This is a genomic window from Nitrospira sp. (assembly GCA_035968315.1).
GTDB lineage: Bacteria > Nitrospirota > Nitrospiria > Nitrospirales > Nitrospiraceae > Nitrospira_D.
In genome coordinates this window covers 56,484-114,154 of sequence record JAVYIN010000006.1, presented here as the reverse complement: position 1 = coordinate 114,154, position 57,671 = coordinate 56,484, and the positions used below count along the sequence as shown (strand labels likewise).

Genomic DNA, 57,671 nt, shown 5'->3' with positions numbered 1-57,671 from the left:
AACTGATGTCCCTGGCGTCCTATTTCCTTGTCGCCACGGATCATGCGGATCCGGACGTGCGGCATGCGAGTTTCTTTTATCTGATCATGACCCATGTCGGCACGGCGTTCATCACGGTGGCGTTTCTTGTGTGCTTCCAGCAGGGGGCGACGTTCTCGTTCGAGGGGTTCCGTCATCCTGAGCAGCCGTTATCCGGCAGCCTGCGGACGGCCGCCTTTCTGGCCGCTCTGATTGGCTTCGGTGCCAAGGCGGGTGTCGTGCCGCTGCACGTGTGGCTGCCGTATGCCCATCCAGCCGCCCCGTCGCATGTCTCCGCCCTCATGTCGGGCGTCATGATCAAGACGGCGATCTATGGCTTGCTGCGCGTCACGTTCGACTTTCTCGGCGGAGAGTTTCCCTGGTGGTGGGGATTCACCGTGCTGGGGCTTGGCGCCGTCTCCGCATGGCTCGGCGTCATGTATGCCTTGATGGAGCATGATCTCAAGCGACTCCTGGCCTATCACAGCGTCGAGAATATCGGGATCATACTGCTTGGCATCGGCGCGGGGATGATCTTTCAAAGTTATGGGCTCCGCGAGCTGGCTGCGCTCGGGCTGGTGGCGGGTCTCTATCACACGATCAACCATGCCATGTTCAAGTCCTTGCTGTTTCTGGGCGCGGGGTCGCTGCTCTATGCGACCCACACTCGGAACATGGAGGAATATGGCGGTCTGCTGCGCCGGATGCCTTGGACCGGGCTCTTCTTTCTCATTGGCGCCGTCTCCATTGCCGCACTCCCGCCCACGAATGGATTTGTCAGCGAATGGCTGATCTTTCAAAGCCTCTTCATGAGCGTTCAGCTCCCCTCGGTGCTGATGAAATTCATGCTCCCGCTGGCCGCTGCGATGCTGGCGCTCACCGGAGTGCTGGCCTTGGCTTGCTTTGCCAAGGCGTTCGGCATCTCGTTCCTGGCCCTGCCCCGCAGTGTCCACGCGCGTCATGCCGAAGAAGTCCCTTGGCCGATGCGAATCGGAATGGGGCTGCTCGCGGCCGTCTGTATCCTGCTGGGACTCGCCCCCATGGTTGTGGTGCCGATGCTGGACCGGATCACCGCGCCGATGGCCGGCGTGTCCATCGCGGAGAGGATGCTGGGGCTTGAGGGGTGGATGCTGACGCCGGTCGATGCGGAGTATGCGAGCCTGTCTTCCCCGGGGCTCGCCCTCATCCTTGTCGCGGCGGGGGCGCTCGGCCTTGCCCTCGTGGCTCTGTTCGGCGGCTTTCCGAAGAAGCGGTACAGCAGAACCTGGGGCTGCGGTCTTCCGTTGACCGCCCGGATGGAATATACGGCGACAGGATTCGTGCAGCCGATCAAGCGGGTGTTCAGCACGGTGTATCAGCCGACCGTGGAGCTTGAAACGGAATTCCTGGAAGAGTCGAAGTATTTTGCCAGGCGGCGGCGTTTCGCCATTCACATCGAGCCGGTGTTTGAGCGGTATCTCTATGCGCCCGTGGTCGCGTGTGTCTCCAGGCTGGCGGACCGGCTGCGAATCATTCAAGCGGGGAGCCTCCATCTCTACCTGGCCTACATATTTGTGACGCTGGTCGTGCTCTTGCTCTTGGCGATGTAACGGAGGTGAAATTCGGTGCCGCTCACACTTCTTCAAGCCATCGTCGTCACCGCGGCTCAGATTCTGGTCATGCTGGCTGCCGCGCCCGGCATCGTCGGCCTCATCCGAAAAGTGAAGGCACGGTTTCAGTGCCGCTGCGGGGCGAGCCTCTTCCAGCCCTACGCCGATCTCGCGAAACTGTTTCGCAAGCAGCCGGTTGTCTCCAGCACCGCGTCATGGATTTTTACGGCCACTCCGTACATCGTGTTTGCCTCGACAGTGGCAGCCGGACTGCTTGTCCCGGTCTTTGCCTCGCAGGTGCCGCTCAATTTCGCGGGCAATATCATCGCACTGGTCTATCTGCTGGCGCTGGGCACGTTCTTCCTCATCCTGGCAGGACTCGATGCCGGCTCCGCGTTCGGCGGGATGGGGGGCAGCCGTGAGTCGATCATTGCCTCGCTGACCGAACCGGCGATGATCATGGCCATTTTCGCGATCGCGCTGACCACCGGTTCCACGAATCTCAGCACGATCGTTCACAAGACTGCGCTGATGGAAGGGATTGTGACCGATCCGCCCCCGCATTTGATGGCGCTGGCCGCGCTCTTTATCGTGACCCTCGCCGAAACGAGCCGTGTCCCGGTGGACAATCCGGCGACTCATCTCGAACTCACGATGATTCATGAGGCCATGGTGCTGGAATATTCCGGCCGGTACCTGGCCCTTATCGAATGGGCCTCCGGTATCAAGCTCCTGGTGTTTTTGACGCTCATTGCCAACGTGTTTGCGCCCTGGGGCATCGCGACGGCGCTGACTCCCGCGGCCCTCGCAGTGGGATTGGCCGTCTATCTCATGAAAGTGGCCGGCCTGGCCGTCGTGATCGGCACGATGGAGTGCATGTTCGCCAAAATGCGTCTCTTCCGTGTCACCGACCTGCTCGGCGCCGCCTTCATCCTGGCGCTGCTCGGTTTGTTGTTCTTTTACATTTTGCGAGGCTGACGGTGTCCTGGTTGACTCCCCATATCAGCGCTCAACTGGTGGATCTGGGTTCGGCGATGCTCCTCCTCACCTGCTTCGCCATTGTGGCCCAACGCCGGCTCTCGGCCTGCGTGGATCTCTTTGCGCTGCAATCGTTGTTTCTGGCCATGACCGCGGCATTGGTGGCCTTTCTTACCGGCGCGAGGCACATTTACGTTGCGGCCGTCCTGACCGTGGTGGTCAAGGTGATCGTGATCCCTCGCGTCCTGCGGCGCGTGATCGAGCGGCTCAACGTCACCCGCGAACTGGTCATGAACGTCAATGTGCCGGCAAGCCTGCTCATCTGCGGTGTGCTGGTGATGATCGCCTTTTTCATCACGCAGCCCATCATCCCGTTTGGACACCTCTTGACCCGTGACTCCCTGGCCATTGCCCTGGCCATCGTCCTGATCGGCTTCTTCACCATGATCGCACGGCAAAAGGCCGTCACCCAGATGATCGCCTTCCTCGTCATGGAGAATGGCCTCTTCTTGGGGGCGACCGCCGCGACCTACGGCATGCCGTTGATCGTGGAACTGGGCGTGTTCTTCGACGTGTTGGTCGCCGCCTTGATCGCCGGCATCTATACCAATCGGTTGCAAGACGCGTTCGACAGCGTGGACACCACCCGTCTCAGCGAGTTGAAGGAATGACCGGGGATACCGCCACACTCGCCGTCAGCCTGCTCCTCATCGCGCCGCTGGTGGCCGGCGGGCTGAGTCTGCTCATTTCCTCGTCGCGCCGGCTTCACCTCGTCAACCTCACGAGCATGGGCGCTCTGGTCCTGGCTGAGTGCGCGATCGGGCGAATCGTCTTGGCGCAGGGCTCGCTCACCGCCCTCGGCGAGATCGTCTATATCGATGCCCTCTCTTCGGTGATTTTGTTCATTATCGGCCTCGTCGGCCTCGCCTGTTCGTTGTATATGCGCTCCTACATGGACGATCAGGTGGCGCGCGGCGTGATTGCGCCCAACCGGCTCAATCTGTTCTTTTTCCTCTTCCATATGTTTCTCTTCGCCATGGTTCTGGCAACCGCCGCCAACAGCCTCGGCGTGCAATGGGTGGCGATCGAAGCGACGACCCTGGCCACGACGTTTCTCATTGCGTTCTGGCGCCGGCGCGAGTCACTGGAGGCCGGATGGAAATATTTGATTCTCTGTTCCGTCGGCATCTCGCTGGCGCTGTTCGGCGTGGTGCTGATGTACTATTCCTCTCTGCGCGTCTTAGGCGACGTCAGTTCAGCGCTGAACATCACTCAGCTTCAGCAGGTGGCCGCGCAACTGGATCCTCACATATTGAAACTGGCGTTCGTCTTCCTGTTTGTCGGATACGGCACCAAGGTCGGGCTCGTGCCCATGCATAGCTGGCTGCCCGATGCCTACACGGAAGCGCCCGCCCCGGTTGCGGCGATGCTGGCGGGCGTCCTGGAAACGGTCGCGGTCTATGCGATTCTGCGGAGCAGGGGGATTGTCGATCAGGCGGTCTCTCCCGAATTCACCGGCGGCTTGCTGGCGTTGTTCGGACTCGTGTCCTTTGCCATCGCCGCGTTCTTTATGCTCCTGCAGCACAACTACAAGCGGATGCTGGCCTATTCCAGCATTGAACACATGGGGCTGGCGATGGTGGGATTCGGCGTCGGCGGTCCCCTCGGCACCTTCGGCGGGCTGTTCCATCTGGTGAATCATGCCTGCGCGAAGTCCCTGGCGTTCTTTGCGGCCGGCAACATTCACCGGCGGTATAAATCGGTGGAGATCGGCGAAGTGCGGGGGCTGGTCACGGCCCTGCCCGGATCTGCGCTGGCGCTGCTTGTCGCCGGATTGGCCTTGGCGGCATTGCCGCCGTTTTCGCTTTTTGCCAGCGAGATGCAGATTGTCACCGCGCTCGGGACAGCCGGGCTGCCGGGAGAGTGGGGGCAGCCGGGAACGAAAGGTCTGGTGGTGATCCTGCTGCTCTGTGGCCTGGTGGCCTTCGCCGGTTTGCTGTTTCGAATTACCGGCATGGTCTGGGGAACGGCCCCGCAAGGGGTCGTGCAGGGAGAGCCATGGTCTGCGGGGCACCTGGCGCTCATCCTGCTGGCGGCGGTACTCGTAGGGTTCTGTTGGGTGCTGCCGCTTCCGTTGCACCAGCTTCTCGAAACCGCCTCTGCCATGTTGGTGGCGCGCTAGAATTGGGAGGCCGCGATGCCGGATCGTCCATCGGTTGAACAGCTGGTTCATGAAACGTTTCCCGGCCTAAGGCCGGACGCGTCAGCCGGCGGCGATCTGCTGCGATATCGCCCGGACCAGGCGCAGCTGCCGGGACTCGTCCGATTGCTCCATCAGACCTTGCACTGCCGCCTTGCGCTGTTGTTCGCCGTCGCTCACTCCGCCGGATCGGAGACCTATGACATTCAGTATCTGTTCGCGCAGGAATCCCGCCAGCCCTGGATTCTGCTGACACTGGAGCTCACCGGGCAGGAGCGTCTGTTTCCGTCGATCACGCCCTCTGTGCATGCGGCGCAGTGGTACGAACGGGAAATCCGGGATCTGTTCGGCCTCATCCCGCACGGGCACCCGGATCTCCGCCGCTTGATCCGGCACGAGCATTGGCCAAAGGGCGCGCACCCGCTGAAAAAAGACTTTGCCTGGGATGCCGTCATGGGGCGGCAGCAGGGGGAATATCGGTTTCGCCGTATCGACGGCGAAGGCGTGTTTGAAATTCCGGTCGGGCCGATCCATGCCGGCATCATTGAGCCGGGACACTTCCGCTTTTCTGTCGCCGGCGAACCGATTCTGCAACTCGAAGTGCGCCACTTCTGGAAACACCGAGGGGGCGAAAAGCTTTTTGAACAACAGCGGCTGACGGCCGCTGTGCCGCTGGCCGAGCGCATCTCGGGAGATACCACCGTGGGGCATGGCCTTGCCTATTGCCAGGCGGTCGAGACGCTGATGCAGCTCACCGCGCCGCGCCGCGCGCGTTATCTGCGCTCGTTCTTTCTGGAGTTGGAGCGGTTGCACAATCATCTCGGCGACGTCGGCGCCATCTGTAACGATACGGCCTATGCGCTGCCCCATGCCCACTGCAGCCGTATGAAAGAACGCGTCATGCAGCTCAATGACCGGCTGGCCGGATCGCGATTCCTGCGCGGCGTTCTCTGTGTCGGCGGGGTGGCCCAGGATGTTGAGCGAACGCTGCTCGCGGACACGGTGGACGAGGTGAGCCGGATCGAACAGGACTTTTCCGAGCTTGAGGCGATAATCGCTGCGAATGCCTCGCTCACGGATCGTCTGGAAACCACCGGGGTGCTGACGGAACGCATTGCCTGGGATCATGGGGTTGTCGGCGTGGTGGGCCGGGCCTCGGGGCTCGATCAGGATGTCCGCCGCGACCGGCCGTTTGCGGCCTACGACGAATTGCCCGTCAACGTTGCGTGCTACCGATACGGAGATGTCCGGGCGCGTGTGCGCGTGCGCATGGATGAGATCCACGAATCGATCCGCCTGATCCGCGAGATTTGCCGAACGATCCCGGACGGCCCGCTCACTGCTGCGCCGAATCACTCGCCGCGTGCTGGCGAATGGGCCATCTCGGCCGTGGAAGGGTGGCGGGGAGAAATTCTCTCCTTCGTGATGGCCGGGGAAGACGGAGGGATTCATCGCTGCAAGGTACGGGACCCGTCATTCGCGAACTGGCCCGCCATCCAGTGGGCGGTGGTGGGAAACATCATTCCCGATTTTCCGCTCATCAACAAAAGCTTCAATCTCTCGTATGCCGGTAACGATTTGTAACCGGGAGGCGCATCATGTTTCGTATCCTCAAAAAGAGTCTGAAGACGGGAATCGTGACAGGCCGGCATCCGGAGCCCACTGAGGCCATTGCTCCGCCAACACCGGAGTGCCGCGCAAAAGCCCTGCCGTTCAGAAAGTCGCTGGCCATCCGTGAAGTGGACACCGGCTCATGCAACGCCTGCGAGATGGAGCTGAATGCCTTGATGAATCCCGTCTATGACGCCGAGCGGACCGGGCTGCATATCGCCGCGTCTCCGCGCCACGCCGATGCGCTCGTGGTGACGGGTCCCGTTACCGTCAACATGGAGAAGGCCCTGAAGGATGTCTATAGGCAGACGCCGGATCCGAAGCTGGTGATTGCCCTCGGCGACTGCGCCATTCACTGCGGGATATTCAAAGGGAGCTATGCCGTGAGCGGCCCTGTGGAGCGCCACATCCCTGTTGATCTCCGCATTCCCGGTTGTCCGCCGCGCCCGGCAGAGATTCTCAGGACTCTTTCAGAATTGCGCCAGGATGAAGTGTAGCTGTACTTCAATAGGCGGCTAGCGATCTGCTTCGCCATGCCGCGCGGGCGGAACATGGCCGGTGGGAATGGCTAGGCTGCCGGCGGGCGGTCGAGGAGGCGAGACAAGACGGTGCCCAATTCCTGCAACATGGTGGGTTTGTAAATAATCTCTTTGACCTGGGCGTCAAGGGCCGCGGCCTGGTCTTCCGGCGTCAGATACCCCGAGACCAGCACCACAGGCAACGTGCGGCGAATCTGTGCCAGTTCCCGCGCCACATCGAGGCCGGACCGTTCCGGCATATTGTAATCCGTTACCACGGCATCGAATCCGTCCGGGTCGGCGCGCACCAGCGCCAGCGCCTCGGCCGGTTTGGTGCAGCCGGTGATCCGGTAGCCCAGCGGTTCAAACAGCGCCCGCACCAGTTCCACCAGCATCTCCTCGTCATCCAGATACAGCACGCGGCAGGGGCGCTGGGGCATGTTTGTCTGCGGAGTGGTGCGGGGTTCACTCGCCTGGGCCGGCGCCTCTGCCGCGGGAAAGTAGAGATGGAAGGCCGTGCCCTGGCCGGGGGCGCTTTCCACGAGGACCGCGCCGTGATGGCCCTCCATGATTCCGTGGACGACGCTCAATCCGAGGCCCGTGCCTTGCCCGAGCGGCTTGGTAGTAAAAAAAGGATCGAAGATGCGCGCCAGGGTCTCCGGCGGCATGCCGCAGCCAGTGTCGCGCACCGAGAGCCGGGCATAGTGTCCCGGCAGCACCGTCGCATGCAGGCTGTGGAGGGGCTCCGACAGGGTCACGGGAGCGAGGGCCACGGTGATGCGGCCAGGCTGGTCTTCCAGTGCATGCCAAGCGTTGGTGCAGAGGTTCATCAGCACTTGATGGAGCTGCGTCGTATTGGCCAGTACGTGCGGGGTATCGGCCTCGCAGGTGGCGGTCAGCTCGATGCCCGCGGGCAAGGTGGCCCGCAGCAGGGTGACGGCTTCCTGAACGACGGGGGCCAGTGTCAGGACCGATCGCGAGACATCCTGCCGGCGGGTAAAGGTGAGAATTTGCTGCACGACGTGGGAGGCCCGCTGCCCGGCTTCGAGAATCCGCGCCAGGTTCTGTTTGGCGGGATGCTCGGCCTCGCTCTTGAGAAGGGCGATTTCGGCATTGCCGAGAATGGCGGTGAGGATGTTATTGAAGTCGTGGGCGACGCCGCCGGCCAGCTGGCCGAGGGCCTCCATCTTCTGCATTTGCTGGATCTGGTCCTGCGAGTCTTTTAGCGCCGCTTCCGCCTGTTTGCGCGCGGTAATGTCGCGGATGGTGGCCACGACCATCCGGCCCTCTTCCGTGTCGATGGGGCTGAGGCCGATGTCAACGGGGAAGACCGTGCCGTCTTTTCTTTGCGCCTGCAAGTCTGGCCGTCCTGCCCCCATCAGGCGCGGGGTGGCGGTGGCGAGAAACCGTTCCCGGAGTCCGATGTGCCCATGGCGGCCTGATTCCGGCATCAGCCGTTCCACCGGCAGGGCGGTCAGCTCCTCTTGGCGATAGCCGAACAGCGTTTCCGCTTGCCGGTTGGCGAGCGTGATGAGCCCCTGCTGATTCACCATGATGACGGCATCCGGCGAGAATTCGAACAGGTCGTGGAATTTCGCTTCCGTGCGCTGGCGTTCCAACTCCACGGCTGCGGACACGGCGAACAGCCGGAGGAGATCCTCCACCTGCTTCGTGTTGCGCAGGGGGGCGCGGCCCATGATGCCCACATGGCCAATGGGGCGGCCGTTCGTGTCGAAGAGCGGGACCGCCGCATAGCTGGCGATGCCCAGGTCCGTGAGCATTTGGTCTTGCGGGAACAGATGCTGCACTCCGTCCGGGAAAATGGCCGTGTGCTTGCCGATGACTTGTTCGCAGGGCGTGTGGCGCAGATCGTACTCCATTGGCGGCTGCATCTGCCCATCGATGGAAAAGCCGATCGTCCGGATGCACGGCGCATCCGTGGGCAGGAGTTTGCCCACAAAACCGATCTCCGCTCCGATGGCTTGGGCGATGTGCCTCGCCATGTGTTGAAAGAATTCGTCCAGGCTGAGATGGCCGATTCCCGACGAGAGGAACTGCAACGCGAGTTCGACCTGCTTGCGTTCGGTGATGTTCTCGTGGGAGATGACCACGCCCTGGTGCGCTCCCGTCATGGGGAGCACGGTCATCACAAACCAGCGTTTCGTATCGGGCGCGTCGCAGGTGTATTCCAGGGCATACTTCGCGAGCGATCCGTTTAGGACAGCCTGAATGCCATCCCGCGCTTCCTGCGCGGTCGTATCGTCCTTCGTGGTGGATGCAGGGAGGCAGGCGGCAAGATAATTCGCTCCGACGGAAAGCGAGCCGGCCTTCTCCCCTCCGTTTTCCCGCGCAAAGCGGGTCCAAGATTCGTTGACGGCGATGATGAGGCCCTGTTTGTCAAGCACGGCAATATGGGGCGAGAGGGTGTTTAAGACGGTTTTGGTAAGAGCCTCGCTCTCGCGCAAGGCCTCTTCCGCCCGCTTGCGTTCGGTGATGTCGCGGACAAAGGCATAGTCCAGCTCTTTGCCTTCATGTTCGATGTAGTTGGCTACGACTTCGACCGGATAGATTTCCCCGGACTTGCTGCGGTGTCTGGTTTCGATGCGCAGCTGCTTTTGTTGCGTGAATGTGCTCCAGAACGTCTCCCAGACCGCCGGTGAAAAGTCCGGATCGATGTCCAGCACCGATTTGGTGAGGAGTTCCTGCTTGCTGTAGCCCAGGCGGCGGCAGGCCGATTCGTTGACGTCGAGAAAATAGCTGTCGCTGCCGATGACAAAAATGCAGTCCGTTGCCTGGTCGATGGCGTATTGCGTCGTCCGCAGCCGGCTTTCCGCCTGTTTGCGTTCGGTGATGTCTTGGACCATGGCCAGCAGATGGGAAGGGGCATTGTTATGGTCGCGGATGACGGAGAGCCCCACCTGGGCCCAGACGATGCCGCCATCTTTTCTGACATACCGCTTCTCGAAGACTTGGTGCGCATCCAGGCCGGCCAAGAGCCGGCGAATCCGGTCCATGTTGCCGGGCAGATCCTTGGGATGGGTGAGCGACTGAAAATCTTTGGCAAGCAACTCCTGCTTGGAATAGCCGAGGATGTGGCAGAGCGCCTGGTTCACTTCCTGTAGCCGGCCGTCCAGATCGCAAATGGACATGCCGATGGCGGCATTGTAGTAGGCGGCCCGGAAGCGCTCTTCGCTGGCCCGGAGCGCCTCTTCCGCCTGCTTGCGCGCGGTGATATCGGTCAAGACGCCTTGCCAGCGGGTGGTGCCATCGCTGTCCCGGGTCGGCACCGAATGGCCGCGCAGCCATTTGGTTTCGCCGGAGGGGGTGGTCGCGGGGAATTCGTGGAGCCAGGGCGACAGGCTTTCGAGGGACTGGCTAATGGAGGCTTCCACGGCCGGCAGCGCCTCGGGGAGAATCCGCTGGAAGGCGGCGTCGGCATCGGCCATGCATTCGTCGGGCGAGAGCCCAATTAATTCGGTGATGCCCTGGCTCATGAAGGGAAAAGCGCGCCGGCCGGCGGCATCGATCTGAAATTCGTAGACCGCGCCCGGCACGGTGGCCACCAGATTCCGATGCAGCGCTTCGCTCTCGCGCAGCTTGCCGGTGCGTTCGGTCACGAGGAGTTCGAGATTCTGGTTGACCGCGCGGAGGCGGGTTTCGGCCACTTTGCGCCCGGTGATGTCGCGGAAGATGCCTCGTGTGGCGATTGGCCGGCCATCCTCAACGCGCAGGTCTATCTGGCCTTCCGCAATCACGGTGCGGCCGTCCTTTGTCAGGAAGATCACTTCCATCAACCCGATGTCTTCACCGGCGAGGATGCGCCGCATGAAGTGGCGGCAATGGTCGTGGCCATCGGGATGGAGCACGTCGAAGATGTTCAGCATTTCGACTTCGCCGGATGAATACCCCAGGGTTTCCCGCCAGGCCCGGTTGACGAAGAGGAGCCGCCCGTCCGGCGCGACGCTTTGTATGAGATCGTGGGTGTGTTCAAACAAGTCGATGAGTTGCGTCTCAGCCTGGGTGCGTTCGGCGCTGAGTTCGAACGTACGCACCAGGCTTTTGTTAATGGTCCAGACCAGCCCGGTCATGATCCCCAGGAAGAGAAGGCCTGCGACGCCGATCGCTACGTGGATCGAGTCGCCCATGAGGAGAAATTGGCCGATGATGGGGAGGCAGGCCGGCAGGGCGAAGGCGAGAAAGGTGCGGCGGCTGGCGGCAAAGATGGGCGCGGCGCCGGCGACCATGCCGGTCAGAATCAGGCTGAGGAACGCCTGGTGTTCGACGGAGGCCGGCGTGAAGAGCAGGATGCCGGCGGCACCCCACCCGATGCCGGAGAGCGCCACCCCTGCCAGGTGCCTTGTGTGCCATGTGGGTGGCGCTGTGCCGGCGCCTGCGGTCTTGAATCGGCTGATCAAGAACGCCCGGGGTATGGTCAGCAGGGCCATGCCGTTCCACCAGGCGAGCAGCACGGGGTGAGCGATCAATGACCAGTGCGTAGCGACGAGGACGCTGGCAAATGCCGCGCTGGCGATCAGGCCGCTGGTCGAATTCGCGTAGAGCTGTGTGACGATGTCGCGGGTGATGGCCGATGAAACCGCGTCTCCAGAGGGAGTGGGGCTGTGTCCGTCTGTGGGAGCATTGTGCCGTTCGTCTGGCGGTAGCGTGGCTTCTCTATCCATCGGCTCGTGAATCCAGTGCGACTAGTCGGCTGTCCGGTTGCGACGACGTGGGACATATCGTGGTGTCTTCGATGCGGAGCGGCGCGCTCAGAATCGGGGAGACGCCTCTGGTGTTTGCTTAAGGAGGGGATTTTAGCAGTGGCGGGGCCGATCCACAAATAAATGCTCTGATTCAGAAGTATCTGCAATCCGTTGTGTTGAGGGGGCATCAGGCCTGTTGCCTTTCGCGACAGTGGTCTCGTTCTCGCAGCCCTGGAATGCCCCAGCGCAATCGCTTCTCGCGGCTATCGCCATTCTAAGCTACTGATAAATTGAGACCGTGGAGGCATTGTGCAGGTCTCGTCTGTGGCACGCCCTTCGCTTTTCTTGATGATAGAACGTCGTTGACCAGGAGGGAGAGCTATGGAGAATCAGGACAAAAGTTGTTCGGCGCAAGCCGTCGCGCTCGCGTTTGTAGGCGGTGCCGTTGCAGGAGTGGTGGCCGGTCTTCTGCTTGCCCCCAAATCCGGGCGAGAAACCAGGCAGGATTTGAAGGAGTTCGCCAGGAGGGCGGAGGATGAGGTCTTGGAGAAGGCCAAAGAGGCGCGAGCGGCCCTCGATGAGGTGATCGAGCGGGGCAAGCACTTCATGGCGGAGAAGCAGGCCACGGTCGAAGCGGCCGTGAAGGCCGGCCGAGAGACGATGAAAGAGAAGATGGAAAAGTGCTGTAGCTGAGGAGACGCTGTGATCGCCATCCGCTTCCATGGCCGAGGGGGGCAGGGCGCGAAGACCGCCAGCCGCATTCTGGGCACGGCGGCGTTTCTGGAAGGGTTCGTGGCGCAGGACTCGCCGATTTACGGGGCCGAGCGTCGCGGGGCGCCGGTGGCCGCCTATACGCGGATTGCCAACGAGCCGATTCGCGAGCGGGGCCTGATTGCCAGGCCGGATCTCGTCGTCATTGCCGATGCGTCGCTCATTCGTGATCCATCCGCCCGCGTACTCGAAGGTGTGGAGGAGCGAACGGCCATCTTTGTGAACTCACCGCTCACGGGCGAGCGACTCCGTGCCGAGGTCCCGATTCCGGGCCGGCTCACGACCCTGGATCTGACCGGCATCGCCATGCAGCAGATTGGCAAGCGGGGCGCGATCAGCGCGTTGCTTGGTGCCGTGGCCGGACGGCTGGCCGGGCTGAAACAGGACTCCCTTCGCGAGGCCATCGCACGGGAGCTGGCCGAGCTCGGGCTGGCCGCTGCCGTCATCGAGCGCAATCAAGCTGTGGCATTCCGCTGTTACGAGCTGGTGCAGATCGTGGCTATCGAATCGGCCTCCCGGCAACCGGCGGCGCCGGCCACGCTTCGCACGCCGACGTATGAGCCACCCACCAGGGGAACCGCCAGCATCACGGCCGGTCCCAATTCCGCGATCCGTTCCGTGAGCGGATGGCGGACCTTCCGCCCGGTCCTGCGTCCGGACCTGTGCAACGGGTGCTGGCTCTGCTTTGCCAATTGCCCGGAGGGCGCGATCACGATCAAGCCGGACGGCAAGCCCGCCATCTACTATCCGCACTGCAAAGGCTGCCTCGACTGCGTCGAAGTCTGCCCGACCGATGCCATGACGGTGGCGCGGGAAACGGAAGTCGGATGAAGGGTCTATTGGGTCTGTCTGGTCTATCTAGTCTTTCTGGTATGGCCGAGGACGGCCTAGACCAGATAGACCGAATATACGAGATAGACTAGACAGACCGGACGGACGAGAGAGACCAAATGGACCAGATAGACCAGATGATGATGACCGGCAATCTCGCCGCAGCCTGGGGCGCTCGCCTGGCCGATGTGGATTATGTGCCGGCGTTTCCGATCACCCCCCAAACGGAAATCGTCGAGACGCTGGCGAAGTGGTGCGGCAATGGCGCCGTGAACGCCCGCTTCGTCACACTGGACTCGGAGCATTCGATGATGACGGCCGCGGGCGCCGCGGCGGCGGCCGGCGCGCGCGTGTTCACGGCGACATCGAGCCAGGGGCTCCTGCATGCGTTTGAAGTGCTGTACACCGTTGCCGGCTGGCGGGTGCCGCTGGTGCTGGTCAATGTTTCACGGGCGCTGGCCTCTCCCATCACGCTGGAGCCGGATCACAACGATGTGCTGGCGGCGCGCGATTCCGGGTTTGTGCAGATCCATGCGGAGACCTGCCAGGAGGTCGTGGATTCCATTCTCATGGCCTATCGCATTGCTGAAGATCCGCGCGTGTGTCTGCCGGTCATGGTGAATCTCGATGGGTTTTATCTGTCATTCACCCGCGAGCCGGTGCTCCTGCCGGGCCAGACGATGGCGCACGCCTTCCTGCCTCCGTTCCGTCCCACCCATCTCGGGTTTAAGGCCTCGGCTCCTCAGGCGCTCGGCCCGGCGGTGTTCGGCGGCGCCACCTACAGTTACTTCCGGCATCAAATGCATCTTGCGTCGTTGAATGCCCTGCAAGTTCACGAAGAAGCGGCCGTGGAGTTTGAACGGCTCTGTGGCCGGCGCTATGGCGTCGTGGAGGGGTACCGTCTCGACGACGCGGAGGATGTGCTCATCATGACCAACGCCTTTGCGAGCAAAGGCAAAGCTGCGGTCGATGCCGCCAGGGCGGAGGGCCGGCCTGTGGGCCTGCTGCGGCTGCGCATGATCCGCCCCTGGCCGGCCGAGGCTATTCGTCAGGCCCTGCAAGGCCGCCGGGCCGTCGCCGTCTTGGACCAGAATCTGTCTCCGGGGCAGGGGGGCATTCTCTTTCAGGAGATTGCCACCAGTCTGTATGACGAGGCCCTGCGGCCACGGGCGCTCTGTTCCTTCATCGGCGGCCTCGGCGGAAAGAATATCTCGGAAGGCGAGTTTCGGGCGATCTTCGAGCAGACGGCCGAAGCCGGAGTGCGCGGAAAAGGGATCGGACCGGTTCTGCTGTATACCGAACGTGAATATTGCGAGATCGAGCAGTTGCAGTATCTTGCGCACGATCTCAAGACGGGCAAGTGAGAGACGGCATGGCCTGGGAACCGCACATCTTTACAGACCTGCATCAGATCCCGCGCGAGGAACATGTGTTCCCTGGGACGCCGCTCTGTGCCGGGTGCGGGGGGCTCGAATCCTTGCGGCTGGCGTCCAAAGTGCTCGGCAGCCATGTCGTGTATGTGAACGCGGCAGGCTGCTTCACCAATCTGGCGGCTTTCCCATTTACGCCGCTCGATGCCTCCTGGCTCTACACCACCATGGGCTCGGCGCCGGCCGGCGCGCAAGGCGTGCGGGATGCGCTCGACGTGCTGATCGCCAAAGGCCGCCTGCCGAAAGAGGAGGATGTCAAAGTTGTCGTCCTGGGCGGTGACGGCTCGACCTACGACATGGCGCTCTCCTCGACATCCGGGGCCATCACCAGAAATCTGGACTTCTATTACCTGTGTTATGACAACGAAGCCTACGGCAACACCGGCGTCCAGCTCAGTCCCGCCACCCCCTATGGGGCGCGCACCACGACCTCGCCTTGTGCCGTGCAGCATCCGACCGGCACCGTGCAGGAGAAGAAAGACATCTTTGAGATCTGGCGGGCTCACAAACCGCCGTATCTCGCGACCGTGTCGCCGCGGTTTCCGCTCGACCTCGAAGAAAAATTTGCGCGCGCGGCAGACTATCCGGGGCCGAAATTGTTTCTGGCCTTTGCCGCCTGCCCGACCGGCTGGCTGTTTGATCCGGCCTCTACCCCGGATGTGGCACGGTTGGCCGTCGAGTGCGGGCTCTGGCCGCTCAAGGAGGCGATCAACGGCAACGTGGTCCATACCTACAGGCCCAGGCTGCAGCCGGTGGAAGACTATCTCAAGCTCCAAGGCCGGTTCCGCCATCTCTTCGAGCCGGTGGTGCAGACGGAAGCCATTACCCACATTCAGGCGCGGGTGAATGCCTACTGGCAGCACGTGAATAAGACAGAAGCCGCGCCTTGAGGGAGTTGATGGAATGGATTGGATGAGGTTCAGCATCCTGTTGGGAATGGGCCGTTCATTATGGAGAGGGGAGCAGGTGTGTATGAAAGGTGTCGTTGTGGCCGTGCTGTGCGTTGGGTTTTGGACCGGTTGCACTGAGGTTGAACATCGCCACGGGGAACAGCGGCCCAACCCCTATTTGACGTCCGATACCAGACAGCCTATTCCGCTGCCGCCGCCAGCCGGGAAAGAACATCGCGCGGTGATGTTGCAGCATCTGGAGACGATTCAAGTCATCATGAATGCGCTGGTTGAAGAGGACTATGAATTGGCGAAGGGGCTGACTGAAACGCACTTGGGTTTCTTTATGCATCGCCAGGCGATGGCGAGCCAGCAGCCGGAAAAGTTTCCGCCCGCCTATCACGACTTGGCCATGGCGCATCACGCGGCGGCGGAAGAGTTGGCTCGTATCATGCCCACCAAAGATCTGAAACAAATCTTGCCGCAGTTCAATCACGTGCTGAAGGCCTGCGTGGCCTGTCATCTGGAGTTTAAAGTCACCAGTGGATCGTAACTGGTGAAACGTATAGGAGGAGCCGATGAGTGAGGATCAGACCATCAGTGCATTCTTCGAGCAGGATCACGACCGGTTGGACGAATTGTTCAAGACCTTTCAGAAACTGAAGCGGTCGGACTTTCCCAAGGCGAAGGAGGCCTTTAAAGAGTTCAAGTTTGGTTTGCAGCGGCATATCGTGTGGGAAGAGGATCTGCTCTTTCCTCTCTGGGAAGAGAAAACCGGCATGTCGGAAGGCGGGCCCACGTTTGTGATGCGGAACGAACATCGCCAGATCGGACAGCAGCTCGACGCGATTCATGACAAGGTGGCCGAGCAGAATCCCGAGAGCGATCAGGAGGAACAGGGGTTGTTGAGCCTGCTGGGGGCTCACAATATGAAAGAGGAGCGGGTGCTGTATCCCTCCATCGACCAGGTGACGAGTGCCGAGGAGCGTGCCATCGTGTTTCAGAACATGAAGACCATTCCGGAGGACCGGTACAAGGTCTGTTGCGGACAGCATTGAGGGAGAACGGGAGAAAGGTGAGCCGATGATGAGTGCAAGGCGCGGGACGCTCAGAGGAATTTCCCTTGCCGGTCTGCTGCTCATGGGCTGGGCGGCAATCCAGTTCATGGACCTGTCGGGGATGAATGCCTGGGCCGGCTCCAGGCCCTCGAACAAGAGCGCGAATGTTCAGGGCGATCCCGAGCGGGGCCGCGCCATCTTCAACGGAAAGGGCGTCTGCTCGTACTGCCACGGTGTGGATGGGTATCGGGATCGGATGCCTCAACTCGAAGCCGACACCGCCGCGCTCATCGCGGGACTCGATCCCCCTCCGCCTGACCTCCGGAATCGCAAGACGCTCCGGTTGACCAGCGACAAGGCCCGGTTCAATGCCATCCGCGAAGGCCATCCTGGAACGGGGATGTTTCCGGATACGGCGATGACGGCGCAGGAACTCACGGATACATTGGCTTATCTGGCCGTATTGAGGCAGCACGTGTCGAAATGATCTGGTGCTCTGCGGGCACATGCCGGGGAGCGAGTCGGTTCGGATTTAACCACTGAGGGAGGATGTTATGGACGGCAATTATTCAAGACTTGCGTGTGGCGTGCTGGTGCTCGGTCTGGCCGTCTTGTCCCAGGGATGTCAGGCCTCCGGTCCAGTCTTGTTGCCTGATACCACGGGGACGCATCTGTCCCAAGGAGCTGATCTTCAAGGCGATCCCAAACAGATACAGGCCATCTTCGCGATGTTTGCCAAGGCGGAGGAGGCGGTGCAGCACAAGGATCTGGAGGCCTTAATGTCGCTCTATGCGGACAACTACCAGCATGGCGGGTATAACAAGGACGCCGTACGGGCGGTGTGGAGCGAGTTGTTCGCCCGTCATCGTGATTTTGCGGGAGCCCATATTTTCTCAAAGATCACGGTGGATAGCGGCAAGCCGATTCCACTGGCCCATGTGACTTGCACAGGCGGTCTGTGGGCTGTGTCCGATGAGACGGGGCAACGGGTGAATATCGACAGCTGGTATGGCGAGGTGCATCACGTGACGTTCGACCATGGGGCCTGGCATCTGGCCGGAACGTTTTGGGAAATTCCGCGCGCCAAGGAGTCGCGCCCTGCGTTCCTGCCCCATCCCTTCTTTTAGTCGAACGGCGGGCGGGAATCCGAGACCCGTTCAGTGATGGCGGGGCTCCGGCGTTTCTACGATCACGGGAGGAGAAGATGTCGATGAACCAGCGGTTAATTCGCGGCGCCCTCACTCTGGTTATCCTGGGCGCCGCGAGCCAGATGAACGGCCATCCGGTGCTGGCGAACGACGGTGTTCGACAGAACGCCGAACAGAGTCGTGTAAGCGGGAATGCCGCGGCGCATCCTATGGGCGACGGTACCAGAGGAGAGAAGCTCTACAACGCCAGTTGCGTTGTGTGTCATGGCCCGCAAGCCACCGGCGGCATCGGTCCCCGGTTGACCGGCAATCCCGTGCTTTTCAACGAGCCGGCATTTTGGAAGGTCGTCTACGAAGGGCGGCACGTCATGCCGCCGTTGAAGGGGGCCGTGACCGAGCAGCAGATGGCCGATATCCAGGCCTGGCTAAAGACCTTGCGGTGATTGTGACGGCGCCGCTGTCCGCCGATCAGGCCATAACTTTCAAGGAGGATTATCTGCGTGATATTGCTCCCCATAGTTTGGCAGAGACTTGTGAGCGCAGACGGGAAGACGTGCGATCGCTGCGACGCCACGCACCAGGCAATTGAGCAAGCTGTCAGGATGCTCAAGGAAGCATTGCGCCCCATCGGGATTGAGCCGAGTCTCGAAACCCGAGAGATCGGCGAGCGAGTGTTCAAGGCGAACCCCTCGGAGTCCAACCGCATTTGGATTGCCGGAAGACCCATGGAGGAATGGATTGGCGCGAGCGTCGGCAGCAGCCGCTGCTGTTCCGTCTGCGGGGATTCGGAGTGCAGAACGGTAGAGGTAGGGGCCGCCACATTCGAGGCGATTCCAGAAAAACTCTTTCTCAAAGCGGCGTTGATTGCCGCCGCTCACGTGTTGGATGTTTCAACGGATGCACCATCGCCTGAGAGTGAGCGATGCTGCGAGGCGTGAGCCTGTCTCGCTGAGATGGTATAGAGGCTGCTGCAGAATCGGGATCTGTCCCATGGTTCAAGCACATGCAGCATAGAAGTCTCTTGACGTCTGCCTATTGTGTATGTACGTTGTACGTATGAAAGCGCTTCGATTCGAGTGGGACGCCGCGAAAGAAAAGGCCAATCTCAAAAAGCATGGCATCACCTTCGATGAGGCACGGACGGCATTTTGTGATGAAAGGGCTGTTCAATTCTTTGACCCTGACCACTCGGACGAAGAAGACCGATTTATTTTGCTGGGGATGAGTTTCAAGCTGCGGGTGCTCGTCGTGTGTCATTGCTATCGAGAAAGCGATACTGTTGTAAGGTTATTCTCAGCACGAAAAGCGGATAAAGATGAGGAGCGTGAATATTGGAGGCGAAGACGATGAGAGACCATTACGATTTCTCCAAGATGAAAGGGCGTAAGAACCCGTTTGTCAAATACTTGAAGCAGCCGGTCACGATGCGGCTGGATCGCGATACGGTCGCCTACTTCAAAACTATTGCCGAGGAAATGGGGATTCCGTATCAGAGCTTGATCAATCTCTACCTGCGCGACTGCGTGGTGAATCACCGCAAGCTACAAATGAAGTGGGCGTCTTAAGGACAACGGCCATGCGCAAGAAACGGCTACCGCCTATTCACCCGGCGGTATGGGTTGGCCGCCGCTCGCCGGGAGGGCGGCATGGCGGTGGAGCGTAATGTCGCGGTGCTTGATTTGGCGGGATAGAACGTTCTGGTCGTTTATGTCTGGGTGCGATAAAGGGGACTGCCGCACTCAAATCAATACGGGTTGAATCCTGTTTTTGTTGAACCTCACGCCGGATGCGCCGTTACGTTATTGAACAAGTGTTGGAATCCCAGTAGACTTGCCTTCCATTGGGCCTGTCGGACTGACATGCGGCATTCTACGAGCGGGCACACGGATTTTGAGCTGGCTGCATATCAAGGGGCGAACCGGTGCTTTCAATAATAGACCAGCAAAGAGTGAAGGTATCGAAGAGTACCGAGGCGAAGAGAAAGTCGCAGTTCGGGCAGTTTCTCACGCCCGCGACCATAGCTCAGTTTATGGCGGGCCTGTTTACGCCTATGACCGGAAATGTATGCCGGTTGCTCGATCCAGGAGCGGGCATTGGTTCGCTTTCGAGCGCCTTTCTTGAACAATGCGCTTCTGGCCGGCTGCACTTCGAAAAAATAGAAGCCACGGCGTTTGAATTGGACGCGCTGCTTCACGAAAACCTGCACGGCTCAATGTCCAGTTATGCCGGACGAGTGCCGCTTAAATATGAAGTCCTTGGCGACGACTTTATCGAAGAAGCGGTCAATAGAATTCAGTTTCAATATGGCCACTCTTTTACGCACGCTATTTTAAATCCCCCGTACAAGAAAATTAACAGCAGCTCGCGCCACCGTTCGCTGCTTCGGCAGGTTGAAATTGAGACGGTCAATCTCTATTCGGCTTTTGTTGCACTGGTGCTGGCGCTGATGGATCCAGCCGGACAGGTAGTGGCGATCATCCCGAGGAGCTTCTGCAACGGGCCCTACTACCGCCCCTTTCGCAATTTCATGCTGGAGCGCGCCGCGATCAGGCATGTGCATTTGTTTGAGTCTCGGAAGAACGCGTTCAAGGATGATGATGTGCTGCAAGAGAACGTCATTATCATGCTTGAGGCAGGCGGTCAGCAAGGCGCGGTGACGGTGTCAACTTCGACAGATGACAGCTTTTCAGACCTTTCAGCGCATACGCATCCCTTCGATCGCATTGTATACCCGGGCGACTTGGACCGGTTCATTCATATTCCAACGTCGCCTGGCAGCAACGCCTTTGAACGATCGACGCAAATCCGGTACTCGCTGGAAGATATTGGCATAAAAGTATCGACGGGCCCCGTGGTCGATTTTCGTCTAAAAACGCATCTGCGTGAGATGCCCGATGAAGATACAATTCCCTTGCTCTATCCGGGGCATTTTAGCGGCGCAGCCTTAGAGTGGCCGAAAGCGGGCCTGAAGAAGCCCAACGCCATTCGTCGCAACGATGAAACGGAGAAATGGCTGTTCCCAAACGGACATTATTGCGTGGTGCGCCGTTTTTCATCGAAGGAGGAGAAGCGAAGGATCGTGGCGAGCGTCGTGTGTCCGGACTTGTTTGACGGCGCCGATGCGCTGGGCTTTGAGAATCACCTTAATGTCTTTCACCAGAACAGGCAGGGATTGCCTGGCACGCTTGCTCGTGGGTTGTCCGTCTTTCTCAATGCAACCGCGGTCGATGAACATTTCCGGCGTTTCAATGGCCATACGCAAGTGAATGCCGCTGATCTGAGGGCGATCAAGTATCCAAGCCGCCAGATTCTCATGGCGCTAGGCAAATGGGCGATCGCGTCGGGCGATCTTTCGCAGGGGATGATCGACGAAAAGCTCATGGGGCTTTGCGCATGACCAGGAAGAGCCCGCCTCACATCAAGGATGCCAAAACCATTCTGGCTTCCCTCGGTTTGCCACGCGCGCAGCAGAATGAGCGGTCCGCGTTGTGCTTACTGGCGCTGGTGAACCTCACACCGGGAAAGAAGTGGGCGCAGTCGGAAGACCCGCTTGTCGGGATCACGCCCATCATGGAGTGGGCTCGGCAACACTATAAAAAACGGTATGCCCCCAATACTCGTGAAACCGTGCGCCGTCAGACGATGCACCAATTCGTGGATGCCGGGATTGCACTCTACAATCCGGATCGTCTGGATCGTCCGGTGAACAGTCCGAAGGCGGTTTATAAAATTGAATCTGCGACTCTGCGGCTTCTTCGCAGTTTCGGGACCGGCGCGTGGCACGATAACCTGACCGCCTACCTAGCTCAGCGGGAGACCCTGGCAGCCAAGTACGCCAATGAACGCGAGCAGAATCGCATTCCGGTGCGGGTCGCGCAGGGCAAAACCATTACTCTTAGCCCAGGCGAACATAGCGAATTGATTCGTGCCGTCATTGAGGAGTTTGGGCCTCGCTTTGCGCCGGGCAGCATTCTTGTTTATGCCGGGGACACGGGCGATAAGTGGGGGTATTTCGATGCGGCGCGACTGGCCGAACTTGGTGTTGCGCTGGACTCTCACGGAAAGATGCCCGATGTGGTGCTTCACTTTACCAAACGCAACTGGCTGTTACTGGTGGAGTCCGTGACAAGTCATGGGCCGGTTGACGGCAAGCGACACGCCGAGCTGGCCAAGCTATTTGCTCGATCAAAAGCCGGACTGGTCTATGTAACGGCGTTCCCTAGTCGCATGGTTATGAGCCGGTATCTCGGTGAGATTGCATGGGAAACCGAGGTGTGGGTTGCGGATACGCCGTCGCACCTGATTCATTTCAATGGAGTTCGATTCCTTGGCCCATACTGTGAGTCGTAAGCAGCCAGCTTAACGCTGCGCGTCAGGCGTCTTCTCCAAAAAAAGTTAGATCTGCGGCTCGTGCTCTCCCGTCCATTTCTTAATCAGCAGGTAAAGTCTTTTCAACGCGGATTCTCGCATCCACAATCCTGCATCCTTGTCCCTCTGGTCGCGAGAAAATCGGATTCAGGTCGAGTTCGCTGATCTCGGGAATTGCTTCGACGAGCTGAGAAAGACGCAGCAGCACTTCTTCGATGGCGTTCACATCAGCAGCGGGATGGCCTCTGTAGCCTTGGAGCAGCCGGTAGCCTTTGAGCGCTCGCACCATCTCTTCTGCATCGTGAGCGGTCAGCGGCGCAAGCCGGAACTGTATGTCGCCGAGGATTTCCACGTGAATACCGCCTAGGCCGAACGCGATCAATGGTCCAAACAACGGATCGCGGGCCATGCCCGCCATCGCCTCCACGCCGCCTGACAGCATCGGCTGAACGAGCACACCTTCCATCGCATCCAGTCGATTATCCTGTGCAAGCCTGCTTCTGATCGCCTCGAACGCGTGACGCACGGCTTGCTCATCGGCCAGGTTCAGATACACCCCGCCCATCTCGGTCTTGTGCAGGATCTGACGGGAGACGAGCTTCACCGCGACAGGGAATCCCACCGTGCGCGCCAGCGTGACGGCTTCCTCTGCGCTGGTTGCCACAGAGCTTTGGACGAGAGGGAGCTTCATGGCTGTCAGAAGGGCATGGGTTTCTTCAGTGCTGAGCCAGCCGCCTCCGCGCTCCATTAGGGCTCTCGCGCAAATAGCCTTGGCCTTCGGCAGATCTGCATCGGAGCAGTCCGGCACCTGACCGGACGGCTGCTGCCGCCAGGCTTCATAGGTGAGTGCGTGGCTGATGATGCGAGCAGGGATCTCAGGGTGCCGGGAGGTCGGAATGGCTTCTCCTTCGACGGTGAACGTTCTGTCCAAGTCTTCTTCCGCCATCCAGCAGATAAAGACCGGCTTGTTTTTCCCGATCGTCTGTCGGGCTGCACGAATGCCACGGAGGATCCCTGCTGCGACCGGGTCATTGTCCTGTGCCCTGACCGAGACGTGGACGATGATGAGGGCATCGAGCTCATCGGCCTTGAGCATGGTTTCGACGGCCCGCGCATGTTGGTCCTCTGTGGCAAAGCCAATCACATCGACCGGATTCCTGAGCGCGGCTGTGGGGGGGAGAAATGAGGCGAGGAGGGATTGTGTCTCCTTGGAACATTCCGGCAGGGTGAGTCCCTCGGTTGCGCAACTGTCGGCGCAGAGCACGCCGGGGCCGCCGGAATTCGTCAGGATCCCCACACGGCGGCCTTGCGGCATTGGCTGGGTGGAGAGGCCGGTTGCCAAGGCCAAAAAATCTTCCAGCGACGTTGCGCGGATGACGCCGCATTGGGTGAACAAGGCATTCACCGCCGTCTCGTTCGTGGCAAGGGCGGCGGTGTGGGAGCCGGCTGCGGATTGGCCTGCCGATGTCCGGCCTGCTTTCAAGACGACGATGGGTTTCTGTTTCCCCACCCGCTCGGCGATCTGCTTGAATTGTTGAGGTTCGACGATGGTTTCAAGATACAGGAGAATCACATTGGTGGTCTGGTCCTGCTCCCAGTATTCGAGCAGATCGAGCACCGACACATCGGTGTGATTGCCGACGCTGACGAAGCTGGAGAGGCCAAGGTTCAATCGCCTGGCCGCCGTCACCACGGCCAGTCCCAGTCCGCCGCTTTCGGAGGCGATGGCGACTCGGCCGGCGGGCGGGACGATCGGTGTATAGGTGGCGTTCAGCCGGACGGCGGGATCGAGATTCATGAGCCCGAAGCAATTCGGCCCAATGAGACGGATGCCGTGCTGACGGACTTTCTCCAGGAGTTGACGCTCGAGTGAGATTCCCGCGCCGCCGGTCTCGGCAAAGCCTGCGGTGATGAGGATGACGGCCGGAACCTGCTTGGCGGCGCAGTCGTCGATGACGGCAAGGACAAGCCGGGGCGGCACCGCGATGACGGCGAGATCGACAGGGCCGGGAATGGCTTTCAGCGAGGGGACGGCGTGAAGTCCCGCAATCTCGGCCGCCAGCGGATTCACCGGGATAATCGTTCCGGTAAAGCCTCCGCCCAAGAGGGATTCGAGCAGCCGGTGCCCGATATGGGCTGGATCTCGGGACGCCCCGACGACGGCGACGGATCGAGGACGGAACAATGGTGTCAGGGAGTGCGCCGTGGACAAATCGTGGCGTGCCGCCATGGTGCGCGTCGTCGGATAAAGGCTCTCTTAGCTGATCATGTCAGGCGGTGCGACCGAGCGAATATACGACAGCACATCCAGCATTTGCTGATCGGTCAATTTTCCGCGGAAGCCGTGCATGGGGCTGAAGAGCACGCCGTTCGAGATCGTCACGAGCAATTCCCAATCGGTCTTGGATCGGATGAGCGGGGACTGGAGGTTGGCCGGCCGTACGATCAAATCCCGGCTATCCGGCCCGTTGCCGTCCAATGTATTGCCATGGCAACGGAGACAGTTCTTTTCGTACAGGGCTTGCCCTTCTTTGGGATTGCCACGGAGCACCTGTGCCGAGACCCAGGACGTGGCGAGGAACATCAGGACGACGACGGTGGTGAAGACGGTTTTCATGCGTAGTTCCTTTCAGCGTACGACCAGAATAGGGCAGTGCACTCGATGGACGATCGCATGGGAGGCGCTGCCCAGCAGAAAGCGCTCAAGCCCCTTGCGTCCGTGCGACGCCACCACCACGAGATCCTTGTCTTTGGCCTGTTCCGCCACGGCTGCGGCGACATCCCCCGTGACGACACGGGTGCCGATGCTATAGCGGCTGCCCATCAGTTCCGAGCCCACGGTTTTGACGAGATCTTCCGCATACGACATAGCCCGGTCTTCCCAGGCTTCAAATCCGACCAGATTGTAGGGATCAGCCAGCCGGAGCGGGACCACGACGCTCAGGATCAGGAGTTCGACCGGGTTGACGAAGGGATGAACCAGCAGCCATTGCTTGATCCGCTCCGCATCCGGCCGTCCTTCGACCGCGACTACCACCCGTTGGACCGGTTTGGCGTCCGACTTGACGATCAGGGTGGGGCGTGTGGCATGCATCAGGACCCGATGGGACACGCTCCCCAGGACAAGTTCCGCCACTCGATTCTGTCCCCGGGCCCCAACCGCGATGAGATCGGCCCCGACGGCGTCCGCCGTCTTCAGGATGATCTCGGCGGGGCTGCCGATTTCGTTGACCTGCCGGAGGGCGTCCGAGTCGGCGGGCAGCATATTGGCGGCGCGGGTCAAGACCTGCCGTCCCGCCTCAAAGAGGGCGTTGCGGAAATCGTCATAGCCTTGCAGATTGGCCGCCTGCGCGACGACGGGATATTCGAAGACCCCGAGATCGACGCCGTGCACCAGCGTCAATTCCGACGGCCGGTACAGGTGGAGAATTTGCTGCACTGTCGCGAACGCTTGTTCGGACCAATCGACGCCGACCACAATTTTCATAACATCCTCGTGTTACCGATCGACCGCCACGCCATGATTCATGGCGCGACGCGCCCTCAGCGCGTCCAATTGACGCGGATAAACTCTTCGTCTTGATCGTAATGGAAGTCCAATTCTCCCCGATAGGCATGCGTGAGCGCTTCGCCGATCCGGCGAGGCAGATGCGTATCCGTCGTTGAGATCACGAGGCCTTCGGGCCGCCGTTCCACCGCCATGATGCGGGACAGCGGGTGTTCCTTCTTTTCCTGGGCGGCGGCGTTGTGAATGACTCCCATGACCTGCTCGCGCTGTGTTTCTTTGAAGCTGCCTGCGATGGTGAGCACCCCCATGGGATATTTATCGTGCAGGCGATGGCAAGCCGGACAGGTGGCCGTCTTCGCCCCCTTCGGCGCGGCCCCCCAGGTCCATCGCCCTTTGTGAAAGAGCGCGCCGCAGCCGCTGCAGACGGTCGGCTCCTTCAGCTTCCCGCTCAGCCGGTACGTGTCGTGCCGGTGCTCCTGAACAATGCGGTCCCGTCGCGGCCCTTGTCCTGTCATCTTCAGCTTCGATGCCATGAAATCTCCTTTGTGTGACCGGTTATACCCGTGAAGAGGGGGCGCGTGTCGCCCGCTCACGCAGTGATTCGTCTGCCAGATTCAAATATTCCAAGACCTCGCGATCCTCGACTTGCTCGAAATGAACATAATGGCTACCGACGGCCCAGAACGGCTCCGGGGTGGCCAGCACCACCAGTTCATCGACCGCCGCCCGTGCTTTCCGGATCGTGTCCGGGGGGCCAACTGGGATGGCTGCAATCAGACGCGCAGGCGACTGTTGCCGGATCGCCTCCACGGAGGCAAAAAACGTTGCGCCCGTGGCGATGCCATCGTCCACCACGATCACGACGCGATCCTTGAGCGGCAGCGGATGCCGCCCTTGCCGGTAGAGCGTCTGGCGGCGTGCGATCTCCTGCCGCTGCACGGCGGCGAGTTCTTGAAGATCGTCGACGGCCAGGCGAAACGCGGCCATGGCCTCGGGGTTCATATAGATGTTTCCGCCTTCGCTGACGGCGCCCAGCGCATATTCGGGATTGCCCGGCGCGCCGATCTTGCGGGTGATGAAGACATCAAGCGGCAGGTGGAGGGCCACGCTCACTTCATAGCCGACGGCGACCCCTCCGCGCGGAAGGGCCAGAATCACTCCCTCCGGCTGTTCTCGATACGCCTGCAGTTTAGCTGCCAGCTGACGCCCTGCCTCTTCACGGTTTTGGAACATCATGTGTCCTACACCAATCCGCTCGTCACGCCAATCCCGATGATAAACATCGCCATGAGCACCAGGGCCGCGATGAGCCACCAGAGGTGACGGTGAGGCTTCGCGGATTCCGGCTGCCAGTGGATCTCCCAGGGAATGTCCAAGTAATGGGGATGGCGAAACATGGCCGCCTCCTTCTTGAAATTATGACACTTTCACTTCGATAGATTTTGGCTTGGCTTGTTCCGATTTCGGCAACCGCACCATCAGCAAGCCGTCCTTGTATTCCGCGGAGACTTTCGTGCCATCGGCGTTTTCCGGCAGAGTGAAGCTCCGCAAAAAACTGCCGTAGGATCGTTCCACGCGGTGATACTTTTTCCCTTTTTCCTCTTTCTCATATTTCCGTTCGCCGGTGATGGTCAGCACATCGTCCTGCACGTTGAGCTTGATGTCTTCTTTTTTGACTTCCGGCAGTTCGGCCTTGATGACATATTCCTTCTCGTCCTCTGTAATATCGACGAGCGGCGACCATTCGGCGACGGTGATGGCCTCCTTCTTGTCGCTGCCTGGCGAGGGCACGCCTCGCCCAATAAGAGCCGACAGGCGTTTGTCGAGTTCCTCAATTTCTTTCATCGGGTTCCAGCGGGTCACGGGATCCCATCTCATCAGACTGCTCATCATGGCCTCCTTCTCGCCTCTGTGGCGCTATGAGTAGTGACTGACCTGCGGCTGATTGGACGGCTGCTCCGCCAGCGCCGTCACGCGGTAATGACCGGGCCCTTGTTGCCTGAGCACGATCTGTCCGCTCCGGCTGAGCCGGTCCAGTGCGAGAAACACCTGATTCCACGTCACGTCAGAACATTGCGCGGCCAGCTCATCAACAGCACAGCCAGAAGTGTGCCGCACGATTTTCAATACTCGGGAGCTGAGATCTTCGATCGTTGCCATCGCGGTCCTCCTGACGTTCGCCTGCCCTCTTATCTCCCTTACTGTGCACTGATGGTGCCAGGCCAAAGGCCGAGGCAATCAGCCGGTCAGAGCTGTTGAGATTCAAGGGGTTCGATCATCATGTGGACCTATTCCCTCTGCGACAGCCGGGCCTGCTGTAGCGTTTCAGGACTGTGCCAGAGGCGGGGCTGTGGAGTTGTTCGACATTGATTGTGCCGTTCGGCGTGTTATTAAAGAAGCAGGAAGGGAGGTGGAGCCAGGATAAGTGAATGTCCCCGCTCTTGTGCCGCGCAGTGAAAGGGTATCGATCCTGTGCCGGGTTGAGAGAATGGTCCGAAGGGACGCACTCCCATCTCGGTGCCAGTAGGAGGCACGGCTCTCAGGAGAGCCCGATGAATGGGGGGTGCGGGACGGTCAGGCGGAAGTGGATCGCTGGATCGTTCGGGTTGTTCTCGGACAGCAGGCAGGATGGATCCTCACACAAGGGCGGGTTTCCGTTGTGCGAGGAGGGGGAGTTCGGGCTTCCGTTCTCTATTCCGCTCGCGCGAGGCAAAAGGGCAATGCGGAGTGCCGCGGCGGCCTGTTATTAAAAGAGCGGGTGTGGCGCGATTCCGAATTGCAGGACCGGTTGGGCTTCTCCGCCCACGTTGCCGACGATGCGCCAGCGGCCGTTTTCCTTGCGCAGGTAGTGGACCTCTTCATACCAGCTATCGACGGGGGCGCGGAGTTTCGTATCTTTTGCTGTGCCCCAGACGACTCCTGTACAGGTCATCTCGGCAGTCAGCTTGCTGCCGCTCCCCACGGTCCTCATCACCGAAAAGGTGTGGAAGCTCTCGAGGTCTTGATAGTGTTCGAAGAGCTGATGCCAGACCTTTCGGATGTCCGCCTTCTTGAGCCCGTGGTAGTAGTACTCATCGGAATAGAGCGCCATGATTCCATCGAGGTCGCGGGCCTGCAGAGCGAGTTCAGCGAGCTCAAACGTGGCCAGCAGCTCTTTGGCTGTCTGCGCTTCTACTTCCTGAATGGTGCTTGGCGTGACCTGGGTTTTGGCGCTGACCACTGCAGATGATGAAGCCCAGAGTACCAGCCCGGCACAGACTGCGCGCAAGATCGAAACGGATTGCCCCTTCATGAACGCCATCCTCCTGTGAGCGGTGCATTCTCAATGTCGAGCATGAGATCTGCAAGGTAGAGACCAGGAGAGGGGACTCTCGAATGATCCGATCTTCTTGTGAATCCAGAGATTCCAGCGCGGGGAAGATCGGAAGGGGTATCGCGGTCTGTTGCAGAAATCACCAGAGCGAGGGAAGACCCGTGGCAAATCGCGTCAGTCGGAAGATGCACGTGGTGATCATGGGGGCGGCTGGCCGCGACTTTCACAACTTCAATGTCGTCTTTCGAAAGAATCCCGACTATCAGGTGGTGGCCTTCACGGCCACGCAGATTCCCACCATTGCAGGACGGACCTACCCCTCTGAGTTGGCGGGAGATTTCTATCCGAAAGGGATTCCGATTGTGCCGGAAGAGGATCTGGAAACGGTGATCGCCGCTCATGCGGTCGATGAGGTCGTCTTTGCGTACAGTGATGTGTCCTATGACGAGGTGATGCAGAAGGCGTCGCGGGCGCTGGCGGCTGGAGCAGGGTTCCGCTTCCTGGGGCCTCGTTCCACGATGCTGCGGTCGAAGCGGCCGGTGGTGTCCGTCTGCGCGGTCCGGACAGGAGCGGGCAAGAGTCCCGCGGCGCGGAAGATCGCGGCCTTGTTGCGGGCGCGGGGCCTGCGGGTCGCGGTGGTCCGCCATCCGATGCCCTACGGAGACCTGGCGAAACAGGCGGTTCAGCGGTTTGCCACGCTCGACGATCTCCGGGACGCCCGCTGCACCATCGAAGAACGGGAAGAGTACGAGCCCCATCTCAGAGAGGGGACGGTCGTCTTTGCCGGGGTGGACTACGAACGGATTCTTCGCCGGGCCGAGGCCGAAGCCGATGTGATCCTCTGGGATGGCGGGAACAACGATCTGCCGTTTTTTGAGCCGGATGTGGAGATCGTGCTGGTAGACCCTCACCGGGCCGGCCATGAAGGTCGCTACTTTCCCGGCGAGGTGAATTTGCTACGGGCCGATCTGGTCATCATCACCAAGGTGGAGACCGCCGATCCGCAGATGGTCGAGGCGGTTCGCCGGGCGATCGCCGCCGCCAATCCGCAGGCGAAGATTCTTGCATCGAGGATGCCGATCACCCTTGACGATCCGGCCTTGGTCGCAGGCAAGCGCGTGCTCGTGGTGGAAGACGGGCCGACGCTCACCCACGGGGGAATGGCCTATGGAGCGGGAGTGATTGCCGCGAAACGGTATGGCGCGGCGGAGATCGTTGATCCGCGGCCGGCGGCAACCGGCAGCCTCTGCGACACCTTCCGGTCGAACCCCCATCTGGATTGTGTCCTTCCCGCGATGGGGTATGGACCTGAGCAGATTCGGGATTTGGAGCAGACGATCAACCGAGTGGATTGTGACGTGGTGCTCATCGCCACGCCGATGGACCTGCGGCGGCTGCTGTCGATCCGGCAGCCGGCCTGCCGGGTCAGCTATGAATTTGAACCCTGCGACGGGGCGGTGCTCAACGATGTGCTTGCGGCTGCGCTTCGGAAGGGATCAGCGGGATGAATCCTTTGGGGCGATTGTGGCTCACATGGGTAGTCCAACAGTACTCCAGGAAGGGAGGGAATGCGTATGACCAAGGTATCAGTATCAAAGGGGGCTCTCGGCCGGACGCGTCCGGTGGATTGCTGTCACCGCTGCGGCGGTCTTATGGTGCCGGAGCAGGTGCACGAGCTCGCGTCGTTCGAATGGCGCTGCGTCAGTTGCGGGGAACGGGTCGATCCGGTCATTCTTGCTCATCGCCGGCAAGACGTTGTGCGTCCCGAATCCGAGAACGTGTACGCCAGCCACGGTTCCCGTTTCAGTTAGCCTCCGTTCTCGCTGGAATAGGGGGGCGTTACCGCCCCCTATTCAGGCGGAGTCAGCCCTCCAGTCAGTCCGCTTCCAGAGAGAAACATTTCACGTGGTGGCGTTGGTGCCCAGAGGTAGGTGCCGCCAGGCGGACACTGCGCGATCACCGGTCCGGCCGCTCGTCCGAGAGCGTTCGGATTCACGCTCCTTGTTCGGCCCTCATTGTGCGCGACACGAGAGGCTGCGATGCCCACACCTGAAGAACTTCTCGCCAAAGCCCAGAAGCCAGCCGAAGAGGCGCTGCGGCTCCACGCCTACTACAAAGGCAAGATCCAAACGGCGCCCAAGTGTCCCATTCGGGGCATGGAGGATTTTTCCATCTGGTATACACCGGGTGTCGCCGCGCCCTGCCGCGCGATTCAAGCTCAGCCGGACTTGGTGTACGAGTACACGAACAAGGCCAATACCATCGCAGTGGTGTCCGACGGCACGAGAGTGCTGGGCCTGGGCGACATCGGCCCGGAAGCCGGTTTGCCCGTGATGGAGGGCAAAGCGCTGCTCTTCAAATATCTGGGCGGAGTGGATGCGGTGCCGATTTGTTTGGGCACGAAGGATCCGGCGGAGATCATCCGGACCGTCAAAATTCTGGAGCCCTCCTTCGGTGGGATCAATCTGGAAGATATTGCGATGCCCAAGTGTTTCCAAGTGCTTCGGGAATGCCGAAGGGCCAGTTCCATCCCGGTATGGCACGACGATCAGCAGGGCACGGGCACCGTTCTGCTCGCCGCGCTGCTGAACGCGCTGAACGTGGTCGGCAAAGACATCGGCCGGGTGCGGATTGCCATGATCGGCATGGGCGCGGCCAATATCCCGACCTACCGGTATCTGAAGGCCAGCGGCGCGGACCCTGGGAGGATCGTGGCCTGCGATGTGGGGGGGATTCTGAGGCGGTCGCGTCATGAATATGAGTCGAATCCGGACTATAGCGAGCAATGGGCGGTGTGCATGGAATCGAATCGAGAGCAACGGCAAGGGGGGATTGCCGCGGCGCTGGCCGGGGCGGATGTCTGTGTGGCTTTTTCAGCCGGCGGGATTATCAAGCCGGAGTGGGTGCGGACGATGGCCCGAGATGCCATCGTGTTCGCCTGCGCGAACCCGGTGCCCGAGATCTGGCCGTGGGAGGCGAAAGCGGCCGGGGCGCGCATTGTGGCAACTGGACGGTCGGATTTTCCGAATCAGGTCAACAACTCGCTGGTGTTTCCCGCCATTTTTCGTGGCGCGCTGGATGTGCGGGCCAGGACTATTACCGACGAGATGGCGATAGCTGCGGCACATGAACTGGCGCGTTGCGCTGCCGCGAGGGGCCTTCACGAGGGCTACATTTTGCCGACGATGGATGAATGGGAAGTGGTCCCGCGAGTGGCGGTGGCGACGGCAATGAACGCGCAAATGCACGGCGTGGCGAGGCTCGTGAAAACCGCTGAAGAGCTGCACCGGTCTGCGGAGGAGAAGATCAGAGAAGCCCGGAAGGCCCTAGCTGTGCTGACGGGCGAAGGAATCATTCTACGACCGCCAATGCCGTAATGGCCGTTTCGCCTGCTGGCCTGCGGAAAAACTGCCTCATCTCTCACACATTGCTTCTCGCCTTCTCGAGACCTCGCGAGTGGGTGTTGCCGGAAAGTCAACACAGCGAAGCGGAGGCGGGTCCAGAGAGCGCTGTGTCACATATGGAGATCTTGGAGGGGCTTTAGGCTTCCCACTCTCCGGTGGGCCTGCACACCACCCCTGCGCGTGACCTCAACCCCCCTTGAGTGTCCCTCTCACCGAGGCCTCCGCTCGCTTCTCAGATAACCGTCATCTACGAGAGATCAATGAAGAGCGCGCGACACATTCGGCGCTGCGCCTTGCCGCTGTGTGTCTTCCCCCGCTATAGTGATCTGTTATGCGTAAAAAGATGCCATCGTATTCCGGGCTGGGAGGCCGTTCCTTGCCTGGGAGGGGAATTGTGCCGTCCAGCCTCGCCGGAGAGCCGTTTGCGCTGCTCGCGGCGTTTCGCGCTTTATCCGCCAACGATGTCTATACGATGGCGCCGAAGGAGGCGGTCGAGCGGGGCTATGACTATGCCCGGCAGCAGCGGCTGCAGCATTATCACTGGAATGAGGACCGCACCACGCTGATTGCGCAGGTCCAGGGGGCTCGGCTCTATACGGTCACCTTTTCCTGCGACGAGGGGTTCCTGGCCGCTTTTTGCGATTGTCCGGCCTGGGATCCCCGCTGGCTGTGTAAACACATTCTCTGCGTCTGTTTTACGACGAAGCATCTGTTATCGCCGGAGCTGTTCCGGATGCCGGATTGGCAGCCGAGCCGGGTGCAGGCGCTCCGGACCGAGCTGTTCGGCGATGGGCCTGCGCTGAATGAGCGTCCGCGTCCGGCGCCTGCTGATTCAACTCGCAATGAGTCTGTCCGTGCAGAGCCGCGGTATGAGATTGTTCTCGATCTTCGGCAGGGATATCCGCAGATCGTGATTCACCGGAACGGGGTGCCGCTGGCTGCGAGCTGGGCGCCGGTGTTGCCGCCCGAGCTGGTACCGCTCTTCAATGCCTCCCGCTTCTTATCCGGGTTCGGGGAAGATCCCCTGCGTCGCTACCTCAGACTCCGTGACCGGCCCTATCCGATCGTGCTGGAATCCGGCCAGGGGCCTATGCCGCTGCGCTGGTGTCCGTCAGTCAAGTGCCGGAGCAAGACGGAGATCGATCTCGTCGAGGGCCGGGTCAGGATTCGCGCGCGTTGTCTTGCCGGCGGGGTGCCGCTCGAACGGATGGCGCGGGTGAGAAGTTTTGTGGTCGATCTGAACGGCGGGCGGCTGCTCTATCTGGAGGATGAACGCGGATGGACTTCGTTCCGCTCCCTGCGGCACTGTTTTCTGGACGCCGAGTCTCCCTCGGACGATCGTGAAGGGCGGACTCGTGCCGTCCTGTTGCCGGGCGAGACGTGGACCGGGCGATGGACCGGGATCAATCGGGAGATGGAGTTTACGCTCTCGCCGGATGAGTTTCATGCCGCTCAAGTCGATCTCCCGCAGGGGCAAGCAGACCGGATTCTGCGCGATCTCTTGTTGAAGGTGGAGGGGGCAGAGGTTTCCGTTCAGCGTGCGGTTTCTTCGGCAAAGACCGAGAGGTCCTCCTGCGCCGTGGTCCTGAGACCGCCCTCCGGTGCCGAGGGACGTTCGCCGACAGCCTGGACGCTGCAAGTGCAATCGTGCCAGGGAGAGACCCGCTGTGCGCCGAGCCTGTCTGCGTTTGGCTGTCTTTCGGCGCTGGAGCAGGGGCGCGCGGTCTCTGGTTCGTTGCGCGCACACAAGCGCAAGGCGGTGCTCTACGAGGCGTTCTTCCACTTGCGCGGGGTGCGCGCGGCCAAGGAGCGGGATCAACGCGTCAAAACGGTGCTCGCGTTGGAGGGGTGGCCGCGTGCGGTCAGTGACGAGGGCGCTCGCTGGCTTCGCGCGCAGCTGGCGGCCTACGCCCGTCCTGATGTGCGGCTGCGGATTCGCGCCGGAAGATGGGAGTTGCAGCCGGTCGAGAAGGCGCAGGAAGCGTTGCTGTACAGTCTTCTGTTCGAGGTGCTCGGCCCGGAGGCCTTCCGGGGCATGCGGCGCAGTGATGAACTGACGGTTGAGGCGCTGGCATTGTTTCAGCGTCTGCCGGAGCTCTTGGATCGGCTGACCGCCGTGGGAATTGAATTGCTCTATGAGGACAAGCCGCTCCGCACGGCCCGGTGGGATTGTGCGGTGCAAGTGGAGCGTGGCACGGGGGAGGGACCCGGGATCGACTGGTTTGAAATCCGGCCGGAGATCCGGTGCGACGGCGTCGCTTTGAATGAGGCGGAGTGGCGGGCGGCGCTGCTGCAAGGCGGTCTGATCGACGGCGAACGGGGCTTGCGCGTATTGGACCGTCAGACGCTGGAGCGGTTGCGCGCCATCCTTGCGCTCACCGGGGAGGGACCCCCGGGCCGGGATGCGTCGAAGATCGTGCGTGTGCCCCGGCTCCAGATGCTCGATTGGCTGGCCCTGCGGGAGCAGGGCATCGCCGTGACGCTGCCAGCGGAAGACGAGGCCGTGCTCGCGCGGCTGCTGGGGTTCACGAAGATCGCGGCGAAACCGCTGCCAAAAGATTTGCAGGCCACGCTGCGCCCGTATCAGCAAGAGGGCTATGCCTGGCTGGCCTTTCTCTATGAGCACCGGTTCGGCGCCTGCTTGGCGGACGATATGGGGTTGGGGAAGACGCTGCAGGCCATCTGCCTCTTGGCGGCGATTCAGGAAGGGCGGATTCACTCGTCGCGCGGGGTGCCTGGGCCGCATCTGGTCGTCGTGCCAACGAGTCTGCTTTTTAATTGGGAGCAGGAACTGGCGCGCTTTGCGCCGGGCTTGACCGTCCATACCTACAGTGGCGGCGACCGGACGCTCGAGGCCAAGGATGGGGAGGTCGTGCTCACGACCTATGGGCTGGTTCGGCGTGATATCGAGCGATTGGAGCGCATGCCGTTCCACGTCATCGTGTTCGATGAGGCGCAGGCGGTGAAGAACATCCTGGCGGATACGACAAGCGCCGTCCGCCGGCTCCGGGGGCGCTTCACGCTCGCGCTGTCCGGCACGCCGCTCGAAAACCATCTCGGCGAATACTTTTCCGTCATCGATCTCTGCTTGCCGGGCTTGCTGGGGGACTATGACCGGATCAAGCCGCAATTGAAACGCGCCGAGGGGCCCGTCTTGGACCGGCTGCTGCGACGGACCAGGCCGTTTATCTTGCGGCGGACCAAGGCCGAGATCCTCCATGACCTGCCGCCGAAAATCGAGAGCGAGGTGTTCCTCGATTTGACCGACCGGCAAAAGGCGCTTTACCAGCAGACGGTCGCCCAAGTCCGCTCGACGATTGACGAGGCCTATGCGACTAAGACGGCGGGGCAGGCGCAGTTTATCGCGCTCACGGCCATTCTCAAGCTGCGCCAGGTCTGCCTGTCGCCTCGTCTCCTGACGAAGCAAGACAACGAAGCTTCGCCCAAGCTCAGCTTTCTGGTCGAGCGGCTGCAGGTGTTGTTGGAGGAGGGGCACAGTGCCCTGGTCTTTTCCCAGTTCACCAGTTTTCTGGATCTTGTGCAGGAAGCCTGTGTCCGGCATGGGCTGCCCTATCAGCGATTGGATGGTTCCACCGCCTCGGCCGCGCGCAAGGACCGGGTGGCGGCCTTTCAGGGCGGCGAACGGCCGAGCGTCTTTCTCCTCAGTCTCAAGGCAGGAGGGCAGGGACTGAATCTGACCAAAGCGACCTATGTGTTTCATCTGGATCCCTGGTGGAATCCGGCGGTGGAGAATCAGGCCTCGGACCGCGCGCACCGGATCGGGCAGCAGCGGACCGTCTCGATCGTGCGGATTCTCATGCGCCACAGCATCGAGGAAAAGATGATGGCGCTCAAGCAGCGGAAGCTCGATTTATACGATGCGGTGATGGCAGGCGCGGTGCGTGGCTCAGGACAGGGGGTGTTGACCAAAGCCGACTTCGAGTTTCTGCTCGCCCCGGGCGCCGGATGACCATCCCGGGTTACTTCTTCTCCTTCTTTTCCTCACCCACCGCCCGGTTGCGCAAGCGTGTCACGAGCTCTTCGTAGGAGTCGGAGCGGATGATTTTGTCGAACTGGCTGCGGTAGTTTTTCACCAGGCTGACGCCATCGGCGATGATGTCGTAGGCATACCACCGGCCGGCCTTGTTGATGAGCCGGTAATCCATCGGGATTTCCACTTTCGTGGAGACGAGTTTGGTGCGGACCTCCGCATACTCGCCTTCCAGCCGCTCGCTGAGATACTCCACCTGCTCCCCGGAATAGCCCTCGATTTTCCCCGCATAGCGGTCGGACAGAAAGGCTTTGAACAGCTCCACAAACTCCGCCCGCTGATCATTCGTCAAGGGGGTCCAGTGAGCGGCCAGCGCCCGTTTCGACATTTCAGCGTAGTCGAAGCGGGCCGCGATCACGTCCTCCAGCAGATGGCGGCGCGGCATGAGCTTGGCGGGGTCTTTGAGCTTGGGGTCCTCCAGGATGTGAAACACTTCTGAGAGCGTCGTCCGAACGACTTCGGTGGGGGCCTCTGTGGGCTGTGGCGTTGCCCCTGACGCGATCGAAAGAGTCACTGTGGCAAGCCAAAGAGCGAAGGAAGCTACGGTGTGCAATAAGAAAAATCTTTTAGGAGCTGTCATTCGTATTTGCCTGAAGTCAGGGCGTTGCCCCTGAGCGATGCCCCTGGTGTTGTTGCGAGCTGAAGAACTGCAACATTTTTATGCGGGCTTGCCCAAGGCAGGCGGGGCAATAGGTATGCGTAAAGAGAAGACTCGCCGCCTGCGTCTTGTGAGCTTTCCGATAGATTTTTAACGGGATCCAGGAGATATGGTTAGGGGCCGCACTGATCTCATCCCGCACAAGTCCGCAGACGCAACAAACCGGGAGTAGAGGGGGCGTCACGAAAGGCGCACCATCGGCGTTAGCCGGTGTCTGAGAAGTAGGCTCTGGACGCCGATGCTTCAGTGCCAGCCCGGCGTGCTTTTTAAGGTTCATGAATAGGTCCGTCATAATTCCGCCTAATGAGCAAACCGTATGCCTTCTTATGCCGGTGGAGTTGTGGGCGGTCTCTTGGAAAAGATGAAGGTCATACAAAGGGTTGCGATTTTTCGATGAGGAGGCGCGGCTCGATCTATTCTCCGATGGCGGGCAGAAGTCCCCACGTCAGACCTGCCTACTGACGCAAAGCGCGACAGTAACCAAGGGGGATTCTTGAACGTGTGGACGGGTGCGAGGTCGTGCGGGAGCCGTTCAAGGCACTCAGCCCTGCTGCTTGAACGGAGGGCCGTTCCCTTGTACAGTGAACAGGTGTTGGGAGGGGGGATCGCTCCTTTACGGTAATGTACGCTGAGTCAGGAGGCCCGCGCGATGGATCGAAATAAATGGCTGCTGTGGGGCCTGTTGGCCTGGTATGTAGCCTTGTCAGGATGGACCGCGTATGGCCCTGTGGATCGAGAGTTCTGGGCTATTGCCAGTATTCTTCCCGCCTGCCTCGTGGCCGGATTGATGGCCGCGCATCGGTGGCTGCCATTGTCACCGCTGTCCTATGTGTTGATTACGGTCTTTCTCAGCCTCCATACCGTCGGGGTGCATTACACCTATGCGCAGGTGCCGCTGGGATCGTGGGCGGATCAGGCCCTGCATCTTGGGCGGAATCATTTCGACCGCGTCGTACACTTTAGTTTCGGTTTTCTTCTGGCCTATCCGATGGAAGAGGCCTTCCGGCTGCTGGCTCACGCGCGGGGGTGGGTGCTGTACTATTTGCCGGTGATGACCGTCTTGGGGCTGAGCGGCCTCTGGGAAATCATTGAATCATGGGTGGCGAGTGCGGTGCATCCTGAGCTGGGAGTGACCTACCTCGGCTCTCAGGGAGATATCTGGGATGCCCAGAAAGATATGGCTGCGGCGCTCTACGGAGCCATGCTGTGCGTGGCGTTGCTCGCGCTCGCGCGTCGTATGCGAGGGGCGCAGCCGCTGCTGCACCCTGAGCCGGTGGTGCCGGAATAATCTCGCAGGATATGGGTGACGGGGCAACAGACCGGAGCGAGGCGGGACAGGCACCCGGTCGTCTTATTCACGGATTGTTGTTGGCGTATGGGATTGTCTGGATCTGGCTCGCCGTTGACCCGGTCAATCGGAGAGATTGGCTCCTGGAGAATCTCCTGCCTCTTGCCGGCTTCACGCTCTTGCTGGTGACGTACCGGCGGTTTCAGTTCTCACGCCTCTCCTATTGCTTGATCGCCTTCTTCCTGACGCTGCATGCCATCGGCGCGCACTACACCTACGCTGAAGTCCCCTTCGGCTACTGGCTCAAAGATGTGCTGGCCTTGAGCCGGAACCCATTTGACCGCTTGGTCCATTTTGCCTTTGGCCTGCTGCTGGCCTATCCCGTGCGTGAATGGCTGGTGCGTCTCGCCAAGGTGGAGGGGGCCTGGTCGTATTATCTGCCCATGAGCGCCATTCTAGCTCAGAGCAGTCTGTTTGAAATAATTGAAGCGGTGGTCGCAGTGCTTGTCAGCCCTGAATTGGGGAACCTGTATTTAGGCACCCAAGGGGATGAGTGGGATGCGCAAAAGGACATGGCTGCGGCCTTGGTCGGCGCGTTCTTCGCGATGGCTGTCACCTTTGTGGCTGCCCGCTTTTCAAGCGCCGGGGCAATGGCCGGCTCTCGCTGACCCTTGATTTCCAGTTGTCGGGCTTTCCGCTGTCGCATTTCACCCCGCTCTTATTGAGAGTGACGTAGCAAAACGCCTCTAGGCCGCTCGATTCCCCCATAAAAACGAGGGGTTTTCTCAGGCATACCTCCTGCTGGTACTACGGTGGAGTCTTATGGCTGGAAAAGTATGTGATGTTCACACGATGCTGAAACACATTGCCGGGATCGTTGCCCTTAGCGTCTTTACGTTTTTTGGATTGATGGCCTGCGAACGGCCTCCCGACCCCACGCCTGAGGCCAAGACACCTGCGGTCACAGAAAAACAGGGGGTCCTACGTCTGACCCCGGAAGAACTCGCCCGGACAGCGATTGAGGTCGCGCCGGTTGTCCGCGGCCAGGTGCTGGTCCCGCGGGAGTTTCCCGCCACCGTGCAATCCAACGAAAATGAATTGGCCGAGGTGACCACGCTGATCAGGGGCCGGGTGGTGAAGGTCTACGTGGATGTCGGTCAGGACGTCAAGAAAGACACGTTGCTGGCCATGCTCCACAGCACAGACCTCGGTGTGGCCGAAGGGGCTTATCTGAAGGCCAGGGCCAGGCTGCAGGAAGCGGAACTCGCGTACGAGCGGGCCAAAGACCTGCATGAACACAAGGCTGTGAGTCTGGCCGAACTGCAGCGGCGTGAGGCTGAAATGAAGACGGCCAGGGCCGAAGTGCGTGAAATGCAGAATCGCCTGGAATTGCTGGGCGTCCCCAGTCAGGAGATCGAACGGCTGGACCGCGAGCACACGATCAAGGCCGACGTGCCGTTGCGCGCGCCATTCGACGGCCGGGTCATCATGCGCAATATCACCAGAGGGGAAGTGGTCGAAACGAATCAGAAGTTCTTCACCGTCGCGGATCTGTCGGATGTCTGGGTGGTCGGGAACGTGCCCGAGAAAGACGTCCAGTATATCCGCAAGGAGCAAACCGTCGATGTCATTGTGTCGGCCTATCCCCACGGCATCTTTCCGGGAACGATTACGTATATCAGCGATGTGCTCGATCCGGCGACCCGCACGATGCGGTTGCGGGTGACGGTCCCCAACCCTGACCGGCTGCTGAAGCCGGAAATGTTCGCGACTGTCCGCGTCTATGCCGCGCCGGCTCCGGATGCCCTGACCGTACCGCTCTCAGCGGTCCAAAACGGGCCGAGCGGCAAGATGGTCTTCGTGCAGCGGGGCGCGTACGAATTCGAAGTGCGGGCGGTCAAAGTGGGCAGCGAGCAGGGAGACACGGCGACGGTGGTGGAGGGGCTACGCGAGGGGGAACAGGTGGTGACGAAGGGGTCGTTCGTCCTCAAGTCCGAGATGGAACGGCACAAGATCGAGCCAGCACCATGATCGCGTCTCTGCTGGAATTTTCGTTGCGGCAACGGATTTTGGTCCTGGGGTTGGCCTGCCTGCTGTCTGTCCTCGGGCTGTTTGCGTTTCAGTCTATTCCCATCGATGCCTATCCCGATGTGACGAACATCCAGGTGCAGGTCTTGACCGACGCGCCGGGACTCTCGCCGGTCGAGGTCGAGCGATTCATCACCTATCCCCTCGAACTCCAGATGACGGGTCTGCCGGGTTTGGCAGAGATCCGGTCCCTCTCAAAATTCGCCCTTTCTCAGATCACGGTCGTGTTCAAGGACGACGTCGATATTTACTTCGCCCGCCAGTTGGTGCTCGAACGGATGATGGCAGCGAAAGAGCGGTTGCCGGAAGGGCTCGATCCGGTGATGGCCCCAGTCAGTACAGGGTTGGGCGAGGTCTATCAATACTACGTCGAAGGGCCCCATGCGGCCACGACCGATCCGAAGATCGCCGAGGCGGAGCTCACGGACCAGCGGACGCTTCAGGACTGGGTGCTGCGCCCGTTGCTCAAGAGCGTGCCGGGCGTGATCGATGTAAACGGCATGGGCGGGTTCGTCAAACAGTATCAAGTCCTGGTCGATCCGGCCAAACTGCGCAAGTTCGACTTGACGCTCCACGACATTTACGAGGCGGTGGCGAAAAACAATGCCAATGCCGGCGGGAATGTGCTGGAGCGGCATGCCAAACGCGCGATCGTCCGGGGCCTGGGGCTGATCAAGGGTCTGCCCGATATCGAATCGATCATCGTGAAAGAGTCCGGTGGCACGCCGGTATTCGTGCGCGATGTCGCCGAAGTCCGCATCGGCCACGCCGTGCGCCATGGCGCGGTGGTGCTCAACGGCGAACGGGAGGTGGTCACCGGCACGGTGCTCATGATTCGCGGAGGCAATGCGCGCCAGGTGGTCGAAGCGGTCAAGGCCAAGGTGGAGGACCTGCAGGAGAATCACCTTCTCCCCGCGGGGACGAAGATTCTTCCGTTCTACGATCGCATCGAGCTGGTCACGGCGGCCATCGACACCGTGCGTGATGCCTTGATCGAAGGAATCGTGCTGGTGGTGTTCGTGTTCTTTTTCTTTCTGGGCCACGTTCGCAGCGCCGTCGTCGTGACGGCCACCTTGATCGTCACCCCGCTCGTCACCTTTATTGTGATGGAACGGTTTGGGCTCTCGGCTAACTTGATGACGCTTGGCGGCCTCGCGATCGCGATCGGCGAGATCGCCGACGGGTCGCTGGTCGTCGTCGAAAACGTCTATCGCCATCTGGCGCAAAACAATGGCGAGGCGAGGAAAAGCAAGCTTGAAGTCATCCTCCATGCCACGAAAGAAGTGGGCCGCCCGATTCTGTTCGGCATTCTGATCATCAGCGTGGTGTTTCTGCCGCTCATGACGCTGCATGGCATGGAGGGAAAGATGTTCGCGCCGCTCGCGTATACGCTGGTGATCGCGCTCCTGGCCTCCGTGGTGGTGACGCTCACGCTGTCGCCTGTTCTGGCCTCGGTCATGCTGCGCGGAGACCACCCGGAAGAAACGCGCCTCACGCGCTGGATGAAGCAGCGCTATGTGCCGGTGCTGCAATGGGCGCTCCGGCGCCGGGGCCTGGTCCTGACCGGTTCGACGGCGATCGTGGCCGGCAGCCTTGCGCTGGTGCCGTTTGTCGGACGCGAGTTCATCCCGCTTCTTGAGGAAGGCGCGCTCACGCCGCAGATCGTGCGCCTGCCGAGCGTCTCGCTGCCGGAGTCCATCGAAATGGAGAAGCAGGCCCATAAGGCCATGCTGGAGTTTCCGGAAGTGCGGATGGCGGTGAGCAAGATCGGGCGGCCCGATATCGCCTATGGACCGGAAGAGCCGAATGAGAGCGATCCGATTGTGTCGCTGAGCGGCCGAAGTACCTGGACGACAGCGGCAACGCAACCGCAATTGACCGACGCCATCCGAAACAAGCTGGCGGAGATTCCCGGCATCTCCGTGCTCATGAGCCAGCCGATTCAAGAGCGGGTGGACGAGCTGATCTCCGGCATCAGGACGGAGTGTGCGATCAAGCTCTACGGGGAGGATCTCGACGTGCTGCATGATAAGGCGGAGGAGATTGCCGCATTGATGCAGCAGATCAAGGGCGTCAAGGATATCAAAGTCGAGCAGATCGCCGGCCAGCCTTATCTCACCGTCGACATCGATCGGCAGAAGATTGCCCGTTTCGGCATCAACATAGCCGACGTCCAGGAAATTATTACCACCGCCATCGGCGGCAAGGCGGCGACTCACGTGTATGAAGGGGAGCGGAGGTTTCAGCTCACGCTCCGGTTCCCGGAAGCGCAACGCAACAGTGTCGTGACTATCGGGGAGATTCGGGTGAAGGCGGCGTCCGGCGCGCTGATCCCGATGAGCGAGCTCGCGACGATCGAGATGCGCGAAGGCCCGCTCCGGATCAGCCGCGAACAGGTGACACGGCGCATCTACATCGGATTTAACGTGGTCGGGCGGGATATCGGGAGCGTCGTGGATGAAGGGCGCAAGAAATTGGCGGCCCAGATTCGTCTGCCGGAAGGGTATCGCGTGACATGGGGCGGGGCCTTCGAAAACATGGAACGGGCCAACGCGCGGCTGTTGATTGTCGTGCCGATCACGCTGGGGCTCGTGTTCTTTCTGCTCTTCTGGGCCTTTCACTCGCTGCGGTACGCGACTCTGATTATCCTGAACCTGCCCTTCGCCTTGATCGGTGGCGTGGTATCACTCTGGCTTTCCGGCCAGTACTTGAGTGTGCCGGCGTCGATCGGGTTCATCGAGCTGTTCGGTCTTGCCGTGGGGAACGGGATCGTACTGGTGTCCTATATCAACCAGCTGCGCCATGAAGGGACACAGACGGATGAGGCGATCGTGACGGGGTGCAGTTTGCGGCTGCGGCCGGTGGTCATGACGATGATGACGACGCTGCTCGGTCTGTTGCCGTTGGCGCTCGCGCAGGGAATCGGGGCGGAAGTGCAGCGGCCGCTCGCGACGGTGGTGATCGGCGGGCTGTTTACCTCGACTCTCCTGACGCTGGTGGTCTTGCCGGCCCTGTATCATCAGTTTGCCGAGCGAGAAGTTGTGAAGGAACATGCGCCGGAATGGGTGTGAGGGGGAGGAAGAGGCAAGCGGCAGGGGATAGTCCCTGCGCTCGCTGAGGTCGCACATCGGAATGTGCTCCCTCAATGCGCGCGGTAAGGGCCCACCCCCTGCCGCTTGTCGTGGTGAAGCAGGATGGGGTATGCAAAGCCGGTGCACATCGGCGTCGTTGTAGCTCGCGAGGCGCGATGTCGCCACCGACGCTGCCCATCCCTTTCAGCCGCCGAAGAGGGAGAGAGGGGTAGGATGGATCGAAGAGGTATAGAAGAGGGAGAAGTCTAGGCATGTCGCTCCAGCAAGTTGATCCACATGTGTTTGTGATCATCGGGGCAACCGGCGATTTGACGCGCCGGAAACTGCTGCCGGCGCTGTATCATCTGCGGGATCAGGGGGTGCTGGAAACGCGCAATACGCTGATCGTCGGGGCGGCGCTGCCGGAGATGGGCGAAGAGGGGTTCCGGCTGTGGGCGTTCGAAGGCCTGCATAAAGCCGGCTGGCACAATGAAGCGGAACTCCGTGCCTGGTGTGACGACTGTCTCCACTACCAGACCGTGCATGAAGGGGGTGTGCAGGATTACGAGGCGCTCGCCGGGTACATCCGCCGATTGGAGCGCACCCACAATATGCCGGAAAATCGGGTGTTCTATCTGGCCTTGCCCCCTGACACGGTGCCGATCGCAATGGAGCGGCTCAATCAGGCGGGGCTGCTCAAGAGCCAGGGGTGGGTTCGCGTCGTGTTCGAGAAACCCTTCGGCCACGACTTTCCCTCGGCCCGGCATCTGAATACGACCCTGCATCATTATATCGACGAATCCCAGATCTATCGCATCGATCATTATCTCGGCAAGGAAACGGTGCAGAACCTCCTGGCATTTCGCTTTGCCAACCCGATCTTCGAATCGCTCTGGAACCGCGATCGCATCGAGAATGTGCAGATCACGGTGGCCGAAGATCTCGGAGTCGAGCATCGCGGGGCCTATTACCAGCAGGCCGGGGCCTTGCGCGACATGGTCCAGAACCATTTGACCCAACTGATGACGGTCGTCGCGATGGAAGTGCCGGTGTCGTTCGATGCGGGGGCGATCCAGAGCGAAAAACTCAAAGTGCTTCATTCCATCGCGCCGATTACGCACGAGGATGCGGTGTTCGGGCAATATACCGCCTGGCAGCTTGCGGGCCAGACGATCCCCGGTTATCGGGAGGAACCTGGCGTGCCGGCTGATTCGGCCACGGAGACCTATGTCGCGCTGAAAGCGGAGATTCAGAATTGGCGCTGGAAGGGCGTGCCGTTTTATCTCAGGACCGGGAAGCGCTTTCCCAGAAAGCTGACGCAGGTGGCGGTCATCTTTCGCGAGGCCCCCACGCAAGTGTTTCGGTCGCTTGATCCGGGGAGCATCGCCTCCAACAAGCTGCTCATCACCCTGCAGCCGAGCGAAGGATTTTCGCTCTGTTTTTCCGTGAAGAGCCCGGGGCGGCCCTTTCAACTGAGCGATCATGCGTTGCAATTCGACTATCAGAAATCCCTCGGCCAGTTGCCCGAAGCCTACGAGACGCTGTTGCGTGACGTGATGATCGGCGATCAGACGCTTTTTGTCAGCGCGGATTTTACCGAAACGGCCTGGCGGCTCTACGATCCGCTGTTGACGGGCGATCGCGCGGTGCATCGCTACACCGCCGGCACTTGGGGGCCGCGCGAGGCGGACGCGCTGGTGGAGCGGCATGGGCATCAGTGGCAATTGGGGTGGTGAGAGGGCCGGCTGGTTGAGCGGTGCCCGGTCTGGATGCGCCATGATGCGCAGGTGGCATAGTGGCTGTGAGGGCATGGGTTTGTCCGCCGAGTGCGCCTCTGAAGCTGCGATGAAGTATCGCAATGTCGGCGCACATCGGCGTCATTGGGGCTTTCCTTGTGGCAGTCTCCGTCATGGCGCGAAACCAGTCCGCGCCGCCGCTCATCCAGCCGCCTGAGTGAGTGTGAGGGGGGAGAAAAAGGGGCGCAGTGAAGGGCTGCCGAGCCGCGCCCATAAATGAGATGGCAGGGAAAATCGTGCGTGATGAAGAATGATCGTACTTATGGATCTGTCCCGATGAAAGGAGACGGTATGACAGGAGCGGGAGGGCAGCGTGTCAGCGAATACATGCATCGTCAGTTGGAAGCGGTGCCGCAGGAGGCCACGGTGGTGGCGACGGCGGAGCGGATGCGGGCGCAGAGTCTGAGCTCCATTCTGGTGGAATCGCTTGACCGTCAGGGGAAGGAGTGTCGTCTGGTCGGCATCATTACGGAGACGGACCTCGTGCGCAAAGTGCTGGCGCAAGGGCTCGATCCGGCGCGGACAACCGCCGGGCAGGTGATGGCCAGTCCGCTCCTGACGATTGCGCCGGACCGTCCGATGCTGGATGCCAGTCATCTGATGGAAACCCACAAGGTTCGGCACCTGGCGGTCTCCGACGGGAGTGAGGTGGTGGGGTTGATCTCCGCACGCGATCTCGTCCGGCATTTTGTCGAAGCGGAAACCGGTCCGGCCCGCGAATTGGACAATGTGTATCGCCCCTTGAGTGTGCTGATGCAGACCGCGCTTGAGACGATGGAGAGCCGTGAGACTGTGGCGGCGGCAGCGACGCGCATGGTGGAGAAGCATATCGGCTCCCTGTTTGTGATCGAGGCCGGCGAGATGGTGGGGATTGTCACGGAAAGCGATCTGGTCCGGAAGGGGCTTGCCTATCAGCTGGATGCCAAGACAATTCGCGTGGGAGCGTTGATGAACTCCCCGCTGCTCGACATCGATATCAACCGCACGATTCGCGATGCCAGCGATCTCATGGCTCGGAAGCGCGTGCGGCACCTGGCGGTGACGGAGAATGCCAGGATTGTCGGGGTACTCTCCATCCGGGATTTGATCAAGATGGTGTCCATCCGAGATCGGCCGGAGTTCTTGCGCAGAACGTGAGGCGGCTGCGGATTTCCCGCCCCGCTGAACACGACAAGCAGGGACCTGGGGCGCAACGTCCCTGTCGTGCCGCTTCGGAGGCCCGTTTCCGCCGCCTTGACTCATCGATGACGTTGGGTGTTTGCTGAAGCATCACCCGGAGGTCGCTATGAAACCGGGGCAGGCCTCATTCCGCCGTTCACGCGCTCCGTTGTTCCTGTCCGCGTTGTGCGCCCTCGCCGGCCCTGTGCTGCGGGGGCGTTGTTGCTTTTCCCACGCTCAGCCAGGAGGTTGTGTATGAAGACCTCACATCTCATATTCGCGACGCTCGTATTTGTGACTGGGGCCGTCTCTGAGGCTGCCGCCAATCCGGCCATGCTGCCGCAACATCATGGGTATCCCATGGGAAAGGCGGTCGATCCGGTCAACGGACAGCCGTTGGCGAATGATCCCGGGCAGACCAATGCAACCGGTGAGAAATCGTTGCTGGAGGCCGCGGCGTTCGACGATCCACATGTGACGCAGAGCTTGTCGATTAATCAGAATAATCAGCGGGTGCTGGAGAAACCCGGCGCCGGGCTGCTGCCAAAAGTGCAGGGACCGGATATCAAAATCGAGCCTCCTGTTAAAGAAGGCACGAAGATGACTCCGGCTCCATAGGGGGGAGATGCGCGAGGAACGGCCTGCCGGACTCCGGAGCATTGATCGCTCGGAGTCCGGCTTTTTAATATGGGGTGGTTGTGAGTATTATGCGGTCGCCATCGTGTATTTCCAGTAACGTGGAGGATGGAACAGTATGGGGTCTGAGCAGCACAGAGCGGATCAGCCTTGGCATAGTCTTGCGCCCGAGGCGATGGCCGGACAATTGGGTTCCGACCTAACGACCGGGCTCAGCCGGTCCGATGCGGCCACGCGGCTGGCGGGTTACGGACCCAATGAATTGCCGGAAGCCGCTCCCCTCTCTCTTGTCCGGCTCGCGCTGTCGCAGTTTTCCAGCTTGATCATCTGGGTGTTGATCGGCGCGGCTGTGCTTTCCGGCTTGCTCCAGGAATGGGTCGATGCGGGAGCGATTGCCGCCATCGTCATCCTGAATGCGCTGCTGGGATTCATGCAGGAATATAAGGCGGAACGCTCGCTGGCGGCGCTGAAGCGGCTGTCGATTGTCACCGCACGGGTGGTGCGGGAAGGGGTCGTGCATGTCTTGCCGGCGCAGGCCCTGGTTCCTGGCGATCTGATTCTTCTCGAAGCGGGCGACCGGGTGCCGGCGGATGCGCGGCTGCTCTCGGCGACACATCTGAGAGCGCAAGAAGCCAACCTGACCGGAGAGTCCACTCCGGTCGAGAAGTCGTCCGCTGTGCAACTGGTCGCGGATTTGCCGATTGCCGATCGCGTCAACATGGTCTTTCTCGGGACGAACGTGGCCGGAGGCAAGGGCCGCGCGCTGGTTGTGGCCACGGGGCTCCGAACAGAGCTCGGGCATATTGCGTCGATGCTGCAGCGAACGGAGCGCGAGCCCACTCCGCTGCAGCGGCGTCTGGCGCGGCTTGGGCATGTGCTGATTTATCTGGCGCTGGCCATTGTGACGCTGGTATTCGCGCTGGGCGTGCTCCGTGGCGAGCCGATGATGGGTATGTTTTTGACTGCGGTCAGCCTCGCCGTGGCCGCGATTCCCGAAGGCCTGCCGGCGATTGTGACCATCACGCTGGCTTTGGGTGTGACCCGCATGGTGGAACGGCATGCGTTGATCCGCCGGCTGCCGGCCGTCGAAACCCTGGGGGCGACGACGGTCATCTGTACCGACAAGACGGGGACGCTGACCAAGAATGAAATGACGGTGACCCGTTTGTATGGAGATGAGAGGACGATTACGGTGACGGGAGAGGGGTACGTCCCTGAAGGCGATTTCCTTGAGGGGGATAAGCCTTTGCCTGATCTCCCGCCGGGCCTTCAGGCCCTGCTTGAATCATCGGTGTTGTGCAACGGCGCGCTCTTGCAAGAACGGGAGGAGGGATGGTCGGTGCTGGGCGATCCAACGGAAGGGGCCCTGTTGGTCGCGGCGGCCAAAGGGCAGATCCAAAAACGTGAGTTAGAGGCCGGGCATCCGCAACTGGCCGAGATCCCGTTCGATTCTGATCGCAAGATGATGACGATGATCAGGCAGTCCGTTGACGGTCCTGTGGCGCATCTCAAAGGGGCACCGGATGTGCTTCTCGGCCGCTGTGATGGTGTGATGGCTGCCGATGGAACGATCCGGCCGCTGACGGAGGCGGATCGGCAGCGCATTATCTCGGCCAATGCCGGATTTGCCGCCGATGCGTTACGGGTGCTCGGAGTGGCGCGGCGCCGCCTTGGCGCGGAGCCATACGACGAGTCTCCCGGCCTCGTCGAGCAGAAACTGGTGTTCCTCGGGTTGATGGCGATGAAAGACCCGTTGCGGCCGGAGGCCAAGCGGGCGGTGCAACAGTGCCGCGAGGCGGGCATCCGGACGGTCATGATCACCGGCGATCACAAGGAGACGGCGCTCTCGATCGCCAGGGAGCTGGGTCTCTACGACGGCGGCGGATCGGCCCTGACGGGAGCGGAGGTGGATAATCTGACCGACGCGCAGCTGGCCCAGTTCGTCGAGCGCGTGACCGTGTTTTCCCGTGTCACGGCGGAGCATAAGTTGCGCATCGTGCGCGCCTGGAAGGCGCGCGGGGCGATTGTGGCCATGACGGGCGACGGCGTGAACGATGCGCCGGCCATCAAGACGGCCGATATCGGGGTGGCCATGGGCATGACGGGCACGGACGTGACCAAGGAAGCCGCCGATATGGTCGTGACCGACGATAACTTCGCGTCCATTGTGTCCGCTGTCGAGGAAGGGCGGACGATCTATGCCAATATTCTCAAGTCGGTGCATTTTCTCCTGTCCTGCAATCTGAGCGAGATCCTCGTGATGTTCGTCGCCACCGTCGCCGGATTTCCGCTGCCTCTCTTGCCGGTGCAGATTCTCTGGATCAATCTCGTTACCGACGGGCTGCCGGCGCTGGCCCTGGCGGTGGATCCCGCCGTGCCGGACGTGATGCGGCGGCGGCCGCTCGATCCGCAGGCGCCAGTGCTGGAGAAGGGGCGGCTATGGTTGATGGGCGTTCAAGGGGTACTGCTCGCGTCCGTCGCGGTGTGCGCCTTTGTCCTGAGCGTCTACGTGGAGGGGGCGTCCCTCGAAGAGGCCCGCACGCTCACTTTTGTCGTAATGGTGCTCGCGCAACTGTTTCACGCCTTTGCCTGCCGAAGCCGGACGCATTCGATCGTCAGGCTGGGGCTGTTCACCAACCGGCCACTGATTCTGGCGGTGATGGCATCAATCGGCTTGCAAGTGTTGCTCGTCCAGATGACGTGGACGGATGACATCTTTGATGTGGTTCCGCTCGATGGACGACATTGGATGCTGGCCGCCGGCCTGGCCCTTATCCCCTTGGTGCTCGGCGAAGCGCGGAAATTGATGGTGCGTCGCTAACGGCTGCTTAAGGACGGAAGGTCCATGGAGTGGGCGCTCCTGTCGAGCCTGTATCCATGGGCTTGGTTAGGTCGTCCCGGTTCATTCAGGAAATCCAGCCTGTCTGTGAGCGTGCCGATGTGTCCGGGCATCGCCTGCTGTTCAAACCGCTCGCGTTTGATCTCTTGGCCCGTTCGATTGCGGTAGATCAGCTCGTCCGTCTCCAGATCATATTCGGGAATCTCCGCACTCTCCCAACGCTGCTCAAAATAATGCGCGTAGAGCGTGTACAGACCGTGGTCCTTGCGATTGTGGCGCAGGACATACTCCGGCATGGTCTCGACGGCCAGATCGGCGTGGTAATGCTGCAGCCAGAGGTAATCGCCGAGGATCACCATTTTCATCAAGGGCTGGTCGGCATAGAGCTTCAGCTTGACGGCTTTCCCCATGGCTTTGAGCCGTTTGAGCAGCGCGATGCTTTGCCGGACTTCCTGCCTGAAAACAGCCAGGGTATATTCGGGATGATCGAGCGCCCGGATGCGCTGGCTGGCCTCGACGCTATACGGGTTGACCAGCAGAATCTGGGCGCCGAGACATTTATCGAGCACCGAGGCAAGGTCCCCGACATGATCGACAAACGTGCTGCACCCGCTGGATCCCATCACCTTGATGGTCCGGCCGGTGCCATGCTCTTCTTTCAGCTCTGCGACGCATTGCTGGGCGCGGCGTGCGCGGCGCGGGAAAAATGAGACCAGGCCGGCACCGGCCGCCACGGAGGCGAGCGCCCGGTCCCGGGTGCTGCGATGGATGTAGTTGAGGCCGGCGATGATCAGGACGGCCACGGTCATTTCCACAGCGATGAGCGACAGCTTGTCATGCTCCACATGGGACCAGAACGCCAGGAATTGCTTGGCGCCTGCCGGGAGCAGGAGGGCAATGCCCGCACTGAGGGCGACGACGATGATGTGATAGAGGCTTCCCGACGCATTGCGGAGGAAGGCTCGAACGGTTGACGAAAATGCATAGAACAAGGACACACCTCTTGAAATGGGTAGAACGATCCTCACGACTTGGTCGGGCTGGACGTGCGAGCGAGCGATGGGCGGTAATGCCTACGGGGTATGCTCAGCAGATGCAGGACGCTGCGTGCAGATACAACACGATCGCGTCAGACTCGGTCTCTACCGGGGAACTGCGGCCCCCGAACCGGAAGGTCTTACGCGATCTGGAGTCAATCTAACACGGATGGAGGAGGGACGCAAGGATTGTTGGATGTGCCGGTTTCAACGGAGCGGGAGCGGTGACGTGTCGGGCTATGACGAGAGGCGTTCGCGTCCGTGCGGTGCGGTCAGATCTTGATCGGGGCCGAGGGGCACGATGCGGGTAGGATTGATGTCGTCGTGCGTGACGTAGTAGTGGCGTTTGATGTGGTCGAAGTTCACGGTTTCGGCGATACCCTTGGTCTGGTACAAATCCTTGAGATAGCCGAAGAGGTTCGGGTAATCGATGATCCGCCGGAGGTTGCACTTGAAGTGGCCGTGATACACCGCATCGAACCGCACCAGCGTGACGAATAACCGCCAATCGCTTTCGACGAACTGTGCCCCAAATAAATAGCGACGGTCCTTGAGGCGTGCGTCCAGTTGATCGAGCGCATCGAAGAGGCGGCGGACGGCCCGCTCATAGACCTGCTGCGAAGTCGCGAAGCCTGCGCGATAGACCCCGTCGTTCACGTTCTCATACAGAAAGCCGTTCAGGTCGTCGATGTCCTTTCTGAGTGGCTCGGGATAGAGGTCCAGGCTGCTGTCCGTGAAGCGGTTGAAGGCGCTGTTCAACATTCGCATGAGATCGTCGTCGGAATTGGTGACCATGCGTGCGGTGACGGTGTCCCAGAGGACGGGGACCGTGACGCGCCCCTTATACTGCGGGTCGGTGGCGCTGTAGGCCTCGCTCAAGAACTGAAATCCGTTAATGGGATCGCGTGAATGCCCTGGCCCTTCGCGAAAGGCCCAGCCCCGCTCGTCACGGATCGGATCGACGGCGGTCATGCCGATCACAGATTCCAGCTTCTTGAGCTTGCGCACGATGATCGTTCGGTGAGCCCAGGGGCAGGCCCAGGACACATAAAGATGGTAGCGGCTTGAGGCGGCAGGAAAGCCGGAGCTGCCGTCGGCGGTGACCCAGTGACGAAACGCGTCCGGTTGCCTGGTAAAGGCGCCCTCGGTGTTTTGCTCGCCGGGAAATTGTGCCTGAATAGTCATCGGATCATCTCTTTCGCCCATACCTTACCATAGTGGCCACGGGTCTGTAGCGCCTATGCGTTGCGGATTCTGGCATAGAACCGGTGCTTGACGATCTCGGCGGTGAGGACATAGCCGGCCAGAATAGCGGCTAAGAGCAGCAGGAATGACGGTGGCATCGGAGTCAGCCCGAAGGCCGGCGCGATGGGAAGGAAGGGGAACAGCAAGGTGAGGACGGCGATGGCCAGCGTGGCCAGCATGAGCGGGCGGCCGGGGCGGCTGGCCAAGAAGGGCCGGCGGGTTCGAATGACGAGGACGATCGCTGAGGCGGAAATCACGGATTCGATGAACCAGCCGGTGCGAAATTGCTCGGGGGAGGCCTGGAGGATCCAGAGCAGCGCGCCGAACGTCAGATAATCGAAGACGGAACTGACCAGCCCAAAGGTCAGCATGAATCGCCGGATGAACGCGATGTCCCACCGGCGCGGCCGGTCGATGAGTTCATGATCGACGCGGTCGGTGGCGATCGTCATTTCGGGGATATCGGTGAGCACGTTCGTGAGCAGAATCTGCTTCGGCAGCAGGGGGAGAAACGGCAGGAAGAGGGAGGCGCCGGCCATGCTGAACATATTGCCGAAATTGGCGCTGGTGGCCATGAAGACATACTTCAGCGTGTTGGCGAAAGTGGTGCGCCCTTCGCGCACGCCTTGTGCCAGGACGGCCAGGTTCTTTTCCAGCAGCACGATGTCGGCGGCGTCCTTCGCCACATCGACGGCGCTGTCCACGGAGATGCCCACATCCGCCGCATGGAGCGCGGGCGCGTCGTTGATGCCATCGCCGATATAGCCCACCACGTTGCCGGAATGTTTCAGGGCGAGAATGATGCGATCTTTCTGATTGGGCTCCACCTCCGCAAATACATCGATGTCGTTGACCCGCTGCATGAGGGCCTCGTCGGTCATTTGGCGCAGCTCCTGGCCGGTCAAGAGCCGCCGATGGTCCAGTTGCACCTGTTCGCTGACGTGGGCGGCCACGAGGCGGTGATCGCCTGTGACGATCTTCAGGGAGACGCCCAGCTGACGGAGGGATGCGATGGTCGCCGCCATGTCCGGTTTGACTGGATCGGCGAAGACCATCAGTCCGATGAACGTCATCCGTATTTCCTCTTCCTTGCCGATGTGTGGCTGGTTCCCCATGTCCCGAACAGCGACGCCGAGCGTGCGAAGGCCCTGGCGGTTCAGATCCTGGAATTGCCGCTGGATATGCTCCCTCCAGGTCTCCATGGGAACCGTCGTACCGTCAGGCCGTTCTGCTTGCGTGCAGACGGCCAGCAATGGTTCCACCGCGCCCTTGGTAATGAGGAGATGGGTTGAGGGGGTGGCGGCGAGAATGGACAGGCGTTTGCGCAGGAAGTCGTAGGGCACTTCGTCCAGTTTTCGGTAGCTGGACAGATCGCAGGAACATTGTGTTCGGATCGCTTCATCAAGCGGATTGATGAAGCCGGTTTCGTAGGTGGCATTCACGCAAGCGTACTGCATGACGCGCGCGCTCTTTTGCCCGTCCAGATCGAGCGCCGCATGGAGACGCATCGTGCCTTCGGTGAGTGTGCCAGTTTTGTCGGAACAGAGCACGTTCATGCTGCCGAAGTTTTCAATAGAGGCAAGGCGTTTGACGATCACTTTCTGCCGGGCCATGCGTTTCGCCCCATGCGACAGGTTCACGCTGATGATGGCCGGCAGCAGCTGTGGGGTCAGGCCCACGGCGAGGGCCATGGAAAAGAGAAAGGAATCGAGCACCGGCCGGTTCAGATAGACGTTGATGGCGAAGATGGCAAGCACGAGCAGCAGCGTGACTTCGAGCAACAAATATCCGAAGCGCCGCACGCCCCGTTCGAACTCCGTTTCCGGAGGCCGGAGCATCACGTGCGCGGCGATACGGCCGAACTCTGTGTCCTTGCCCACATGCACGATGAGGGCTTTCGCATGGCCGCTGACCACATGGGTTCCCAGGAAGAGACTGTTCGTGCGCTGATTCAGAGGCGCTGCAGGGGACACCGGAGCCGCCGATTTCTCAGCCGGATAGGTTTCTCCGGTCAAGGCGGCTTCATCCACGAAGAGGTCCTTGGATTCGAGCACGATCCCGTCACCGGGGATGCTGGAGCCGGCGGACAGGTTGATCACATCGCCGGGAACGATGTCTTCGAGCGGCGCCTCGATGAGTTGCCCATCCCGCCAGACGTCCGTCTTGACCCGGACGAGGGCCAGCAACGAGGCCACCGCCTTGGCCGCGCCGTGTTCCTGCCAAAATCCCAGCAGGGCGCTGACGAGGATGATGGTCAGGATAATCAGGGCATCGGTGTGGCTGGCGAGGAAAAACGACACCGCTGCCGCAGACAAGAGCAGGAGGACAATCGGACTTCGAAATTGGGCCAGCAAGACCAGGAGAGGGCGAATGTCCTGGCGAGGCTTGAGGCGGATGGACACATAGCGCGCTCGGCGTTGCCGTGCCTCTTCAGTGCTGAGCCCGTCAGGATTTGTCTGCAGACGGCGGAGCAGCGCCTCCACCGGTGTGCTCCAGAATGGCGGTTCTTCGCCGGTCATGCGGCTGGTCCTCGACTATTCATAGCGCAGGGCCTCGATGGGATTGAGCTTGGAGGCCTTGTTGGCCGGATAGAGTCCGAAGAACACGCCGACAATGAGAGAGAAGAAAAAGGCGGCGGCCACCGCCTGTGGATTGATGATCGTCGGCCAGCCGATCATCTTCGTCAGCAGGCCCGCGATGCCGATGCCGGCCGCGACCCCCAGCGCGCCGCCGATAGCGGTCATGATGATCGCTTCGACCAGAAACTGGAGCAGGATATGCGCGCGTTTCGCGCCGACGGCCATGCGCAAGCCGATTTCCCTGGTCCGTTCGGTGACGGAGACGAGCAGAATATTCATGATGCCGATGCCGCCGACGATCAACGAGATCGAGGCGATGCCCATCAGCATCAACATCATCGTCCGGCTCGTGCCGGCCATCGTGTTGGCGATGTCTTCCATCGTGCGGATGGTGAAGTCGTCTTCGTCGGAGAGCTGGAGATGATGCTTGGTTCGCAAGAGGTCTTTGATGTCCTCCACCACGATCGGAATGTCCTGGCGCGTCTGCGCCGCCACCAGGATAATCCCAACTGTTCCGAGGAACCGCGTTCCAAACACTTTGCGCTCCGCGGTTGAGAAGGGGAGCACGACGAAGTCATCCTGATCCTGGCCCGTGATGGACTGGCCCTTCGAGGCCAGCACCCCGATCACCCGGAGCGGGACATTCCGGATCCGGATTTGGCTGCCGACGGCTTCTTCGCCCGGCTCGAATAGGTTTTGGACGACGGTTTTTCCAAGGACCACGACTTTGGCGGCGGAGTCCAGATCCGACTGGGTAAAGAAGTTGCCTTGTGCGATGGGCCAGTTCCGGATATCGGGAAAGACCGGAGTCGTCCCCAGCACGATCGTGTTCCAGTTCTTGTTTTCCCGGATGATTTGCAGGACCGAGCGGGTGGCGTACATGACCGTGGTCACGCTTCCGACTTTTTTCTCAATCTCGTCCGCGTCATCGACCGTCAGGGTCGAAATGGAGCCGAGCCCGCCGCGGATGCCTCCGACGGTGGTGGCGCCGGGAACAATGATCAGCACATTGGTGCCGAGGCTCGAGATTTCAGCCTGGACCGAGGCGGTCGCCCCTTGGCCGAGACTGACCATCGCCACGACCGCGCCGATGCCGATGATGATGCCGAGCATCGTCAATCCGGCCCGCAAGGGATTGCGGCGGAGGATGCGGAGGGCGGAGAGGATGGTGAGCCACAGAAAAGACATGATTGGTCTGTCTGGTCTCCGGTCTGTTTCGTCTATTCAGTCCATCTGGTCGATTCAGTCTTTCGTCGCCCCTGACAGACCAGAGAGACTAAATAGACCAGACGGACCAGCGAGGCGGCCCTTGGCCGCTTATCTCATTCCCCGCCCCGGTTCAAATCCCGGAGGCAGCTTCTTTTGCGCCTGTTCTTCCGCTGTGTCGATGCCGACGACGACACGGTCGCCTTCCTTCACAGGCCCTTCAAGGATTTCCGTGAAGAGGGAGTCGGCGATGCCGGTCGCGACCGGCGCCTGCCTCGGCGGCGCGGCGCTGTCCAGTACCCAGAGTTGGGTGATTTTTCGGTCAATGGGGACATTCGGCATGCGGAACCGCAGGGCTCCGTTCGGCACGCGCAGAGGATCCTCTTTCTTGGCGGTCACGATCGTGACGTTGGCCGTCATGCCGGGTTTGAGCTTCAGCTCCCGGTTGTCCACCGTAATCACGACGTCATAGGTGACGACGTTCTGGATGCTGACGGGCGCGTTCCGCACTTGGGTGACCGTGCCATCAAAGGATTGCTTGGGATAGGCGTCCACGCGGAAGTGTGCCGTCTTGCCTTCGGCCACGCCGCCGATATCGGCCTCGCTGACGTTGGCATCGACCTGCATCCGGGTCAGGTCTTGGGCGATGACAAACAGTGTCGGGGTTTGGAAGCTCGCCGCGACGGTCTGTCCGGCATCCACGTTGCGGGAGACCACAATGCCGTTCACCGGCGACACAATCGTCGTATAGCCGAGATCCAGTTCAGCCGAAGCCAGCGTCGCTTGAGCTTGGTCCAGTTGCGCCTGTGCCATCTCCACCTGCGCGGCGGCATCGCGGTAGTTGGTGTCGGCGAGATCGAGGTCCGCCTGGGAGACAAAGGCCTGCGGCCGGAGCGCGGCCATGCGGTCGCGCTCCCGCTTGCGTTGTGCCGCCATGTTCTTGGCCTTGGCCAGGTTCCCCGTGGCGCTTTTCACGGCGGCGCGGGCTTGGCTGGCCCGGGCTTGGAACGGTTGCTGGTCGATCTGGGCCAAGACCTGTCCTTGTGTGACGACCGAATTGAAATCCGCAAAGAGCTTCGCGATCTTGCCCGACACTTGGCTGCCGACCAGCACGGACACGACAGGATTGACCGTGCCGGTGGCGGTGACGATGGCGGTGATGGGACCCCGGTCCACCAGCGCCGTCTTGTACTGAATGGGCGCGGTGCCGCCGTTCCACCAGTACCAGCCGCCCCATCCGGCAATGGCCAGGAGGATCGCGCCTCCGATGAGCCAGGGCCGGCGAGACCGCGCCGGGCGCGCAGCGATGGGAATGATCGTGGGAGGGAGTCTGTGCTCAGGTGATGGGCCGGAATCATGATGCACCACAGGCGAGGCCGGATGGTGGGGGACAACCTCTGTCACGGGCACATGACGGACTGGCTCCTCTGGAGTAGTGGACATCGTCAGGCTTCTCCTTGCGCAGGACCGGAGGCCGGCTTATTCACGAACCGGCTGACGACCATTTTACGACCTTCCTCGGCCAATAACAGCAACAGGGCACCGAGCGCGAGCGGTCCAAGAATCCACAGAGGCAAGGGGCTGGTGCCAAAGATCTCATTGCCAATCGGGGTATAGGCGATGAGTCCCAGGATGGTGAGTTCCGTGAGAATGCCCCACAGGATGAACGGATTGGTCAACCATC

The 57,671-nt window shown here is 60.9% G+C and carries 49 protein-coding genes (2 of these 49 cut by a window edge); 32 read left to right on the top strand and 17 right to left on the bottom strand.

Translation table 11 applies throughout. The features are described from left to right. The 6 genes in view from hyfB to nuoB are tightly spaced (at most 15 nt apart) and all read left to right on the top strand, a layout consistent with a single transcriptional unit that may run on beyond the window. Window positions 1-1,607, top strand: the 3' portion of a protein-coding gene (gene hyfB / locus RI101_09465; GenBank protein MEC4890272.1) for a hydrogenase 4 subunit B. It extends 418 nt beyond the left edge of the window; only the last 1,607 of its 2,025 coding nucleotides appear in the window; its start codon lies off the left edge, out of view; the stop codon is at window positions 1,605-1,607. A gap of 15 nt (window positions 1,608-1,622) precedes the next feature. After that, window positions 1,623-2,585, top strand: a complete 963-nt coding sequence (locus RI101_09460) for an NADH-quinone oxidoreductase subunit H (GenBank protein ID MEC4890271.1) — start codon at window positions 1,623-1,625, stop codon at window positions 2,583-2,585. Window positions 2,586-2,587: 2 nt separating this feature from the next. Further along, window positions 2,588-3,256, top strand: coding sequence for a hydrogenase (locus RI101_09455; protein MEC4890270.1), 669 nt, complete (start codon window positions 2,588-2,590; stop codon window positions 3,254-3,256). Further along, entirely contained in the window at window positions 3,253-4,767 is a 1,515-nt protein-coding gene (locus RI101_09450; protein ID MEC4890269.1) for a hydrogenase 4 subunit F, read from the top strand. The genes RI101_09455 and RI101_09450 overlap by 4 nt, the downstream gene beginning before the upstream one ends. Before the next feature lie 15 nt (window positions 4,768-4,782). Beyond that, window positions 4,783-6,369, top strand: a complete 1,587-nt coding sequence (locus RI101_09445) for an NADH-quinone oxidoreductase subunit C (protein MEC4890268.1) — start codon at window positions 4,783-4,785, stop codon at window positions 6,367-6,369. A 14-nt stretch (window positions 6,370-6,383) separates the two neighbouring features. Beyond that, the gene (gene nuoB, locus RI101_09440) at window positions 6,384-6,893 is read left to right on the top strand and encodes an NADH-quinone oxidoreductase subunit NuoB (GenBank protein ID MEC4890267.1); all 510 of its coding nucleotides are present in this window, start codon (window positions 6,384-6,386) and stop codon (window positions 6,891-6,893) included. A 71-nt stretch (window positions 6,894-6,964) separates the two neighbouring features. On the opposite strand, the gene RI101_09435 is transcribed toward nuoB, so the two are convergent. Continuing rightward, on the bottom strand, window positions 6,965-11,593 hold the full coding sequence (locus RI101_09435; GenBank protein MEC4890266.1) for a PAS domain S-box protein: 4,629 nt from the start codon (window positions 11,591-11,593) through the stop codon (window positions 6,965-6,967). A 402-nt stretch (window positions 11,594-11,995) separates the two neighbouring features. Between RI101_09435 and RI101_09430 the strand changes: the two genes are divergently transcribed. The 14 genes from RI101_09430 to RI101_09365 all read left to right on the top strand — a co-directional run bounded on the left by RI101_09430 (window position 11,996) and on the right by RI101_09365 (window position 22,092). Continuing rightward, complete coding sequence (locus tag RI101_09430; protein MEC4890265.1) at window positions 11,996-12,307, top strand: YtxH domain-containing protein; 312 nt, start codon at window positions 11,996-11,998, stop codon at window positions 12,305-12,307. A 9-nt stretch (window positions 12,308-12,316) separates the two neighbouring features. Further along, window positions 12,317-13,216, top strand: a complete 900-nt coding sequence (locus RI101_09425; protein ID MEC4890264.1) for a 2-oxoacid:acceptor oxidoreductase family protein — start codon at window positions 12,317-12,319, stop codon at window positions 13,214-13,216. A gap of 119 nt (window positions 13,217-13,335) precedes the next feature. After that, complete coding sequence (locus RI101_09420) at window positions 13,336-14,580, top strand: pyruvate synthase (protein ID MEC4890263.1); 1,245 nt, start codon at window positions 13,336-13,338, stop codon at window positions 14,578-14,580. An 8-nt stretch (window positions 14,581-14,588) separates the two neighbouring features. After that, window positions 14,589-15,536 carry a thiamine pyrophosphate-dependent enzyme gene (locus tag RI101_09415; GenBank protein MEC4890262.1) on the top strand — a complete coding sequence of 316 codons (948 nt, stop codon included), beginning with the start codon at window positions 14,589-14,591 and terminating at the stop codon, window positions 15,534-15,536. 82 nt (window positions 15,537-15,618) lie between these two features. Continuing rightward, window positions 15,619-16,089, top strand: a complete 471-nt coding sequence (locus tag RI101_09410; GenBank protein ID MEC4890261.1) for a hypothetical protein — start codon at window positions 15,619-15,621, stop codon at window positions 16,087-16,089. Between the two features lie 25 nt (window positions 16,090-16,114). After that, window positions 16,115-16,594 (top strand): hemerythrin domain-containing protein, encoded by a 480-nt coding sequence (locus tag RI101_09405; protein ID MEC4890260.1) that lies wholly within the window; start codon window positions 16,115-16,117, stop codon window positions 16,592-16,594. 25 nt (window positions 16,595-16,619) lie between these two features. Beyond that, complete coding sequence (locus RI101_09400) at window positions 16,620-17,081, top strand: c-type cytochrome (protein MEC4890259.1); 462 nt, start codon at window positions 16,620-16,622, stop codon at window positions 17,079-17,081. 67 nt (window positions 17,082-17,148) lie between these two features. After that, a complete protein-coding gene (locus RI101_09395) occupies window positions 17,149-17,721 on the top strand; it encodes a hypothetical protein (GenBank protein MEC4890258.1) in 573 nt (190 codons plus the stop codon). An 83-nt stretch (window positions 17,722-17,804) separates the two neighbouring features. Continuing rightward, on the top strand, window positions 17,805-18,185 hold the full coding sequence (locus tag RI101_09390; GenBank protein ID MEC4890257.1) for a cytochrome c: 381 nt from the start codon (window positions 17,805-17,807) through the stop codon (window positions 18,183-18,185). Window positions 18,186-18,242: 57 nt separating this feature from the next. Next, on the top strand, window positions 18,243-18,680 hold the full coding sequence (locus tag RI101_09385) for a DUF2703 domain-containing protein (protein ID MEC4890256.1): 438 nt from the start codon (window positions 18,243-18,245) through the stop codon (window positions 18,678-18,680). A gap of 118 nt (window positions 18,681-18,798) precedes the next feature. After that, the gene (locus tag RI101_09380) at window positions 18,799-19,092 is read left to right on the top strand and encodes a BrnT family toxin (protein MEC4890255.1); all 294 of its coding nucleotides are present in this window, start codon (window positions 18,799-18,801) and stop codon (window positions 19,090-19,092) included. Next, entirely contained in the window at window positions 19,089-19,307 is a 219-nt protein-coding gene (locus RI101_09375; protein ID MEC4890254.1) for a BrnA antitoxin family protein, read from the top strand. Before RI101_09380 ends, RI101_09375 begins: the two co-directional genes overlap by 4 nt. A 383-nt stretch (window positions 19,308-19,690) precedes the next feature. Then, window positions 19,691-21,139, top strand: coding sequence for an Eco57I restriction-modification methylase domain-containing protein (locus RI101_09370; protein MEC4890253.1), 1,449 nt, complete (start codon window positions 19,691-19,693; stop codon window positions 21,137-21,139). Then, on the top strand, window positions 21,136-22,092 hold the full coding sequence (locus RI101_09365; protein MEC4890252.1) for a BsuBI/PstI family type II restriction endonuclease: 957 nt from the start codon (window positions 21,136-21,138) through the stop codon (window positions 22,090-22,092). The genes RI101_09370 and RI101_09365 overlap by 4 nt, the downstream gene beginning before the upstream one ends. 79 nt (window positions 22,093-22,171) lie before the next feature. Here the strand turns inward: RI101_09365 and RI101_09360 are convergent, their stop codons facing one another. The 9 genes from RI101_09360 to RI101_09320 form a co-directional block, all read right to left on the bottom strand. Beyond that, complete coding sequence (locus RI101_09360; GenBank protein MEC4890251.1) at window positions 22,172-24,340, bottom strand: acetate--CoA ligase family protein; 2,169 nt, start codon at window positions 24,338-24,340, stop codon at window positions 22,172-22,174. Between the two features lie 27 nt (window positions 24,341-24,367). Further along, the gene (locus RI101_09355; protein ID MEC4890250.1) at window positions 24,368-24,727 is read right to left on the bottom strand and encodes a cytochrome c; all 360 of its coding nucleotides are present in this window, start codon (window positions 24,725-24,727) and stop codon (window positions 24,368-24,370) included. Between the two features lie 12 nt (window positions 24,728-24,739). After that, window positions 24,740-25,597, bottom strand: a complete 858-nt coding sequence (locus RI101_09350) for a universal stress protein (GenBank protein MEC4890249.1) — start codon at window positions 25,595-25,597, stop codon at window positions 24,740-24,742. A 56-nt stretch (window positions 25,598-25,653) separates the two neighbouring features. Then, window positions 25,654-26,151 carry a BCAM0308 family protein gene (locus tag RI101_09345; protein ID MEC4890248.1) on the bottom strand — a complete coding sequence of 166 codons (498 nt, stop codon included), beginning with the start codon at window positions 26,149-26,151 and terminating at the stop codon, window positions 25,654-25,656. Between the two features lie 22 nt (window positions 26,152-26,173). Beyond that, on the bottom strand, window positions 26,174-26,854 hold the full coding sequence (locus tag RI101_09340; protein MEC4890247.1) for a phosphoribosyltransferase: 681 nt from the start codon (window positions 26,852-26,854) through the stop codon (window positions 26,174-26,176). A gap of 5 nt (window positions 26,855-26,859) precedes the next feature. Next, window positions 26,860-27,015, bottom strand: a complete 156-nt coding sequence (locus RI101_09335) for a hypothetical protein (protein ID MEC4890246.1) — start codon at window positions 27,013-27,015, stop codon at window positions 26,860-26,862. A gap of 19 nt (window positions 27,016-27,034) precedes the next feature. Beyond that, a complete protein-coding gene (locus tag RI101_09330) occupies window positions 27,035-27,511 on the bottom strand; it encodes an Hsp20/alpha crystallin family protein (protein MEC4890245.1) in 477 nt (158 codons plus the stop codon). Window positions 27,512-27,535: 24 nt separating this feature from the next. Beyond that, window positions 27,536-27,778, bottom strand: coding sequence for a hypothetical protein (locus RI101_09325; GenBank protein ID MEC4890244.1), 243 nt, complete (start codon window positions 27,776-27,778; stop codon window positions 27,536-27,538). A gap of 586 nt (window positions 27,779-28,364) precedes the next feature. Further along, on the bottom strand, window positions 28,365-28,910 hold the full coding sequence (locus tag RI101_09320; GenBank protein MEC4890243.1) for a nuclear transport factor 2 family protein: 546 nt from the start codon (window positions 28,908-28,910) through the stop codon (window positions 28,365-28,367). A 182-nt stretch (window positions 28,911-29,092) separates the two neighbouring features. Here RI101_09320 and RI101_09315 point away from each other — a divergent pair, with 182 nt between their 5' ends. From RI101_09315 to RI101_09300, 4 genes are all read left to right on the top strand, one after another. Next, window positions 29,093-30,439 (top strand): cyclic 2,3-diphosphoglycerate synthase, encoded by a 1,347-nt coding sequence (locus RI101_09315; GenBank protein MEC4890242.1) that lies wholly within the window; start codon window positions 29,093-29,095, stop codon window positions 30,437-30,439. A gap of 66 nt (window positions 30,440-30,505) precedes the next feature. Beyond that, the gene (locus tag RI101_09310) at window positions 30,506-30,742 is read left to right on the top strand and encodes a hypothetical protein (GenBank protein MEC4890241.1); all 237 of its coding nucleotides are present in this window, start codon (window positions 30,506-30,508) and stop codon (window positions 30,740-30,742) included. A 228-nt stretch (window positions 30,743-30,970) separates the two neighbouring features. Next, window positions 30,971-32,308 (top strand): NADP-dependent malic enzyme, encoded by a 1,338-nt coding sequence (locus RI101_09305; GenBank protein ID MEC4890240.1) that lies wholly within the window; start codon window positions 30,971-30,973, stop codon window positions 32,306-32,308. Window positions 32,309-32,729: 421 nt separating this feature from the next. Beyond that, on the top strand, window positions 32,730-36,305 hold the full coding sequence (locus tag RI101_09300) for an SNF2-related protein (protein ID MEC4890239.1): 3,576 nt from the start codon (window positions 32,730-32,732) through the stop codon (window positions 36,303-36,305). A gap of 10 nt (window positions 36,306-36,315) precedes the next feature. Here the strand turns inward: RI101_09300 and RI101_09295 are convergent, their stop codons facing one another. Next, entirely contained in the window at window positions 36,316-36,900 is a 585-nt protein-coding gene (locus RI101_09295) for an ABC transporter substrate-binding protein (protein ID MEC4890238.1), read from the bottom strand. 793 nt (window positions 36,901-37,693) lie between these two features. On the opposite strand from RI101_09295, the gene RI101_09290 reads away from it, so the two are divergent. From RI101_09290 to RI101_09255, 8 genes are all read left to right on the top strand, one after another. Beyond that, window positions 37,694-38,332, top strand: coding sequence for a DUF2238 domain-containing protein (locus tag RI101_09290; GenBank protein ID MEC4890237.1), 639 nt, complete (start codon window positions 37,694-37,696; stop codon window positions 38,330-38,332). 11 nt (window positions 38,333-38,343) lie between these two features. Further along, window positions 38,344-39,000 (top strand): DUF2238 domain-containing protein, encoded by a 657-nt coding sequence (locus tag RI101_09285; GenBank protein ID MEC4890236.1) that lies wholly within the window; start codon window positions 38,344-38,346, stop codon window positions 38,998-39,000. Between the two features lie 184 nt (window positions 39,001-39,184). Further along, window positions 39,185-40,363: an efflux RND transporter periplasmic adaptor subunit gene (locus RI101_09280; protein MEC4890235.1), complete on the top strand. Its 1,179-nt coding sequence runs from the start codon at window positions 39,185-39,187 to the stop codon at window positions 40,361-40,363. Then, entirely contained in the window at window positions 40,360-43,491 is a 3,132-nt protein-coding gene (locus RI101_09275; protein ID MEC4890234.1) for a CusA/CzcA family heavy metal efflux RND transporter, read from the top strand. The genes RI101_09280 and RI101_09275 overlap by 4 nt, the downstream gene beginning before the upstream one ends. Window positions 43,492-43,763: 272 nt before the next feature. Beyond that, window positions 43,764-45,227, top strand: coding sequence for a glucose-6-phosphate dehydrogenase (gene zwf, locus RI101_09270; protein ID MEC4890233.1), 1,464 nt, complete (start codon window positions 43,764-43,766; stop codon window positions 45,225-45,227). Window positions 45,228-45,578: 351 nt separating this feature from the next. Continuing rightward, window positions 45,579-46,424, top strand: coding sequence for a CBS domain-containing protein (locus RI101_09265; protein ID MEC4890232.1), 846 nt, complete (start codon window positions 45,579-45,581; stop codon window positions 46,422-46,424). Between the two features lie 276 nt (window positions 46,425-46,700). Next, complete coding sequence (locus RI101_09260) at window positions 46,701-47,063, top strand: hypothetical protein (GenBank protein MEC4890231.1); 363 nt, start codon at window positions 46,701-46,703, stop codon at window positions 47,061-47,063. 136 nt (window positions 47,064-47,199) lie between these two features. Beyond that, window positions 47,200-49,902, top strand: coding sequence for a cation-translocating P-type ATPase (locus RI101_09255; protein ID MEC4890230.1), 2,703 nt, complete (start codon window positions 47,200-47,202; stop codon window positions 49,900-49,902). Here the strand turns inward: RI101_09255 and RI101_09250 are convergent. From RI101_09250 to RI101_09225, 6 genes are all read right to left on the bottom strand, one after another. Beyond that, the gene (locus tag RI101_09250; GenBank protein ID MEC4890229.1) at window positions 49,899-50,912 is read right to left on the bottom strand and encodes a hypothetical protein; all 1,014 of its coding nucleotides are present in this window, start codon (window positions 50,910-50,912) and stop codon (window positions 49,899-49,901) included. The two genes, RI101_09255 and RI101_09250, sit on opposite strands and share 4 nt — an antisense overlap. 282 nt (window positions 50,913-51,194) lie before the next feature. Beyond that, window positions 51,195-52,142: a glutathione S-transferase family protein gene (locus tag RI101_09245; protein ID MEC4890228.1), complete on the bottom strand. Its 948-nt coding sequence runs from the start codon at window positions 52,140-52,142 to the stop codon at window positions 51,195-51,197. Window positions 52,143-52,195: 53 nt separating this feature from the next. Then, the gene (mgtA, locus tag RI101_09240; protein ID MEC4890227.1) at window positions 52,196-54,721 is read right to left on the bottom strand and encodes a magnesium-translocating P-type ATPase; all 2,526 of its coding nucleotides are present in this window, start codon (window positions 54,719-54,721) and stop codon (window positions 52,196-52,198) included. A 15-nt stretch (window positions 54,722-54,736) separates the two neighbouring features. Continuing rightward, the gene (locus RI101_09235) at window positions 54,737-55,969 is read right to left on the bottom strand and encodes an ABC transporter permease (GenBank protein ID MEC4890226.1); all 1,233 of its coding nucleotides are present in this window, start codon (window positions 55,967-55,969) and stop codon (window positions 54,737-54,739) included. 129 nt (window positions 55,970-56,098) lie between these two features. After that, the gene (locus RI101_09230; GenBank protein ID MEC4890225.1) at window positions 56,099-57,430 is read right to left on the bottom strand and encodes an efflux RND transporter periplasmic adaptor subunit; all 1,332 of its coding nucleotides are present in this window, start codon (window positions 57,428-57,430) and stop codon (window positions 56,099-56,101) included. Window positions 57,431-57,432: 2 nt separating this feature from the next. After that, on the bottom strand, window positions 57,433-57,671 hold the final stretch of the coding sequence (locus RI101_09225) for a cation-transporting P-type ATPase (protein MEC4890224.1). It continues 2,563 nt past the right edge of the window; only the last 239 of its 2,802 coding nucleotides appear in the window; the start codon falls outside the window, past its right edge; its stop codon occupies window positions 57,433-57,435.

Bases quoted from the DNA above. Each gene is read 5' to 3' on its own strand.
- RI101_09450 (MEC4890269.1), top strand. From the start codon at position 3,253: ATGACCGGGGATACCGCCACACTCGCCGTCAGCCTGCTCCTCATCGCG.
- RI101_09445 (MEC4890268.1), top strand. From the start codon at position 4,783: ATGCCGGATCGTCCATCGGTTGAACAGCTGGTTCATGAAACGTTTCCC.
- nuoB (MEC4890267.1), top strand. From the start codon at position 6,384: ATGTTTCGTATCCTCAAAAAGAGTCTGAAGACGGGAATCGTGACAGGC.
- RI101_09435 (MEC4890266.1), bottom strand. From the start codon at position 11,593: ATGGATAGAGAAGCCACGCTACCGCCAGACGAACGGCACAATGCTCCC.
- RI101_09430 (MEC4890265.1), top strand. From the start codon at position 11,996: ATGGAGAATCAGGACAAAAGTTGTTCGGCGCAAGCCGTCGCGCTCGCG.
- RI101_09420 (MEC4890263.1), top strand. From the start codon at position 13,336: ATGGACCAGATAGACCAGATGATGATGACCGGCAATCTCGCCGCAGCC.
- RI101_09415 (MEC4890262.1), top strand. From the start codon at position 14,589: ATGGCCTGGGAACCGCACATCTTTACAGACCTGCATCAGATCCCGCGC.
- RI101_09410 (MEC4890261.1), top strand. From the start codon at position 15,619: ATGAAAGGTGTCGTTGTGGCCGTGCTGTGCGTTGGGTTTTGGACCGGT.
- RI101_09405 (MEC4890260.1), top strand. From the start codon at position 16,115: ATGAGTGAGGATCAGACCATCAGTGCATTCTTCGAGCAGGATCACGAC.
- RI101_09400 (MEC4890259.1), top strand. From the start codon at position 16,620: ATGATGAGTGCAAGGCGCGGGACGCTCAGAGGAATTTCCCTTGCCGGT.
- RI101_09395 (MEC4890258.1), top strand. From the start codon at position 17,149: ATGGACGGCAATTATTCAAGACTTGCGTGTGGCGTGCTGGTGCTCGGT.
- RI101_09390 (MEC4890257.1), top strand. From the start codon at position 17,805: ATGAACCAGCGGTTAATTCGCGGCGCCCTCACTCTGGTTATCCTGGGC.
- RI101_09380 (MEC4890255.1), top strand. From the start codon at position 18,799: ATGAAAGCGCTTCGATTCGAGTGGGACGCCGCGAAAGAAAAGGCCAAT.
- RI101_09375 (MEC4890254.1), top strand. From the start codon at position 19,089: ATGAGAGACCATTACGATTTCTCCAAGATGAAAGGGCGTAAGAACCCG.
- RI101_09365 (MEC4890252.1), top strand. From the start codon at position 21,136: ATGACCAGGAAGAGCCCGCCTCACATCAAGGATGCCAAAACCATTCTG.
- RI101_09360 (MEC4890251.1), bottom strand. From the start codon at position 24,340: ATGGCGGCACGCCACGATTTGTCCACGGCGCACTCCCTGACACCATTG.
- RI101_09355 (MEC4890250.1), bottom strand. From the start codon at position 24,727: ATGAAAACCGTCTTCACCACCGTCGTCGTCCTGATGTTCCTCGCCACG.
- RI101_09350 (MEC4890249.1), bottom strand. From the start codon at position 25,597: ATGAAAATTGTGGTCGGCGTCGATTGGTCCGAACAAGCGTTCGCGACA.
- RI101_09345 (MEC4890248.1), bottom strand. From the start codon at position 26,151: ATGGCATCGAAGCTGAAGATGACAGGACAAGGGCCGCGACGGGACCGC.
- RI101_09340 (MEC4890247.1), bottom strand. From the start codon at position 26,854: ATGATGTTCCAAAACCGTGAAGAGGCAGGGCGTCAGCTGGCAGCTAAA.
- RI101_09335 (MEC4890246.1), bottom strand. From the start codon at position 27,015: ATGTTTCGCCATCCCCATTACTTGGACATTCCCTGGGAGATCCACTGG.
- RI101_09330 (MEC4890245.1), bottom strand. From the start codon at position 27,511: ATGATGAGCAGTCTGATGAGATGGGATCCCGTGACCCGCTGGAACCCG.
- RI101_09325 (MEC4890244.1), bottom strand. From the start codon at position 27,778: ATGGCAACGATCGAAGATCTCAGCTCCCGAGTATTGAAAATCGTGCGG.
- RI101_09320 (MEC4890243.1), bottom strand. From the start codon at position 28,910: ATGAAGGGGCAATCCGTTTCGATCTTGCGCGCAGTCTGTGCCGGGCTG.
- RI101_09310 (MEC4890241.1), top strand. From the start codon at position 30,506: ATGACCAAGGTATCAGTATCAAAGGGGGCTCTCGGCCGGACGCGTCCG.
- RI101_09305 (MEC4890240.1), top strand. From the start codon at position 30,971: ATGCCCACACCTGAAGAACTTCTCGCCAAAGCCCAGAAGCCAGCCGAA.
- RI101_09290 (MEC4890237.1), top strand. From the start codon at position 37,694: ATGGATCGAAATAAATGGCTGCTGTGGGGCCTGTTGGCCTGGTATGTA.
- RI101_09285 (MEC4890236.1), top strand. From the start codon at position 38,344: ATGGGTGACGGGGCAACAGACCGGAGCGAGGCGGGACAGGCACCCGGT.
- RI101_09280 (MEC4890235.1), top strand. From the start codon at position 39,185: ATGCTGAAACACATTGCCGGGATCGTTGCCCTTAGCGTCTTTACGTTT.
- RI101_09275 (MEC4890234.1), top strand. From the start codon at position 40,360: ATGATCGCGTCTCTGCTGGAATTTTCGTTGCGGCAACGGATTTTGGTC.
- zwf (MEC4890233.1), top strand. From the start codon at position 43,764: ATGTCGCTCCAGCAAGTTGATCCACATGTGTTTGTGATCATCGGGGCA.
- RI101_09265 (MEC4890232.1), top strand. From the start codon at position 45,579: ATGACAGGAGCGGGAGGGCAGCGTGTCAGCGAATACATGCATCGTCAG.
- RI101_09260 (MEC4890231.1), top strand. From the start codon at position 46,701: ATGAAGACCTCACATCTCATATTCGCGACGCTCGTATTTGTGACTGGG.
- RI101_09255 (MEC4890230.1), top strand. From the start codon at position 47,200: ATGGGGTCTGAGCAGCACAGAGCGGATCAGCCTTGGCATAGTCTTGCG.
- RI101_09245 (MEC4890228.1), bottom strand. From the start codon at position 52,142: ATGACTATTCAGGCACAATTTCCCGGCGAGCAAAACACCGAGGGCGCC.
- mgtA (MEC4890227.1), bottom strand. From the start codon at position 54,721: ATGACCGGCGAAGAACCGCCATTCTGGAGCACACCGGTGGAGGCGCTG.
- RI101_09235 (MEC4890226.1), bottom strand. From the start codon at position 55,969: ATGTCTTTTCTGTGGCTCACCATCCTCTCCGCCCTCCGCATCCTCCGC.
- RI101_09230 (MEC4890225.1), bottom strand. From the start codon at position 57,430: ATGTCCACTACTCCAGAGGAGCCAGTCCGTCATGTGCCCGTGACAGAG.